Here is a 57,671-nt window from a genome sequence, read left to right on the forward strand (position 1 = left end):
GTTGTCAATCAGACTCTTTTTCTAGTTATTATACTGAAATTAGCGGCCCTTAACGGTACCATGTGACTTTCTTTGGATCATAGCGATCCTGTGATTCCTTTACTTCATCAGGATAACCGACGGCCACAGCCGCAATTGGGATATAACGCTCATCAATTGCATAATAGTCCCGGAAGTTTTTGATTCTTTCCGCCCTAGGACCAATCGCGCACCAGCATGTGCCAAGGTTTAGATGGACAGCTTCCAGCAGCATATTTTCAATTGCCGCCGCAGCATCAACATATAAATATTCATCTGGCTGGGAAGCTTCACGATCCCCCATTACGATGATCGCGCAGGACGCGGTTTTCATCATTCCTGTATAGGGCTGAAGCTCAACCATTGAATTCAAAGCCTCACGGTTCTTCACTACTAAAAATCGCCATGATTGTGTATTGCGGGCCGTCGGCGCGCTCATAGCCGCCCTCAGCAAATCTTCAATTTTCGCCTCTTCAACTTCCTGATCCGTAAATTTTCTAATACTTCTGCGCTTAACAATTTCTTCCAGCATTGGGAACACTCCTTTCATTTTATATGCTTAACAGCTGGCCATAAATCCCTGCTCACCCTGGGCAGCGGCAGCCTCCGCTTCCTGAATGGACAGAAATACACGCTGATGCAGCTGATCGATATCGATCACAAACTGCCCTTCACAGCCGCCGTAGCTGTCAATACTAAAGGTCTGCTTATTCCCAACACATTCCAGATCCATGATCCTGCCTGAGAATAATACACCATTTATCAAATAATAAACACGCTGACCATTTTCGATCATTCGCTTCACCTCACTATAAGCATACACAAAGATCAATAGAAAAGCCATCAAAATGATGGCCGAATTAAAAGCGCACTCTGCGAGCTGCCCGCCATGAGCAAAATACACAAAGGGCATAGCATGATACAAAAGTCAAAATCACCGCTGGCAGCATTACTAGATCCGCAACCAGCAGCACTGCCTCAGCACAGATCAGCAAACCGCCTAATACAAACAATACACCGCTCCAACGCTGGGTAACCGACCATGCAGCCTCATTTTTTAAGCTCCAATGAGTACGCAGTCCATTGCCTGAATTCAGCTTTGATTTATGGAACATAAACCCAACCACTATCATCAGCAAACCAAACAGCAGACAGAGATAACGCGGCAGACTGATCGGGGTTAAGCCCTGATTCACATAACCGATATAGGCAAGTACATAAAGCATTGTCAGATTAACCACGATCAATGGCAATAAGGAACAAAGCCACGCCTTGCTGGCAGCTTCTGTATATTTCACGATGGCTAAACCGATGCCGCCCAAAAGCAGAGAAACCGCAAAAAATATCAGCAGTTCAAAGACTGAACCCATCCGATCCACAGCACCTAATAAATCAAAATGCATCGGTATCTGAGATGGAAATAATATAAATGCAAAGATAAAACCAATTAAAGGCAGTATCATTAATAAAATCAAAACATTTTTTCTAGTATTCATCCTATCAACTCCATATATCTAACATTATACTCAAATTCAAGGTAAAATGGCAGTATGATTTTCAAATTCATAATCTTTTGTAAATATTAAGAAACAAATTTAAAAGAATGCTTTATAATAATGACAATCGCTGACAGGAGATGAAGAAATGAAAAAAGTAAATATACGCACCGCACTACCTGAAGATACACCGCTGATTTATGATTTTATTATGAAGCTTGCGCAATATGAGAAAAAAGAAAAGGAAGTAAAAGCAACCCCTGAACTGTTATATGAAAGTCTTTTTGTCCGCCGTCAGGCAGAAGTATTAATGGCATTTGATGATGAACAGCCAGTTGGCTTTGCCCTTTATTTCCATAACTTTTCCACCTTTTTAGGGAAAGCCAACCTCTACCTTGAGGATTTATATGTTGACGAGACTTACCGTCATCAAGGCATCGGCTCACAATTATTCAAAAGACTTGCGGAAATTGCTGTTGAGCGCAACTGTGAACGTTTGGATTGGTGGTGTCTTGACTGGAATGCTTCCGCTATTAAGTTTTATACGCAGAAGCTGCATGCTGAACCTATGCATGAATGGACAGTTTACCGGCTTTGTGATAAAGCCTTGATACAGCTTGCCAAGGAGCCGCTGCTTTGAAGAAAAAGCTGATGATCATCGGCATCATATTTTTGCTGATTGCTGCATATGCTTTATTTATCGAGGGTAAAATGTTGAAAATCTATACTTATGAATTAAATAAAACAGAAAAGAATCAGCCTTCTTTTAAGGTGATCCAGCTTTCTGATATCCATTTAAGCGACAGCTTCACATTGGATGATTTAGCAAGGCTGACCGTCAAGGTCAATGAACAAAAGCCTGATCTTGTTGTCTTTACCGGTGATCTGGTTGATCATTTCGCAAGCTTTGATCAGTTAGATGAAATAGCGCCGATCCTAGCTGACATCAACGCGCCCTTGGGCCGTTATGCGATTTGGGGCAATCATGATTATGGCGGCGGCGGTGTTCGTTACTATGAGCAGATTATGAATGATGCCGGTTTCACCCTGCTGCAAAACAGCGGTGAATTGATTTCCTTAAACGATCAGCACACACTCTGGCTCGCCGGTCTTGATGACGGCTTATTGGGTGATCCTGATTTAAGCTTGATTCCCGCGGCTGATGCTGATTACAATATTCTGCTGCTGCATGAACCAGATCTTGCCGATACTGGCTCAACGAAGGGTTATCAGCTCTTATTAAGCGGCCATTCGCACGGCGGACAGATATCACTGCCCTTCTTTATTCCTTTTACACCGCCATTGGCAAGACACTATAAGCGGGGCTTTTATGATATGAATGATCAAACAACCAAGCATTATGTCAATGCCGGCATCGGCACCACCAAGCTGCCGATCCGCTTTATGAATCCGCCGCAGATTGCTGTATTCACCATCTATCTTTAAATCAAATAAGGACTGAACTGCATAAGACAGTCCTTTTTCTTATTTACAATGTTTAACATTGACAATTATACACACCAGGAGTATATTTCTACATATGATAGTTAGTAAGCTAACTAATTAAGGAGGGGTTGAATGAAACTGCCTTTATATTTGACAGTGTTTAAAACACATAACGCATTGAAAAACTGTACCAGACCGAGAATGGCTGTCTATGGCCTGTCACCGGGTCAGCCTAAGATTCTGCGTTATTTATCAAAGCGGGATCATTGGATGCAGAAAGAACTGGCAAACGCCTGTGAAATCAGCGCCGCTACCGTCAGCAATCTTTTATCAAAGATGGAAGAAGCCGGATTGATTACCCGCAGTGAAGCTCAGGATGACCGACGGGCTGGCAGTATCAGTATTACCGATGCCGGCCGTAAGGCAATTGAAGCGTGGAATGAGGAATGTTTTACAATTGAAGCACGCGGTCTTCAGGGATTCAGTGAGGAAGAAAAAGCGGCTTTTGCTGATTATTTAAGCCGTATGTATAAAAATTTGAGTGGTAAAGAAATAGAATAGGAGATCACAGTATGCTTAAAAAATTTTTTGTTTATTTTAAAGATTATAAAAAGCATTTAATCTTTGCGGCTGTCTGTGTCATGCTTGAAACCTTGTTTGAATTGATTATTCCGCTGATTATGGCAGATATCATCGACATCGGGGTGGCAAATCAAGACACACAGCTGATTTTAATTAAAGGTGCGCAAATGATATTCTGCGCGCTGATATCGCTGGCGCTGGGCATGGCCTATGCGCGGTTTGCGGCGACGGCCGGGCAAGGGTTTGGCAGTGAGCTAAGAAAAGCTGAATATCAGAAGGTGCAAAGCTTTTCCTTTGCAAATACCGATCATTTTTCTACCTCATCCTTAGTTACCCGTCTGACCAGTGATGTCAACGTCTTGCAGACAGCCATCTCTTCCGGCATCCGGCCGATTGTCAGAGCACCGTTTATGCTGGTTACTGCCTTAGGCATGGCAATCATGATCAATAAAGATTTAGCTGTTGTCTTTATGGTTGCGCTGCCGGTATTGGGAACCATTCTTTTTCTTATCGTAAGGACATTAAGACCGCTTTATGGCAAAATGCAGAAAGCCGTTGATTTAGTCAACCGTGTCATTCAGGAGAATCTGATTGCCATCCGGGTCGTTAAATCCTATGTGCGCGGTACTTATGAAAAAGAAAAATTCGAAGAGGTTAATTTTAATCTGCAGACAACCTCCGAAAAAGCCTTCCATTTCGCGGTATTAAATATGCCGGCCTTTCAATTTGTCATGTATTCAACGATCGTTGCGATTCTATGGTTCGGCGGTCAGATGATTTTTGTCGGCAATATGAAGGTGGGTGAATTAACCGGCTTCTTAAGCTATGTACTGCAGATTTTAAATTCACTGATGATGATTTCCAATGTCTTTATGATGCTGACCCGTTCCATCGCTTCAGCGGCCCGTATCCAAGAGGTTTTTGAGGAAGTGCCAAGTATTCAAAGTGATGAAAGCAAACCGCTGACAGTTAAAGACGGCAATATTGACTTTGAACATGTCTATTTCAAATATAAAGAAGCGGCTCAAGAATATGTGCTTTCAGATATTAATCTTTCCATTAAAGCCGGACAGACCATCGGCATTATCGGCGGCACCGGGTCAGCAAAGACATCGCTGATTCAGCTGATACCCCGGCTATATGATGTTTCCAAGGGAGCTGTGTTAATTGATGGGGTGAATGTTAAAGAATATCCTATTAAACATCTGCGGGATGCCATCGGCGTTGTGCTTCAAAAGAATACGCTGTTCAGCGGTACGATCCGTGATAATCTGAAATGGGGCAATGAATCTGCGGATGATGAAGAGTTAATGGCGGCATGCCGGATTGCCTGTGCCGATGAATTTATTGAGCGCATGCCAAAGGGATTGGATACTGATCTCGGGCAGGGCGGCGTCAATGTTTCCGGCGGTCAGAAACAGCGGCTTTGTATTGCCAGAGCCTTACTAAAGAAACCCAAGGTGCTGATCTTTGATGATTCCACAAGCGCCGTTGATACAGGTACCGAAGCCAAGATCCGCAACGCATTAAATCATGAGCTGAAGGATACAACGAAGATCATCATCGCGCAGCGAATTTCCTCTGTCCTGCATGCTGATCAGATCATTATTCTTGAAGGCGGTTATGTCAATGCTGCCGGTACTCATGAAAAGCTTTTAAAAACAAATCCGATTTATCAGGAAATCTATTTATCACAAAAGGAAGGGGCTGAGTTATAATGGCAAGACAAATGAATTATAAACGGCCTAAGGATTTAAAACGTACAGTTACTAAATTAATGGCTTATCTCGGCAATCATAAATTCGCTATGTTTATTGTCGCCATCCTGGTCATCCTTTCTGCCGGGGTTAATCTGGCTGGTACCTACATGCTGAAACCAACGATCAATTCCTTTATTCTTACTAAAGATCTGATGGGTCTGATGAAGATGGTTGCTACGATGGGCGGCATCTATTTAGCCGGTGTTTTATGTACGCTTGGCTATACACAGCTGATGGTAAAAATGGCCCAGCAAATTATTAAAGAGATCCGCAGTGATCTGTTTGCGAAGACACAAAATCTGCCGCTTCGTTATTTTGACGCCCGTACCCACGGTGAACTGATGAGCCGGTTTACAAATGATATCGATGTTGTCGCGGATGCGCTGAATAATTCATTTACGGCGGTCATTAATAATTTTGTGATGATTACCGGTACTGTGATCATCATCGTTGTCTTAAACTGGCGTTTATCCATTGTCGTATTGATTGCAATGCTGCTGATGACCCTGTTTATTCAAACCAGCGGTAAAAAAAGTAAGCATTATTTCAATAAGCAGCAAAAATATATCGGCTCTCTGAATGGATTTATCGAAGAAATGGTGGAGGGTCAAAAGGTTGTAAAGGTATTTAATCATGAGGAAAAGGATTTTGAGGAATTTGTCAGACGCAATGAGCTGCTGCGTGAATCAGCCACCGAGGCACTGACTTATTCAGGTATCATGGTACCTGTCGTTGTCAGCATGTCCTATCTGAATTATGCGATATCAGCGATGATCGGCGGCTTTTTCTCAATTGCCGGCTTAATGGATCTCGGATCATTGGCGGCATATCTTGTCTATGTCAGACAGACGGCGATGCCAATTAATCAGTTTACCCAACAGATCAATTTTATTCTGGCGGCAATGTCCGGCGCGGAAAGAATCTTTGAAATGATGGATGAAGCTGAAGAAATTGATCAGGGTATTGTAACACTCGTTCGGGTCTGCAAAGATGAAAACGGTGTGATGCATGAATGTGATACTACTACCGGTCATTGGGCATGGCGGCATCCGCATTCTGACGGTTCGGCTGAACTTGTTGAATTGAAAGGTGATGTACGCTTTAAAGATGTCGTATTCAGTTATGATACAGGCCATGAAATCCTCCATGGCATCAATCTGTACGCTAAACCGGGTCAAAAGATCGCCTTTGTCGGCGCTACCGGTGCCGGTAAAACGACAATTACAAATCTGATCAACCGCTTCTATGAAGTAGACAGCGGCAGTATTACCTACGACGGCATTGATGTCAAATTGATTAAAAAAGATGATTTGCGCCGCTCTTTAGGCATGGTGCTTCAGGATACCCATTTATTTACCGGTACAATTGCCGACAACATCCGTTACGGCAACCTTTATGCCAGCGATGAGGATGTCATTAAGGCTGCCAAACTGGCTAATGCCGATTCCTTTATCCGGCGTCTGCCTGACGGCTATCAAACAATGCTGCACAGCGACGGCGCGAATCTTTCACAAGGTCAGCGTCAGCTGCTAGCGATTGCGAGAGCCGCTATTGCCGACCCGCCGGTACTGATTCTTGATGAAGCTACCAGCTCCATCGATACAAGAACCGAAAAGCTGATTGAAAAAGGCATGGATTCCTTGATGGAAGGCCGCACCGTCTTTGTCATCGCCCACCGCTTATCAACCGTCCGTAACTCAAAAGCAATCATGGTTCTTGATCAAGGCCGTATTATTGAACGCGGCAGTCATGATGAACTGATTGCTCAGGAAGGCACTTACTATAAGCTGTACACCGGTCAGTTTGAATTATCATAAGCCATTTCCCCTTTCTCATGCTCCTAATGTTTATGAAATATTATCAAAAATAGACTAAAATATTTTCGTAAAATAAGGTATAATAGATAAGTATAGAAATTTGAAGGGGGATACTCATGCGCAGCTCCAAAGCCGAAATTGAAAAAAGACGTGAAAATATCATCACTTATCTGCTGGAAAATGGTGAATCTAACATTGAAGACATTGCCAGCTATCTTTCTATTTCAACCTTAACGGTACGCAGAGATATCGAAGAATTCAAGGCGAATCAAATTATTGGTCAAAAAAACGGCAATCTGAAGCTGAATGATGATTTTAAGCTTAAATTAAAACAAAATAAATATTCGCGTGAACGCAAAGCCATTCAGAAAGAAGCGGCCAAGCATGTCGAAGAAAATGATGTATTGTTTATAAATACCAGCTATACAGCATTAGGTACCGTAAAATATATCAAGGATATACATTGTACCATCATTACGAATAACACCAACATTGTCAACATTGAACGTGATAAGTCCATTGTAGCCCTGCTTACCGGCGGTGAAATCCGTGAACCTCGAAGCTCAATTGTCGGTGAAATTGCCTATAATACGATCTCACAGATCAAAGCTAATAAATGTATCATCGGTGTTGACGGTATCAGTCTTGAAAGCGGATTGAGCTCATCCATACTGCATGAAGCCAGCATCACCGAATTGATGCTTAAATGCTGTACCGGTGAATGCTTTGTCGTTGCCAGCAGCGAGCGGATCAATAAAACTGACCGTTTCTTCTGCGGCAGCTTAGATTTGGTGGATACAATCATCACTGATAATAAGGTTGATATGCTGGCTGTTTATGAATTCAGACGCCGCGGTATCGAGGTCATCATCGTTAACCCAGATAAAGCATAATAAAACCTGCCAAACGGCAGGTTTTTATTTCATCGCTGTGCGAGCAAGTGCACAGTTGAAAGGGATGAATTATAGAATTGACGCATTCTTTAGTTTCTCAGTAATTTCCGCTTCTGAGAGAACATTCTGCAGTCCGATAACCTGTGTCTTGCCGCCTTGATTAAATGATCCTTCAAAGGACAGCGGACAGAGGATGATATCATAATTAGCCGCTGATGAAATAGCATCACCGACACTAGTATGATCAATTTGCGCCTCAACCTGATGCTTTTTAAAAATAGCTTCTACCTTCATTTTAATCAGCATGCTTGAACCCATGCCATTGCCGCAGGCAACCATAACCTTTAACATATTTTAATTCTCCTTTATGTGATTGTAATAAACTGCTTTATGCTTACGATAGTAAAGCTGATTCAAGGCCAATAAAGCGATGATAGCGATCATTGCGCCGCCATATGGCCCAACAAAATGAATCACAACCATTAAACCGGCGAAGAAGGTGTTGTTGTCGAAGAAAGCCGGCCAAGCGGAAAGTGAATAACCGCCGACACCTTTCACAAACATAATCATCACAAATGAAATCAGCACTTGGAATAGTCCGTTCAGTATTGAACACAGGATAGCCGCGTTCTTACCGCCGCGTTTGTTGGCATAGATTGCGATGGTCGCGTTATCAAAAAACAACGGTACGAAGCCCGGCACCAAAAACAGCGGTGATTTGAAAATCAACAGACCGGCAATCGCGATAATCTGACCGAAAAAGCCGAAAATGAAGCCAATTAACGGAACATTAGGATGTGCATAATTGAATGCTACCGCGCAGTCAACAGCCGGCATAGAGCCTTTAATCAGCTTTTGTGAGATACCCTCAAAGGCTTTCATCAGTTCTGCCACAAACATTCTGACACCGGCTAACAAAATATACATATATACAGAAAAATAGATACATTTCGTAATAATATAGACGATGAATAAGGTTGTAGCGGTAAACGTAGAATCTATTTCGCGCATCGCCGGTTCCCCAATTACCAGCATCAGACCGCCAAAGAAAATAGTCATTAGAATCGCTGTTGATACAACATTATCCTTAAAGATTGATAAGAAGCCCGGCAATTGGATGTTTTCAACACTATCCTCAGGTTTGCCGAAGAAACCAGCAATTTTATCTGTGAACCAGATGCCCAGCATCTCCTGATGACCGATTGCGAAGCCCGCTCCGCCAGTCAGATTCTGAGTCGCTTCAACGGTAATATTAGAACCGACCGCCGCCCAGACACCACACAGTGCGCCGAATAAAATGGTGAATCCCATATTGCGGGCAGCCGGGCATACTAAATAGACAAGCCACATCATCAATGTTGTATAGCCCTGCAGTGTATGACCGGTTACATATAATGTACGGCAGCGCGTCCATTTATTAAGGATAACTAAAATGAAGTTGACAGCGATTGAAACGGCAAAAGCAAACATCGTCCAGACGACCGCCCCTTCAATGGAAAATAAACCCGTATCCCCATACATCTGTCCCATTAGGAAATACGTGTCGACAACCGCCGCTTCCATTTGAAACTTTGTACCCAAAGCATCAATGATCGGCTTAAATGTACTGGTCAGACCGCCGGAACCGATGGTCAGGATAAAGAAACCGACAGCCGTTTTAATAAAACCGGCCAGCGCTTCATGAAACGGCTTCTTCATCGCAAGCAGACCGATAAATACCATGATGCCAATAAAGTATGCAGGCTGCGTAAGAATGTTGCTCGACAGCATTTGTAAGAATGTAAACATAGCTTCTACCTCCTTTTGTTTGAACTATTTGTTTATGGCTTCAGTATAGCGCTTACATCAGACATCGTCAATCATTTTATGATAATTTTATCATATAAATTATGAATTAATCATAAAATTTCCAATATTTACCTCTTTTTATCATTTGATTCGCCATTTTATTATAATTTTAACTGTGTTTTATCTTAAACATATTGAAAATATTTCATGTATGTGCTTATAATGAGACTAGTTAATCAACTATAAAGGAGGTTTATATTTATGAAAGATGTTTATGCAGGCAATCTGACTTCGCCGGAATTCGCAAGGGCAGTTAAGGAATGCAAAGCTGTCATTTTGCCTATTGGCTCATGTGAACAGCATGGTCATCATATGCCATTGGATACCGATAATCTAATTGGCAGCTATTTGGCTATGGAGACAGCCAAGCGCTGTCACTGTCTGGTGATGCCGGCCATCAATTACGGACAGGTATGGTCAGCCAGAAAATTTCCCGGCACAATTGCCCTCAGCACTAATACATTAATCAGCATTATTAAGGAAGTTGTCATATCTCTGCAGTCTCATCATGTCAGAAACATTATCTTATTAGCTGGACATAATGGTAATTCAAATGCGTTAAAAGAAGCCGCCCGTCAGCTGCTTGATGAATATCAATGGGAGAATGTGTGGTATCTTTGTGCTGAAATTGATTCATCCTTAATGAAACTCATGGAAACGCCAATTCCCTGCGGCTGTGTTCATGCCGGCGAGATGGAAACTTCAATGCTTTTAGCCATCCGCCCTGATTTAGTTCATATGGAAAGGGCAACCGCTGAATTTCCTACGCTGCCTCAGGATGCGAAGTATCGGCCGGTTAGTTGGGAGCATTATATTGAAAGCGGCTCTTTTGGTGACGGCGGCAAGGCAACCGCTGAGAAAGGTAAGGCGTTGCTTGAATCGTCGATTCAAAGCGCTGTGCGGCTGATTAATGAAATCATTCCCGACTGATCAAATCAAGCTGGCTGTTTTTGATATTGATGATACACTGCTTCCCCGCGGCCGCTTTGCACTTTCATCACCTACTAAAAAAGCGATTCATCAGCTTCATGAAAATGGCATTATCACCATTCCAGCCACAGGCCGAGGCAGTTATAATACTCCTGCACAAATCATTGATGTGCTTAAACCGCCTTTTCTCATAACCATCAATGGTCATATCATATTAAAACAAAATGAGATTATCAAATCGGCGCCCATAGACCGTCAGGTTATCAGTGAACTATACGCTTTCTGTTTCAGCCATCATCTATCACTGATATATAAGACAAGGGATAGCTATCAGCATGTTTTAGATGCAAACATTGATAAGTCGGCCAAACTGGAGCGGACAGCCAAAGAAATCTATGGTTGTTTTCTTATTCCACCGCCAAATTTTTCCATTTCCTTGCTTGCGAAGCAATTCCATTCATTAGTTTTTACTAAGGGAGGTGATGGATATGATGTCTATGGCTGTGACGCGGACAAATCGTTTGGCATCGAATTAGTTTTAAAGCAATTGAATCTCAATTGGGAAAATGTACTGTGCTTTGGCGACGCGGAAAATGATCTTACTATGATTCAAAAGGCCGGCTTGGGCGTTGCGATGGGAAATGCCTGCGGCAGCTTAAAGGCGGCTGCGGATGTGGTTTGCGGAAATGCTGAAGATGATGGAATTGCTGATTTCCTGAATCAGCTGTTCAGCCATTAAATTAAGAATATAGGATAGAAAAAAAATCGTGCTGCCACGATTCTCTCATTAATTCTTATAAGCCACCGCCCGCTTAGGCCATGACGTATCCTTTAATAAAATATGGCAAACCCAATCATATCCGCTTTTTGCTAATTCAGCAAGGCTTTGGCCGCACTTACCCCAACCCCCGTTGGATAAAAACAGCTTTCTTAATGGCCGCTGACAATTCGCTGAAATATCCCTGTTGGCTTGATTCAAGATTTTGATACATACAAGAAATCATTCACTAAGAATATCCACCGCCAAAGGTAGAATATTCACTTTCTGAAAAAGCGTCAGCATAATGCCGATTCTGCAAGCTTTATGTAAATGGGTCAGATAAAATAAAACTTATGCCTGATTATTTTCTAACAGGTGCCAAATTGCCTTAGCTACACCGTTATGCGCCGCATCATCACTGATCCAGTCCGCATGACTTTTTACATATTCACTCGCATTTCCCATCGCGATCCCGCAGCCTGCCAATTCAAGCATTTTCAAATCATTGGTAGAGTCACCGATCGCCGCTGCCTCATGCCATGTCAGATTAAATTTATCCAGCAATATCTCAATCGCCCTAGCCTTATCATTATCGGCACGAAACACATCAAAAACATGCTCCGCAATCTTATCACAGCGCAAATTAGGGGTGGCATTGACAAAATCAACTAATGCCTGTTCATCCTCAGCAACCACTACACCGTTATATGGCATATTATGCAGATGCCGCTTATGGGTTGGATCATCCTTAATGATTGTACAGCCTTCCTTCACATGGGTTCTGAAAAAGTCCTCGATTTTATCAAACCGATGATAACCATAAGAGAAATCATCAAAATGGAAACACAGACCACACTCATGCGCCCGCGCATAATCCCAAATCATTTGAAAATCATGATGACTCATCGGATTTTCAAACAAAGCCTGACCCTTCCTATCTTCAATATAACCGCCGTTTAAATTAATTCTGGCATCAAAATCAATTAAATCAGTAATCGCCTTTGTATGAATCGGCGGCCGTCCGGTACACAGTACACATTTTACTCCATGGCGCTGTAAATCAGCAATCGCGTCGATAGAGCTTTGAGCCACGATACCCTTACTTGTTTCAACTAATGTTCCATCTACATCAATAAATACAATTTTAATTTTCATCGTCATCCCTCATTCAAATTTAATCCTATTATAACACATCTCAGACAAGAAAAAACTGCCGCATTAACCGGCAGAATTCACTTTCATTGTTTGCTGGGACTGCTTTTTACGCATTTCCATTTCTTTTTCCTTAGTGACATTTTGAATCAAGCCGACAGCTTTTACCGACTTACCGTTCTCATCCTTAACAGCCGTCAGTGTAATATGATTCCAAACAATGCTGTCATCACCCATATGTGCCTGAATGGTGCAGCTTGCCTGATCCTTACCATCATAGATATCCTGATACATTTGAATAAAATCATCCTCATACCCTTCACAAACCGACCCCTGTTCAATAAATCCTTCCGGCGCGTTTACCACACAGTCAGATAAACCAAAATCATCCTGTGTATGCTTAGCATAATAAGCGGTACGAGTAGCGATATCTAATTCAAAAATCGTATCCCGGCCTGATTCCATCGTTAAATAGAACCGTTTTTCAGCAAGTTTCAATTCTTCAATAGTTTCCATATAATCACTGACATCCGATACTGACGCATAGTAAATATCTTTATTATTAATCTCTGAAAGATAGAACAGACGGATTTTAACCCATAACACTCCTTTTGAAGAATACCGGCGTACAATAACCTCTGAACCTTTATCGCCATTCTCATTAGCCTTTAAAAGCGCAGCCATCATCAGCGGCCGGTCTTCCTCAAGAATCGGTAATTCATCATGCTTATAAAAATCCATCATATCATGTTCACACATTAAATTATAATATTGCTCATTTGCCTTCATGACGCGGATATCCTGTCCGTCAAAGGAATAGAGTACAACCTGTCCAAGTATATTATTCAGCAATGCCTCCGACATCATATCCTCATGAAAGAGATCCTTAAAATTAAGCTGCCAGTCTTCCAGTGTTTTCTGATTCAAGTGATCACGAACATCAATCTTGCTCTCATCCCTGATCAATTCCTCAAAAGCTGTCAGCTTCATTGGCCGGTAATAATAAAAGCCCTGAGCATAAACGCAGCCGATTCCCAGCAGGAAATCAACTTGTTCGCGGTTTTCAACACCCTCCGCAATCACCTTAAGATCAAGCCATTTCGCCATATGTACCACAGATTCCACAATATCCTTGCTCTTGCGGTCATTGTTGTCAAGAAAACGCATATCCAGCTTCAGCACATTGATATTAATATCCTTTAAAATATTTAATGAAGAATAACCGCTGCCAAAATCATCCATAGAAACTGTAAAGCCTTCATTCATCAGCTGGCTGATTACCTGAATAATTTCATCGGTACGGCTGCTGTATGCACTTTCTGTCACTTCGATTTCCAGCCAAGCGGCATCAAGTTCATATTTATCAGCCAATGCTTTAATCATCGCAAAAACATCCATGCTGAAAATATCACTCCGCGATACGTTAACCGAAAGCGGCAGCACTGATAACCCCTGCTGTTTGCGCTGATGCAGCCATCGGGCGGCCTGTTCCCACACATAGGCATCTAATTTTTTAATAAACCCATTCCGTTCAAATAAAGGAATGAAAACCGTAGGCGGGATCAGTCCCTTTAATGGATGATTCCAGCGAACCAATACTTCCCCGCCGACAATCAGTCCGGTTTTCATATTGCATTTTGGCTGAATATAAATCTCAAACTCATGATTAGCCAGTGAGGTTTCCACATTGTTCAGCAGATCCTGCTCCTCGATCAAAAGATTACGCATACTGTCATTATACCAAGCTAAATGATGCACATAATTCCCTTTTACGGATTTGCCGGCCATCACTGAACGGTCACACATCAGACTTGCGCGGATACTGCGGTCAGTGATCTCATAAATGCCGATAGCCGGGATAATTTCCATATTTAGCGGATAATTCCGGCAGATGTTTACAATTTTATCCGCTGCCTTTTCACCGCCGTTTTTTGATGGCAGAAAGACGGCAAAAACATCAGAACCAATGCGTGAGAAACAGCTGTTCTCACAAGCCAGCTCAGATTGCAGCTGATGGGCTAGATATTGCAGCAGCGCATCTCCCTGTTCAGTTCCATAAAAATCATTAATCAAGCGAAACCGTTCAATGTCTACGGTAATGATCTGAAAGATTTCATTAGGCACTGCATCTAAAATCTGCTGAATGGTTTCATAAAAGACATGTTTATTACAGACACCGGTCAGTGAATCATAATCACGATAAAACCGCAGCTGTTCTTCGAGCTGCTTAATCTGTATTTCTAATGATTCAATATTCTGACTTGTCATAGCTATCTCCTTGTCAAATTCACGACACTATCATTTTAACATTATCAATATAAATATGAACCTAAAATCGATGTCTAAAATGGTTTTTTGAGACACTTTTTTTGCCGTTTCAGATATTTGACCAAATTTATGGATAAAAGCACCGCTTGTATTTTAATAAAAACCCTCCTATACTAAAACCAGAGAGTGAGGAAGATCATGACATACAAAAGAACGCTAATGCAGTATTTTGAATGGTATCTGCCTGCTGATCAAACGCTGTGGAAACGCGCGGCACATCAAGCGGAACAGCTAAAACATGATGGTATTACAACTTTATGGCTGCCGCCTGCTTATAAAGGCAGTGCCGGTGATAAGGATGTTGGTTATGGTATTTATGACTTATATGATTTAGGTGAATTTAATCAGAAAGGCAGCATTCCTACAAAATATGGCACAAAAGATGAATACATTGAAGCCATTAAGTGTTTGCATGATAATCAGATTGAAGTGATTGCGGATGTGGTAATGAATCATAAAATGGGTGCTGATGAAACGGAGGAAGTAATGGCACATGAAGATGCCGGCAACAACCGTAATAGTGAAATCAGCGGCAGCCATATGATAACTGCCTGGACTAAATTTACCTTTCCTAACCGTCATGCAAAATATTCTGATTTCACATGGAATTGGAAGCATTTTGACGGCACTGATTGGGATCAGAAAACACAGCGCAGCAGTATTTATCAATTTGAAGGGAAGGAATGGGACCGCAATGTTGATCAGGAGAATGGCAATTATGATTATTTGATGGGCTGTGATCTTGATTTCAGCTGTCCTGAGGTACGTGAGGAATTAAAAAAATGGGGCAGCTGGTTTTTGGCTTTTACCAAAATCGATGGCTTTCGTATGGATGCGTTAAAGCATATTGATGCCTATTATATTCCTGAGTTTTTAAATGTGATGCGCGGCCAATACCCTAACCTATATGCTATTGGTGAATACTGGAACAGTGATGTGAATGTTTTGCTTGACTACCTGCATAAGACTGGCAATGTCTGTCATTTATTTGATGTGCCTCTGCATTATCAGCTTGAAAGAGCCTCTAAATCAAATGGTAATTTTGATATGCGGACAATTTTTGACAACACCCTGCTTAAACTTGATCCTTTGCATGCGATAACCTTTGTGGATAATCATGATACACAGCCGCATCAGTCACTGGAATCATGGGTTGACGGTTGGTTTAAGCCGATTGCCTATGCGCTGATACTTCTTCATCCGGATTCAACACCTTGTGTATTTTATGGTGATGTATATGGCATTCCCCATGATGATATTGCCCCAGTTGATGAGTTGCAGCGGCTGCTGCTCATCAGAAAAGAGACTGCGACAGGGCTTTGGCATGAATACTTAGATGATCCAAATATCATTGGCTGGACGCAGGAAGGCGAATCTCAAGGCGGATATGCGATGCTGGCAAGTGACAGCGCTGGCGGTGAGAAGGTCATGTTTGCGGGACTAAACCACGCCGGTGAAGAATATCTTGACGTCATGAATCATCGTGATGAAGTCATCGTCATTGATCAGGAGGGCAACGGACGCTTTCTTGTCGACGGTGGTTCTGTTTCCGTCTGGCTGCCGCGTTCTGCCTATGAAAAAATCATGATTGAAATTCAATAAATTGAAAAGGGACAACGAATGTCCCTTTTGTTTATAAATATTTTATGGTATTGCTTTATGCCTGCTTGTATACGGTCAGTTTATGATTTTCATCCACAACAGCTAAAATAATTTGATCCAATTCTGCTTCATCAATGTTCTGTTTTCTTAATTCTCTGACCAACCATTTCTCATCAATATTCATCAGCTTAAGATTTGATTGGAGAATCACCCCATCCATGATAACTGACAGCACCTGAATGGGGTTTGCCGCTTTCAGCTGCAGATCATCATTACGTGCTGGTCTTGCGAAGCCTTTTGGCTGTACAGAAAGTTTACCGGTTGGCTCAAGGTTGGCAGTATATACATCATTGATATTAAAATAACCGCTGGTTCTTAGATTACTGAGCAATTCAGAAACGGTCATTTTTGATTGCTGAAGTCCACTGATCTTAATGCTGCCTTTTTCAATCAAAGCTATTGGTTTACCAGTTAAAACCGCATTTGCTATTAAATTAATCTGGGTGATTTTATTTAATAACAGATTGCCTGCAAAAAATAAAATAATGGCAAACAGTCCTGATGTTAATGACAGATCAGTGTTTATACTGATTGTCGCCGCAATGGAACCAACGCTAATCCCTGTTACATAATCATAGAAACTCATCTGTGCGATTTGCTTTGGCCCATTTAGCCGCGCCATGATCAGCATGACAAGAATTGTTGCGACTACACGAAGCAAAATTTCTGAAAAATTCATAAGGCTCATCCTTTCTCCTCTAGTATGCGCCTGAATTCATAATTTTAATGCTTTTTCTGCGATTTGTACTATGACTTTCTAAAAATTAAAAACATTAGAAATTTCTATGCCGAAGTAAATTCTCGTCTTGTTAGCTGAACCATCATTTTATTGTAATCAAATTGACAAATACAACAATATGTCATATACTAAAAACGTAGTAAAAAGTATTTCATCGCTATTTTGATGTGTACGAGTGACGGTTCTGACTCGTCGATAAAATAAAAATTGACCGAGCGATGTGTACGAGTGACGGTTCTGATTCGTCGATAAAATAAAAATTGACCGAGCGATGGATAAGGGGTATGCGCCCCTTATTTTTATTAAGGGAATATTTGAGGGGGAATGACAATAAATTACATAAGTAATATCAAAAGGCTTACACATACATTTTTTATTGATTACGATGAAATAAACTATCCTGAAATTATAATGTTGTACTAATTAAAGGACTAGGTGATTATTTTTTATGCGTACCATTCAGAACAAATATTAGACATAAATATGCTTATCATTTTAAGAGAACGAATCGTTCAAAAGCTCATATATCAGGCTTGGATTATCAAAAAATGATTATTATTAATCAAGACAGTTACATCGATTCTGTCAATAACATAATTATTGACAATGATGAATATATAGAATATATTACCAATTTAGATAAAATCAACCAAGAAGCATTACAATTTTTACAAGACTACATAGATTACAGGAAAATGATGTCAATAATTTCATTTCAAGAATTTGAACGTCGATATAAATTTTCCCCTTTGCAATATTTCGATTCAATCATCATTAAACCATGTTAATTTTAAACAATTAAGGACTATAACTTTGTTCAAACTGTTATAGTCCTTTCTATTTCAAATTTATTCATAAAGGGAAGATTAAATTCAAAACATGACTTAAGCTGTCAAGTTTATGCGGTATAATTATCAATACAGATTACTTTTATTAATCTAAGATTGGAGACAGCCATGAAAGAAAACAGATATTTTCAGATGGTTTATTTATTATTAGAAAAGGGTACGATGACAGCACCGCAATTAGCGGCATATTTTGAGGTATCCGTAAGAACGATTTATAGAGATATCGATATCCTAAGTGCTGCCGGTATTCCTATCTATGCCAGCCAAGGCAGGGGCGGCGGTATCTCAATTCAAGATAATTATGTGCTTAAAAAATCGATGCTCAGTCAAGAGGAACAGAAACACATTCTCATGGCTTTACAAAGTATGCAGGTGATTGAAGGAGAATCCGCAAAATCACTCTTATTGAAATTAAGCAGTGTATTCCAAAGGGAACATGTTGACTGGCTGGAAATTGATTTTTCAAGCTGGACCAAAAGCGGTGCCGTGAAAGTCCTCTTTCAGACGCTTCAAAACGCAATCCTAAAAAGCCGCAGGGTCAAGTTTCTTTATTGCAATGGCAGGGGAGAAGTCAATGAGCGAACCATCGAACCGCTGAAACTGGTTTTTAAATCTTATGATTGGTATGTGTATGGTTTCTGTACGCTACGCAATGACTTTCGTTTTTTTAAATTAACCAGAATCCGCAGGCTTACCCTGTGTGATGAAGTATATGATCGGCCAATTCCCGATCAGCTGTTTAAAGAATCCGAAAATTTCGCAATGGCTATGACCCCCGTAACACTTGTCTTTGACCCCTGCATGGCATTTAGAGTTTACGATAAGTTTGATGATGAGGTCACCAAAATGCCTGACGGCCGTTTATTAGTAGAAACATATATGCCTGATAATAATTTGTTATACAGCTATATTCTGTCATGCGGAGATAGTGTGGAAGTGATCAAGCCGCAAAGCGTCCGCGAAAAAATAGCTGAAAGAGCTCGAAACATTGTGGAAAAATATAAAACATGACACGGGGTTACAAGTTCAATATGATATTCTATGAATGTCATAACGGCAAGGACATAATTTGTCCAATTGCGAAATGACAGATCGGAGCCAATACTATGGAAAAAGCTTTAGTCATCATTGACATTCAGAATGATATTACCAAGAATTACAAAGATATAATCGATAAAATCAATCAAGCAATTGATTGGGCAGCCGCCAAGGGTTTGCCTGTGATTTATATCCGCCATGAGAATTTATCAAGTAAAACAAGAACATTCAAGCCGGGTACTGCCGGTGCTGAGTTAGCTTCTGATTTGAAAATCGTATCAAATAACATATTTACTAAAGATAAAGGGAATGCCTTAACAAGTGCAGAATTCAGTGCCTTTATCGAAAAGCACAACATTAATGAATTCTACATTACTGGTGCCGATGCTGTCGCCTGTGTCAAATCAACCTGTTACAATATGCGCAAAGCTGATTATAAGGTTAATGTATTAAAGGAATGCATCACCAGTTATGATAAACGTAAGCTTGATGAAATGCTGAATTATTATGAAAGCAAGGGATGCAGGCTGATGAGCTTAGAAGACTTAGACTAGCATTACGGACGCAGATGCTCGGCGGCAATCTGCAGTTCCTGCATCGTGGCTTGCCAGTTAAATTCAATTTTAACGATCCGCTCTTTATAACAAATAATATATTCATTTAAAAAAGGCTGATCATTATGATATAGCTGATAAACAGTATCTGCCTGCCAGAGCGAAGCGTCGGCTTCCTGCCAGTATGCGTTGTTGTTTAGGTGGATATGCCGCAGATTATTCAGACATGTTTCATAAAGCCAGTCTGCCTTGATATCAACAATTTCATAAGTGAGCTGCGGTTCATGCGAATAAATTTTAGGCAGCTGCTGAGCACAGCGTGAATAAGCCAGTACAAAGGATTCCTGATGATCATTGATATAGGTATAGTCATCGTTTTGAATCGGCAGCAGCTCTTCAACAGTTAACGGTAAGATATCATGTGTAATCAGCCATTCATGACGATTTCCCGCAGCATCAAACACCTCTCTTACTTCCTGATTATCAGCTTTGATAGCTAATTGATACTGATCGACAGCAGAGGAGAAAAGATGAATTGAAGCTATGAAAACGGCAATAAAAGCAAGGACTGTACAAGATAAATTTTCCAAACGCGCAGCGCTGTGCTTTTTTAGATGATACTGAACAAACCGGCTGAAAAGATAACTTGCAAGCAAAGACACAATTACGGCAAGCATCATTAACAATGCCAGCCATGCTTGACTGAAAAGAGCCAGAAGCAGACAGCCAAGCAAAAAAAGCGCACGGTGCTTCGAATGCCTGACCTCACAGCAAGAACCGCCTTTTTTCACGGCCTTAACAGAACATTTATACCAAGTATCATAGCGAATTATATCAATCAATAGATAGAGGAAAGCCAGCAAGTCCACGCCTAGAAGCAGCCAGTGTGATGGATCAGAAAACCTTACAAGCGGCTGATCAAACATTTGACGGACATTGCTGATACATAATAAAAGACTGAGCACTAAGAGTATGCCCTCATTGAGTAAAACGCCCCTTTTCATTACATGGTGAATCTTATCCAGCTTAAGTGCTTCATCGGTTTCAATCGGTATAGCATCTGCTTGTGCCGTATAGAAGATCTGCATCGCAGCGTTACTAGCCGCCAGCTGCCAATCAGCACTTTCACAATAATCAAGGAATATCTCCTGATTATCACTGGGATATGGATCAAAATCAGATGCCTCAGAAAAATAAGTCACGGCAAATTTTAGCTTCTGCGGTTCGATTTTTTGATATGTCCACCACCCTGAGATATTGCATAAGCGCCACCCCTTTGATGCCATCTTCGTTAAATGACGCTCAATTCCAGTTGAATCATAAAAGTCAAAAAATGCCAGCTGTATTCTTTTCTTCATTCTTACTCACCTCTTTATATTATTGGTTTTTGATAATCATGAATCAAACACTTCAATCGCTGAACTTCATCCGCTAATGCCTGCTGCCCCGCTTCCGTTATGATATAGCTTCTTTTGCGGCCTTCAACCTTCGTCTCAACAATTAAATCCGCAAGTACGAAGTTTTCAAGTAAATTATAAAGCGTACCTGGGCCAACCATCACCCTGCCATCGCTCAGCTGTTTTACTTTGGCCATAATATCCGTCCCGCAGCATTCTTCACGAAGACAAAGCAGGATATAAAACATCTGTTCCGTTAATGTCTGAAATCGTTCTCTGGCCATTGTCAGCATTACCTCCATCCAATATCGATATTCGTTATTTCCTAATTCAATTGTAATATCGATATTCGATAATGTCAATGAGATAAGATTATCATTTGGAATATTTGCTTTATAGAATGAAAATAAAAGCATGACATAAACTAAAACAGGTGATACAATGCGTTTTTTCACAATTATACTCCTGTTTGTGCTTTTATTATTTATGTCTCCCGCCATCCATCACAGCCAAGAAATTACGACTGTTTTTTCAAGACAGACAAGTGATATCAAGCTGTATGGCTTGCCTGTGGAACTGAATACACCCAATGATATATCCGATATCATCGCCCAATATCAATATGATGCCTATCCCTTGCCAGCGTCTTTCCTCCCTTATCTTGATGAAATCGTAATTATTGAACAAAAAGAAATCGACGAGGAATTCTCTGCGAATACAAGCGGTTATACACGTACCTACTTCCTTGATGATCAATACACTGGTTCGACTATTTATTTATCAGATTCTTTATTTAGAGAAACAACACTGCTGCATGAAGCATTGCATGTCATTGACGCCCGCTTTCAGTTTTCCGCGTCCGCTCAATTTCAAAAGCTATGTGAAGCTGAAATGGATAATGAGTATAATGCACGGATCATCACCTATTATGATCCCCAATATCACTGCAGCGAATATTTTGTGGAAAGCTATATTAATTACCTGTATGATCCGGAAACGTTTCAGCAGCTGCAGCCGCATACTTATGATTTTATCTATGAAGCAAATAATCAAATAAATTCATAAAAGCTTCTTTAGAGGACTTGCAATTCTGAAAAAATAGAGTAGAATTATAAGAGGTCATCGGGATGTAGCACAGCTTGGTAGTGCACTTGCTTCGGGAGTAAGGGGTCGCAGGTTCAAATCCTGTCATCCCGACCATTTAAAAGAATACCTGTCAATTGCGGCAGGTTTTTTTATTTTTTTGCCAATCCTTGATTCAATTGTGATGAATTAATTGCTGATTTTCCTATTTCTATTGTATAATTAACAAAGATTGAGTTTATAAAAAACTGGGAGGTTTTACCATGCTGCCTTTTGTTTATCCAATGGATAATCATTCTGTGATTACCCTTTTTCAGCGTATGTTGAATCATGTCGATACCAGATTGGTAGATCATGGTTTCCGTGTTGCAGCACATGCCGATCACATGCTTCAGGAATTATATCCTGATTGCGATCCGCTTATTCGGCGTAATCTTATTTTAACTGCCTTGCTGCATGATATTGGTGCCAATAAAACCGATGAAATAGATAATTTATTAAAATTTGAAACAGACAGCAGCTGGCAGCATGCCATCTACGGCTATCTGTTTTTGCTGTATTTTTCACCGCTGAAAGACTATGCGGACGCGGTTCTGTATCACCACACCAATGCTTCTGAATTAGTGAATTTCAAACTTGATCCATTGCTTCGTGATATGGCGCAGATCATCAACATTGCCGACCGCGCTGATATTTATCTGAGTGAAGGTCACAGCTGGGAATCACTGCATCATGAATTACAGAATGCCAATCGCTTTGATCAGCGAATCGCTGATGCGCTGCTGAAACATCAAATCCAATACCCGATGTCTGAAGAACAGCTCTACACCCAAGAACTTCACGTCCTGCTTACCGGCATTCCCTTTACCCAATCCGAAGTTGATCAGTATGTGAAAATGGCCATATACTGCATGGATTTCCGCAGCCGTTATACGGTTACACATACGATTACCACAACGACGATCAGCCGTGAAATAGCCGTGCGCATGGGCTTATCAGATGCCCTTGTTCAGAAAATCGTCTGCGGCGCTATGCTTCATGATCTTGGCAAAATCGGTATCCCAGTTGAAATTCTTGAATATGACGGCAAACTCAATGAGGCGCAGATGACCATCATGCGCTCACATGTAACCCTCACTGAGCATATCCTGCATGGACTGCTTGATGATGAAATTATCCAGATCAGCCTGCGTCATCATGAAAAATTAAATGGCTCCGGCTATCCTTTAGGTCTTAGTGAAAAGGATCTGACACTGCCGCAGCGAATCGTCGCGGTTGCTGATATCGTCAGTGCCTTAAGCGGACGGCGCAGCTATAAAAAAGCTTATGCCAAGGATACCACAATTGCCCTTTTGCTCTCTTACAGTCAGCAGCAGCTGATTGATGTACATGTCGTTGACTGTATGATTGAACATTATGACGATATTCTTGAAACCGCGCATCAGCATGCTCAGGAATTATTAAATATCTATCAAATGATTCAAGACGATAATTATGCCCTGCAGCTGCGTCTTGCATCAGAAAAGGAGGCAGTTTTATGAACCAAACAGCATTTCACCAATTAGCTATTGATTCCATGAAAAGACTCTGGCGCAGTTATTTAATCGATCATTCAGAAGCTGAATTCAGATTTCTGCTCCAACATATCGCTGATGATTTTATCATTATCGGAACTGGCAAGCATGAGATATTTAAGGGTGCTGACAACATGGCGGCGCTGCTTGCGAAAGATCAGCAGGAACAAGACGGCGCACAGTTTGAAATTATGGATGAATGGTATGAAGCACAGGCGCTAAGTGATGATTTATGCTTTGTTTACGGCGGCTTTTATGCCCGTGAAATCAGTCATAGCAGAACGCAAGTCATAGCCGATATGGATACTCGCTTTACCGCTGTCTATCGTTATGAAAACGGTGAAGCAATCCTATGCAACCTGCATCATTCAGTTCCGAATATGGATCAGGCAATGGGTGAATTTTATCCAAAAACAATCACTCAAAAAGCAAACGATGCCATTGAGCGTTCAATGTTTCTTGAACAGCAGCTTAAGCTTGATTCTCTGACCGGTCTTTATAACCGCACAGCCTATGAAAAAAGTGTCAACAGCGTGCTGACAGCCCATGATCGTCATTGCGCGTTTCTCATGATTGATATTGATGACTTTAAATCAATCAACGATAATTACGGGCATCTTCAGGGTGATCTCTTCCTGCGCAGCTTTGCCGATCTGCTGAATAAAACCTTCTGCCACAATGAACTAATCAGCCGTCTTGGCGGTGATGAATTCAGTGTATTTATCGCTGATTATTCATCCAAAGAAGATGTGGAAGCATTGATCGAGAGCCTGCTTGATGAATTAAAGAACACGATTGCGATGCCGTTTAGCTGCACTATCGGTATTGCTTACAATGATCAACAGATCAGCAGCTTTCAAAATATGTATAAAAATGCTGACAAAGCGCTTTATTTCAGTAAAAGCTGTCAAAAAGGAAGCTATACCGTTTATAAATAAACAAATAAATTCTTCATTGTTGCCATAAGTTTCTATTCCTTAAAATATGTGATATAATAATAAAAAATTGGGGCACATTTCTGGAGGGAAACTATGAATACGACTACATCAAAAAATTCATTTGGGGATTTGATTCGCAAAATGGGAATCAGTGAAGAAAAAGAGGAGCCGGTTAAATTGGAAAAACCGCAGCCTGTTTCACATAACGAACCTCCCAAGCCCGCTGAGCCAAACAAAACCAGCAATTCATCGACAATTATCGGCAGCGATGTTGAAATCATCGGTAATATTAAGACGGGCGGCAGTATTGAGCTGCACGGTAATGTACAAGGTAATATTGAAGCCGGCGGCTGCATTTTATTGAACGGCACGGTTACCGGCGATATTAAAGCCGAAAGCGTAACCTTTTCGGCAGCCGATCTTAAGGGCAATGCTTCAGTGCTTGAGAATATCATCGTTGATGAAGCAACAACTATCGTCGGTGATTTATCAGCCCGCTCATTAACACTGGACGGCCAGATGAATGGTAAAATCATCGCGGAAGATACTTGTCTGATTAAAGAACACGCTGTATTAAACGGCAATATTCAGACACGCCGCATTGGGGTATCGCAGGGTGCTGTCCTCAACGGTGAGATTAAAACACTGGCTGAAAACAAATAAGAAAATAGACACTGGCGCATTGAATGATACAATGCATGCCGGTGTCTATTTAATTTATTTAAGCAGTTGGGCCAATGCCTGATTGACCGCCTTGCCGTCAGTTTTGCCAGGATAGCGAGCCAGCGTTTCTTTAATCAATATGCCCTTGCTTTTATTGCTGCGTTCAAGCTGCTTTTCTTCAAGGATCTCAAGAATTGCCGCTCGTAATTCATCAGCGCTCATCTGCTTAGGCAGATAGGCCTCAAGAATTTCAATCTTGCGCTTAGTCTCCTCAATCAAATCCATACGATCAGCAGGTGTCAGCGATAAAGCTTCTTTCGTCTGCTTTAACTCTTTCTGTACATAACTCATCGCCTCATCATCACTCAATTCCGCATGCCCCTCTTTTTCCTTTAAGGCAATCGCTGATATCAACAGTGAACATACACCATTCTTAACCGTATCCTTATTCTTTAATGCTTCCATTTTATCTTTTCTCAATGTATCAAGAAAACTCATTTTAACCCTTCTCTCTTTTTTATCATTATACCACTCAGCGTCAAAAAACAATCAATTTGATGCTTGAAAGCTGAAAAAACATTCAACCCCCGTTGAATGTTTTCGCATCAATGAAGTCACTCTCATGACTTTTTTCACATGTTTAGGATAGCACATTTTTTATCATCTGTGTTAAAACTAGAAAATTTTGGTTTATAAATGACAATTAGCACATTTAACGGCTTTTTTTCTAATTTTTATTCCACAACCTGTCTGAATTTACGCAGCAAATGATACTTACGGCGTGTCAGAACTGCCCTGTTTTCAGGAACACGCGCGCATTCCTCATCAAATAATGCGGTCATTTCATCTCTGAATATCTCATAAAATGGATCATCAAGACCGCTTTTTTCCATATATGTACAAACTACCTGATTCAATTCATTGACTTGTTCATCAAATGTTTTCTCTTCACGGTGACAGAAATAATTGACCATCGCCTGCAGCTTATGACTTTCGTCCTGCAAGCGGTCAAGATCCGGATTGGTTTTCAGCCGGCAATGATCGACCTGACGGGATATTCCCTGCAGCAGGATATAGGTTTTATACTTATAGCGCGGCAGCTTGCCGACATATTCCAATACCTTTTTAGCCTCATCAAAATGCCCCTGATCAAACAGATAAATGCCGATGTTGTATAAAGAGCTCATGCTTTGTTTATAAGGCAGCTGCTCATAATGTGTGTGTAAGAAGCATTTCAGCTGTTCATAATATTCAAGAATTGATTTTCCCTGGATGTTATTGATCATCTGCAGCTTAAAGACAAAAAGACGCAGATATTGAGCAGCATTGCGGTTGGGATCAATTAATTTTTCCAGCTTGTCGATTTCCATGGCTGCGTCAAAATTACGGCGGTTAAAAATTAAGATATGAATATAATTCATACGGTTGCTGATGCAGGCAGAATGTTTAAAATCATAGACATCCATCAATTCTTCAAATAATTCAGGCCGGTCAAGATGAGCATTCCAGCGCATCCTGAAGATAAAATCCATCAGCATATCAATCAGCGGATCAGGAAATATCGATATGATTTGAAACAATTCTTCGGCATGATCGCGATCAGATATATCCTTATTCCAATAATCATTAATCATTTCCAACGCTTCAAGATACAGCGAACAGAACACACTGCTGCCCTGCGCTTTTAAATAACGGATACATTCATCCATCGTATTCTGACGATCCGGATCATAGCGGTCAGCTTTCAGTCTCAGTTCTCTGAACATGATTTCCAGTTCAGCCTCCTGCTGCTCATCATAAGTATATTCATATCCAAAGATGGCCAGCAGCCGTTCATAGATTTCATCATTCTTAACCGCTTCCCCTTTGCGGATCTTATTGTAGGTACCTCGTGAACAGATACCTTCGATCATATTTTCAACTTTTATGTGATGCTTTAATTGCAGCCAGCGGATAATGCAGTTTAATCTTTCTTTATCCTTTTCAGAAATACCTAGTTGCATCCTCGCCTCCCCATCCTTTCTTTTCTCCTTGATAATATTCTACCATGAATGGCGGATTGGTGTATAATAGTTTTGCAATTGAAAAGAGGATAAAATGATGAATGATTCAATAAAACAGATATGCGCGCTTTCTGACGCTTTTGGCCCCAGCGGCTTTGAAGAAGATATCGCGGCTTTAGTAAAAAAGATGCTGGTTCAGGTAAAGGATGTTCATGAGGACAGTCTGCATAATGTAACCGCACAATCCATTAAAAATACCGGCAATCGTTTAAAGGTCATGCTGGATGCCCATCTTGATGAGGTAGGCTTTATTATTCAGGCAGTGAAACCTAACGGTACAATGCCGTTTCTGCCATTGGGCGGCTGGGTAGCGAATACAGCACCGGCTCACAAGGTAAAAGTCCGCAGCACAGATGGCGAGCTGATTGAGGGAATCATTGCCGCCAAACCGATTCATTTTATGAGTGAGAGTGAAAAGCATGCGGGGGCTGATCTGAGTAAGATGGTCATCGATGTCGGAGCGGTGAGTGATACCGATCTCAAGGAGAATTTTAAAATAGGAATGGCTGCCCCAGTGGTGCCTGATGTCACATGCAGTTATGATGAAAGACATGATTTAATTTTAGGGAAAGCACTGGACTGCCGCATTGGCGTTTCAGCGCTGATCGATACGCTTAAGGAATTACAGCAGCCAGCCGCTGATGTCTGTGCCTCCTTCTCAGTGCAGGAAGAGGTCGGTGAGCGCGGCATTCAAGCCAACCTTGAACGGTTGAAACCAGATTTAGCAATTGTCTTTGAAGGCTGTCCGGCTGATGATACGTTTCAGGAACCCTATATGATTCAAACCGCTTTGAAAAAGGGCTGCATGCTGCGGCATTTTGACCGTTCAATGATAACCCATCCCGGTTTTCAGCGTTTTGCATTACAGCTTGCGGATGCCAAACAGATTCCCTGTCAGGAAAGTGTGCGCAGCGGCGGCGGTACAAACGGTGCTTTTATTCATGTCAAAGATATACCGACGATCGTCATCGGTATTCCGGTACGCTATATTCACTCCCATCACGGCTTTGCCAGTTATGCTGATTACCGCAGCGCGGTTGACTTAGCGAAAGCGATTCTGGAAAATATTCAAAGCGCCCCTTTTTGTGCATAAGTAAGTTAAAAAGAGTCACTGCTCATCTTTTTTCAAGACATCAGCCAAAGAAAATGATAGAATAAAGAGTAATGATATGGAGCTTGGAGGATCGATATGGAATTGACGCTAGCGCAAATAAAAGATTTTGCAATCAGCCCTGATATATATAATGAAGGTCTTAAATACTATGAAGATGGCCGGGTAGTATCTTTAGAGGTAGATGCTAACTTTGATCCTGCCATTATTTTAGTGAATGCGACCGTACAGGAAGATAAAACCTACTATGAAGTCAATCTGGCAATTACCAAGGATGATTATACGATTAAAGCCCATCACTGCAACTGTCCGCTACATGGCACCTCCCATCCGGTATGCCGTCACGCGGTCGCTGTTTTACTGAAGCTCTACTTTAAAGAGCTGGCAAATCAAGAAGCTGATAAGGCCAAGACGGTCTTAACTGACCCGCAGGTACTGGATTGTATTAAGGAATATGAACAAAGTATTGTGTATTCCACCTTGGCGATGAATAACGGCCGTAAGATTCAGATTATGCCAATCTTAGAATTATTGGATACAACACCGCTCACAGCGGCCGCACTCAGCTTTAAGCTCGGTTATAATAAGCTTTACATATTAAAAAATCCAACTCAGTTTCTTCATGATATGCAGCAGAATGTAGTCATACAATATGGCAATGAATGTGAGTTTATCCACAACAGTTACTCGCTCAATGATCAAGCTCAGAAGCTGCTGACCTTCATGGAAACGCTCGAATTTGATCATGTTTATTATGAAAACCGCAGCCTTGCCGCCAATCCGCGCCTGCTTTATATGAAGCCTAGCTCTGTAGACGCCTTCTTTGACCGTTTTATGAGTGAAGGCATCAATTATCATATTGAAGCTAACCGAATTATCAATGTCGTCTTCAAGGATGAAAATCCGCCGCTGCGCTTAAACGCGATGCGTTATGATGATACGACCTATGAATTTACCTTATCGCTGAAAGATTTTAAATTAATTGAAGGCAAACAGCATCTCTATTTGTTTCACGATTTAATTCTCTATCGCTTAGACAGTGAATATTCCACCCATCTGATGCCGCTGCTGAAGCTGTTCGCGTCGATTAAACGGGGCTTGTTGGTCGATGTCAGACACATGCCTTCCTTCTATAACAATGTCTTAACTTCGATTAATTCACTCATTGTTTTAAGCGGAGATGATATCAGTGAATTTGCGCCGCTGCCTTTGGCTGCCCGTTTATATTTGGATATGCCTAAGCATAACGTAGTCAGTGCCCGGCTTGTATTCAGCTATGGCAGTGAAGAATACAATGCCTTTATGCCTACGAAAATGAGTACCTACCGTAATTTCTCAGAGGAAATCGCGATTCAGATGATTGTCAGAAAATATATGACCCGCATTGATAATACAACCGGTATCTCTTATATTGAAAACAGTCAGGACGCCTTTTACGAATTTTTCTCTCAGGGCATCGAGGAATGTGAACACTGCTGTCAGATCTATGCGACCGATAAGATCAAGCAAGTACAGATCCGCAGCAATGTCTCAATTTCCATGGGTGTTAAGATTGAAAATGATCTTTTAGAAATTCAGTTTGATACGAGTGATTTCCCGATTGATGAATTACAGAATGTACTTCAGGCATATAGCTTAAACAAGAAATATTACCGTATGAAATCAGGCTCCTTCATCAACCTTGAGGATTCATCGCTGAGTGAGTTAAGCGAAGCGCTTAATGGTCTGAATGTTTCCAGCAAAGAATTGAATGAGGGACATATTGTCGTTGAAAAATACCGCTCGCTGTCTTTAGATGCCCGGCTGCGTAAGATGGAGCTTTTAAAGGTTGAGCGTGACGGCAATTTCAAAACCTTGGTGAAAGCGATTAAAAACGTATCCGACAGTGACTACAGTGTACCGGCGGCTTTAAAGCCAATCCTTAGAAATTATCAGAAAGTCGGCTTCCGATGGCTTAAAACCATGGCCTCCTATGGCTTTGGCGGCATTCTGGCTGATGATATGGGTATCGGTAAAACGATTCAGGTCATCACCTTATTTGAGGATGAACGGCTGCATCATCCTGAAAGTACCAGTTTGGTTATCTGTCCAAGTTCACTGATCCTTAACTGGGAAAGTGAAATCAAAAAATTCGCGCCAAGTCTTCGCTCTTTGGTTATCAGCGGCACCGCAGAAGAACGCTCAAAGCTGATTGCGATGGCTGATGACTATGATGTGCTGATCACTTCTTATGATTATTTGAAACGGGATGTGGATCAGTATGAGGGCCGTCATTTCCAGTTCCAGATATTAGACGAAGCTCAGTATATTAAAAATACTTCCACAAAAAACGCGATAAGTGTGAAAAAGATCAGCAGCGCGAATAAATTTGCCTTGACTGGTACACCAATTGAAAATTCACTGGCGGAGCTTTGGAGCATCTTTGATTTCTTGATGCCGGGTTATCTGTACAGCTATAACCATTTTAGGAAAAGCTTTGAGATTCCAATTGTCAGAGATCATGATGATGTGATGCTGGAAAGCTTAAAACGCATGGTTGAACCTTTTATATTAAGAAGAATCAAGAAAGATGTATTAAAGGAATTGCCGGAAAAGGTTGAAAATACAATGGTTATCGATATGGATGAAGAAAGCCGTAAGCTCTATATCGCCAATGTAGCTTCTATCAAACAGGAATTAAGCAATGAATTTAATAAGAACGGCTTTGAAAAGAGTAAGATTTTAATTCTGTCAATGCTGACTCGGCTGCGTCAGTTCTGCTGTGATCCACGGTTGATTTATGATCATTATACCGGTGAATCATGCAAGCTGAATGCCTGTATGGAATTGATCCATCAGTGCTGTGAATCAAAGAAGAAGGTTTTAATCTTTTCACAATTCACAAGCTTATTGGCATTGATTGAAACTGAATTAAAGAAAGAAAAGATATCGTATTATCTGCTTAAAGGATCAACTTCCAAAATTGATCGTCAAAATAGTGTCCATGCCTTTAATCAGGATGATACACAGGTTTTCCTAATCTCATTAAAAGCCGGCGGCACCGGTTTGAATCTGACCAGTGCTGAGGTCGTAATTCACTTTGATCCATGGTGGAATGTCTCTGCCCAGAATCAGGCTACCGACCGCGCGTATCGAATTGGCCAGCATAAGAATGTACAAGTATTTAAGCTGATTATGAAGGATACGATTGAGGAAAAGATTCAGACCTTACAGGATCTTAAGAAGGATTTATCAGATTCGATTATCAATGAGAATGATGGTTTAATTACAAGCATGAGCAAGAAAGAAATCATGGATTTATTTTAGAGGTGAACAATGGAGAAAAAAATTATACTAGATGAAGATGCGATGCGGCGTTCTTTAACCCGTATGTCTCACGAAATTATTGAACGCAACAAGGGTGTGGATAACATCGTATTAGTGGGTATTAAAACCCGAGGTGAATTTCTGGCCCTAAGAATGGCGGCGCTGATTAAGAAGGTAGAAGGGGTTGAGGTTGAATGTCATGCGATGAATATTCAGGCATGGCGTGATGATCTTGATGAGAAATACCCATTGCCGGAGATTGATTTTTCAGTAAAAGATAAGAAAGTGATTCTGGTTGATGACGTCTTGTTTAAGGGACGGACAGTCAGAGCGGCGCTTGAAGGTATCCTGCATTATGGACGGGCCAAAGAGGTTCAGCTGGCAGTGCTGGTTGACCGCGGCCATCGTGAGCTGCCGATACGGGCTGATTATGTCGGTAAAAATATACCCAGCTCGATTCAGGAGACGATACGTGTAAAAATGAAAGAAAGTGACGGCATGGATTGTGTCACAATTGAAAGAGGAGAATGAAATGGATAAAGAGTATATCAAAGCATTGGCTGAAAAGCTGTTCAGTATTGACTCCCCCAGCGGTTATACGGGCAATGCGATAGCCTTTTTAGAGCAGGAGGCCCAAAGTCTTGGTTATGCGGCCTTCCGCAATGAGAAAGGCAATCTGCATATCATGGTGAATGGCTGTGATGAATCAAGAACGGTAGGTATCAGCGCGCATACCGATACATTGGGATTAATGGTGCGTTCAATCAATGCAGACGGCACACTGGCAATTACCGCTTTAGGCGGCCCCATCATGCCAACTCTGGATGGTGAATACTGCCGGATCATCACCCGTGATCAAAAGGTCTACACCGGTACGATTTTGTCTTCTTCACCGGCGGTTCATGTTTACGCGGATGCCAAAAGCAAGGCGCGTGACTGTGACAACATGCTGGTAAGAATCGATGAGGTTGTAAAGAATAAGGAAGATGTAAAGGCATTGGGCATCATGAATGGGGATATTATTGCCTATGATCCAAAAACGGTAATTACACCAAGCGGTTTTGTGAAAAGCCGGTTTCTTGATGATAAGATTTCTGTCGTATGTCTGTTTGGCGTATTAAAAATGATGCGTGAACAAAAGATTACGCCAAAGCATCGCTGTATCTTTATCATTACCACTTATGAAGAGGTAGGTCATGGCGCCAGCTCACTGCCTGAGCTTAATGAGCTGATTGCCTGTGATATGGGCTGTATCGGTCTTGATCTGGCATGCAGTGAATATGATGTATCGATTTGCGCAAAAGACAGCGGCGGACCTTATGATTATGCGATGACCAGCAAGCTGATTGAATTGGCAAAGCGTGAAAAGCTAAACTTTGCCGTGGATATTTATCCATACTATGGCAGTGACGTCGGTGCCGGCCTGCGCGGTGGCAATGATATTAAGGGTGCCTTGATTGGTCCGGGTGTCCACGCGTCTCATGGGATGGAGCGCACGCATATGCAGGCTCTTGACGCGACGATGAAATTGATCCTGGCTTATATTACAGAGTAATTGAAGCATACTAATGCAAGGAGGAAAAACGATGAATAAAGAATGGAATCTTGATATCTTGTATAAGAGTTATGAAAGTGAAGAATTTCAGCATGATTTTAAAGCTCTGCCGGCTTTAATCGATGAATTGAGCGAATGTGCGAAGCATCTTGATGAGGGTGCGGTAAAGGATAAGCTAGTGGAAGTGCTGATGCTGAATGAAAAGCTGACATTGGCAGTAAGCCGGCTTGCCTATTACATCAATCTGCGGCAGACGGTCAACACATCAGATGCCCAGACAGTTGCTTATGGTGCGCAGCTGAGTCAGATGATGGCGGCAACTGCTAAACCAACTACTGCCATCAATAAGTTTATTGCCGGGATTGAAAATCTTGATGAAGTGATTGAACAGGATGAATTATTAAAAACCTATCGTTTCATGCTTCATGAAATTAAACAGAATGCCAAGCATCTGCTGAGTGAAGAAGTAGAAGAAGTTCTTTCAATGATGGATCTGACCGGCGGTGAAGCATGGGGCAATCTTCAGGAATACATGACTTCTACCTTAGAAGTGGATTACAAGGGTGAAAAGGTTAACCTGAGCATGGTGCGCAATCTAGCCTATGATGAAAGTGCTGAGGTACGCAAGGCCGCTTATGAAGCAGAGCTGGCGGGTTATGAGAAAATCAAGGAGCCGGTGGCTTTCGCGCTGAATAATATTAAGAAACAGGTTAACACAGTAGCGGCGTTAAGAGGCTATGAATCACCGCTGGCAATGACGCTGGAAGACAGCCGCATGCAGCGTTCAACCCTTGATGCGATGCTGAAGGCAATGGATAAGCATATGCCAAAATTCAGAGCTTATATGAAGCGCAAGGCAGAATTATTAGGACATGAGAACGGACTGCCATGGTATGATTTATTTGCACCGTTAGGTGAAAGTGATCGTAAATTCACAGTGGAAGAAGCCAGAGATTATTTAGTTAATCATTTCCGCGGCTTCGCTGATGACCTTGCCGATATGGTCGCGGAAGCCTTTGACAACGCATGGATTGATTTTTATCCGCATAAGGGTAAAGTCGGCGGTGCGTTCTGTGAAAACCTGCCGCAGTTTAAACAGAGCCGTGTACTCACTAATTTTGACGGCGCGTTAGGTGATGTCGTTACTTTGGCCCATGAGCTGGGACATGCTTATCACGGCTACAACATTCAAGACCACCGGCCGCTGAATGTAAACTATTCAATGCCGGTAGCTGAGACGGCGTCTACCTTTAATGAAAATTTGATTATGAATTCTGTTATTGATGAAACTGAAGATAAAAAAGAAAAAATGGCGCTGATTGAAAAACAGCTTCAGGATCTGAATCAGATCATCTGTGATATTTATTCCCGGTATCTGTTTGAAAGTGCTGTTTTTGAAAATGCGAAGGATCAATTCATGTTTGCTGACAGCTTATGTGAAATGATGATTGAAGCACAGAAGAAGGCATATGGTGATGGTCTTGATGAAAAGACATTGAATCCTTATATGTGGATCTGTAAATCTCATTATTATTCTTCAGGTTTAAGCTTCTATAATTTCCCATATGCGTTCGGCGGTCTGTTTGCCAGAGGCCTCTATGCGAAATATAAGAAGGAAGGTGCTGATTTTGTGCCTAAATATCGTGAATTGCTGCATGCGACAACAATCAGCAGCGTTGAGGATGTAGCGGCGATCTGTGATATTGATTTGACCAAAGAGGAATTCTGGGAAGATGCCTTGGTATCCTGTGAAGAACTGATCGACCAGTTCCTTGAATTATCTAAATAAAATAGTTAAAAGATCTCACTGATGAAAAGCGAGATCTTTTTAATTATTGAGACTGATACGGATACCAGAGCTCCATCGATGGAATCTGCGCAGTATGATAAATTTCAGGCGCGAAACAATCCATCACATAACCATGTTCAGACAGCCACCGAGTGCTGAATTTTACCGCTTTATTGAGCGAAGCCGTTACCAGCTCATCAAAGGTTTCCGCTTCAAAGCTGCAGATAATGTAGGCTCTTGGCGGCAGAGTGAAGCTCTCCCATTGGGTATTAGCGGCTTCACACTCGGCACCGGTAAAATAGGTAAAGCAGCCATCAGGGGTTTTGCTGTTCAGATAAGAAACGCCAATTTCACGGCCGTGATGAAGTACGGGCAGCTGATGTTTCAGCTGATGAAACTGCGTCCACAATTGACCGGGTATATCTACCCCGCAGGTTTCTCCCAACGGCAGCTGAGCGCTGATTGGAACAATACCGCTGATGCCTGTAAAATGAATCGGCTGTTCTAAAACAATGTGCTTCATTTCCAGCACCAAGCCCTCACTGACTAACGGACTATTTTCTTCAATCTCTGTTTCATTCAGCAGCAAATCCGGCTTATCGAATTGATTCAGCATGATGGGCTTTTGACGATAGCTTGTCGGTGTCATGCCATAAGCCTCTTTAAATGAGCGGGTAAATACTTCCTGTGAACCAAAACCGCAGCTAACCGCGATATTCAGGATTGTATCATCACTCTCCTTCAGTATTTCACACGCCTTTGCCAAACGCCGCAGCTTAATATATTCCATGACCGGCTTTTTAACTAATTTTGTAAATAACCGCTGATAATAAAAAGGGGATAGGGCTGCCTTCGCGGCCAATTGTTTAATATCCTGTTTCGCATCCAGATTTTCTTCAATAAAATCCAGCGTGCATTGTATCGATTCCCATGCGTACATAGCTGTACCTCCTTTGATACTTATAGAATATCATAAATCTATACTAAAGCTTTGATTCTCTCTGCTGTTTCACCATGTCAGAATCGTTTGTGTTATACTATCATCAGATGCAGGATGAGTAAAAAAACACAAGGAGGATCATATATGTCAGCCATTATCATTAAAGGTGCGCGTACAGGAAATCTGAAGAATATTGATGCCACCATTCCTAAACAGCAGTTAGTTGTTTTAACAGGCGTATCCGGCTGCGGGAAGTCCACCTTGGCCATTGATACTTTATTTCAGGAATGTCAGCGGCGTTATCTTGAAGCGATGGGCATGCAGGGCATTCAAAAGCCTAAGCTGGACAGCTTATCGGGCGGTTCGCCGGCTATTTTGATTACTGCCGGTCATAGTGTGAATAATCCGCGTTCTTCATTAGGTACGATGAGTAATATTTATACTGATCTGCGGATGCTTTATGAAAAGCTGTCTGCCCGCCGCTGTCCAATCTGTCATGAGCTGTTTGATCAATCGATGATTAAGGAAGAAACTGAAAAACAAGAGGATTCGTTTAAGGTTTACATTCATTGTCCGCATTGTCATGCAAGGATTGAAAAATTAACCCGGTCCCATTTTTCTTATAATACAAGAGAAGGTGCCTGTACGGCTTGTCAGGGACTTGGTCAGGAGCTGATGCTTAATGAGTCAAAGCTTATTGATGAGACATTAAGTTTAAAGGCAGGTGCGGTTGCTTATTGGGAAGCCCGCTACAAAGAGTATCAGATTGATTTATATGAAAAGGCTTTAAAGGTTTATGGCTTGCCTGCTGTTCATGATTTGCCGGTTAAAGACTTCTCAGAGGCTCAGAAATCGCTGCTGCTTGATGGAACTGATAACCCATGGATACGAATTGCCTATCCGCACATTAAAGCGCCTAAAACGGTTTCTGAAGGTCTGTTTGAAGGTGTGCGGCCCATCCTGTGGCGGCGGTTAAGTGAAAAAGGCAGTTTAAGCAAACAGCTGGCGCCTTATTTCATTGAGGGTGAATGCCGTGAATGCCATGGCGAACGGCTTAATATGCTCAGCCGTGAAGCAAGTATCATGCATACCCGGCTGCCAGAACTTGTGCAATATTCCTTAGAAGCGCTCTGGCAATGGATTGATTGCCTTGAAAAGCAGTGCAGTCAAGAACAGCTGGTATTGGTTGAAGTTTATCTGCTTGATTTAAAAACCAAGCTGCAGCGGCTGATTAATGCCGGTCTTTCCTATCTGACACTTGACCGGCAGACGATGACACTCTCCGGCGGTGAGCTGCAGCGAATCAGACTGGCCGCGGCTTTAGATTCTGAATTAAGCGGCGTCCTCTATATTCTCGATGAACCGACAACCGGTCTGCATGCCAAGGATACAGAAGGTATTATTCAATTGATGAACAAGCTCAAGGCGATGGGTAATACGGTACTTGTCATCGAGCATGATCCTGATGTGATGAAGGCTGCTGATCAGATTATCGACATGGGTCCAGGGGCCGGCCGTTTTGGCGGTGAAATCGTCGCTCAGGGCAGTTTTGAAGAACTGCAGAAACAGGCTTCCTCCATCACGGGTCAGTATTTTAAAAAGCAGCGGACCTGCCAAGGAAAAAACCGTCAGCCTCAGGGCTGGATTGAAATCATCAATGCAACGCGCAACAACTTGAAGCACCTCGATATTAAGCTGCCGATCAATGTGTTATGCGCAGTCACCGGGGTATCCGGATCAGGTAAATCAACGCTAATATTTGAGGTACTGGCAAAGCAGCAGGCGTGTGATGCAATCTTGAATCTTCAACAATTTAAAAAGATTATCGCCATTGAGCAGACACCGCTGAACCGCATGAAACGCTCTAATGTAGCGACATATAGCACTCTTTTTACCGAAATCAGAAAGATCTATGCCAAACAGGGATATGCGGCTGGTCTGACACCTCGGCATTTCTCATTTAATGCTCCCGGCGGCCGCTGTGAGCATTGTCAGGGATTGGGTACGGTCACCAGCAATCTCTTATTTTTCAATGATATAGAAGTCACATGCCCGATCTGTCATGGCAGACAATTCAGTGATGATGTATTAAAAATAAAATTTAAGGGCTACAATATTCATGAAATTCTGCATTTATCAATAATGGAAGCCGCGATAGTCTTCCAAGAATTTCCGAAGCTGATGAAAATATTAACACTGCTTATCGACAGCGGCTTAGGTTATCTTGAACTGGCGCAGTCTTGCACGACATTATCTGCCGGTGAAGCACAGCGGCTAAAGCTTGCCAATGAATTAAATCAGAGTCAGAAGCAGGGAAATCTTTATCTGATTGATGAACCAACGACGGGTCTGCATCCCCTCGACATTGATAATTTTCTGAAGCTGCTTCAGCGTCTGGTTGATCAGGGAAACACGGTTATTGTGGTAGAACATAATCTTCAGCTGATCCGGCAAGCCGATTACATCATCGATCTGGGACCTTTGGGCGGCATTCATGGCGGTAAAGTCATCGCTCAAGGAACACCTCTTGAAATCAGTGAAAATCCGGAATCAATCACCGGTCATTATCTAAAGGAGATATAAACTATGAACTTTACAACTGAAAAGAATCGCATTTATTATGAAGCAGACGGCAAACTGCTCGCGGAAATTACCTTTATCGACAGCGATGAAAACAGTATGACCATTAATCATACCTTTGTCGATGACAGTCTGCGCGGACAGGGCATCGCTTCCCAACTTGTACAAGCGGCAGTCAATGAAATAAAAAAACAGAAGAAGCATGTAAAAGCGTCCTGTTCCTATGCGGTGAACTGGCTTGCTAAACACCCTGACGCAGCTTAAATAAAACACATTTATAAGGAACCACTGACACTATTAAGAAGCGTCAGTGGTTTTGTTATTTTAATCAATCTGATTTTTATCTCAAGAAAAATCAGAATTTTCGTATTTTTTTTGAGATAAATGTCAAAAAAAGATGTACAAGTTAATATGTACATCTTTTTAATATGTTTATTTATTTAATGCAGCCTTTACCAGTTCAGTTACTTCTTCAGCTGTATCCAGAGTCAGCGCCTTAGCAGCCAGCTCTTCCATTTCTTTCTTGCTTAAAGAGTTAACGATCTTACGTGCAGGCAGGATTGATGTAGCACTCATTGAGAATTCATCTAAGCCTAAACCAAGCAGTACAGGCACTGCATATGGATCACCGGCCATTTCACCGCACATACCAGCCCAGCGGCCATTGCTGTGAGCACCATCAATTGTCAGTTTGATTAAACGTAACAGAGATGGATTCAGCGGCTGATACAAGTAAGAAACTTTCTCACTCATACGGTCAGCAGCCATTGAGTATTGTACTAAGTCATTTGTTCCGATTGAGAAGAAATCAGCTTCCTTCGCAAAGTTATCAGCCAAAATAGCCGAAGCCGGAATTTCAACCATCATACCTACTTCAATATTATCCGCAACTTTAACACCTTCCTTAATCAGATTTTCTTTTTCTTCAAGGAAGATTGCTTTAGCCTGACGGAATTCATTGATTGTCGCAATCATTGGGAACATGATGCAAAGCTTGCCATATACAGATGCTCTGATCAGCGCTCTTAATTGAGTACGGAAAATATCAGTACGATCCAGACACAGACGAATCGCGCGATAACCCAAGAATGGATTCATTTCTTCAGGGAATGTAAAGTAAGGCAGCTTCTTATCACCGCCGATATCCAATGTACGAACAACAACCTTCTTGCCGTTCATTCCCTCTAATACTTCTTTATAAGCTTCAAATTGTTCATCTTCAGTTGGGAAATGATCTGAATTCATGTATAAGAATTCAGTACGGTACAGACCTACGCCTTCACCGCCATTATTCAATACACCTTCAACATCCTTTGGTGTACCGATATTACCTGCCAATTCAACCTCATGACCATCAACAGTCACTGATTTTGCAGTCTTTAATACTTTTAATGCTTCTCTTTCTTCAGCAAAATCTTTTGCTTTCTGTTCATATAAAGCAACAGTTTCAGCATCTGGATTCAGGAACACTTCACCAGCAACCGCATCCAAAATTACTAAATCACCATGATTAGCTGCTTCAAGCACACCGGCACAGCCAACAACGGCAGGAATTTCAAGGCTTCTTGCCATGATAGCGGAATGAGACGTTCTGCCGCCGATTGCAGTCGCAAAACCTTTAGCGTGTTCATTCAGCTGAGCTGTATCAGAAGGTGTTAAATCATGTGCTACGATAACAGAATCTTCATCAACCGCAGACAGATCAGGAATGATCAAACCCAATAAATGAGCTGTTAAACGATGCGTAACATCCTTAATATCAGCCGCTCTTTCACGGAAATAATCATTATCCATCGCTTCAAACATCGCAATTGTATTCTTCGCAACTGTATCTGCTGCGAATTCAGCATTTACCTTATCATTTTCAATCATCGCAACGATTTGTGACGCAAAATCAGGATCTGAAGCCATCATTAAATGGGCGTCAAATACTGCCAGCTCTTCTTCGGATAATTTTCCAGCAGCTCTTTCTTTGATTCCTTCGATATCTTTCTTAGTTGCCTCTAAAGCCTCATTAAACTTGGCAATTTCATTAGCAGCATCGATATTGTCAACCTTGACAATTTCAACCTTAGGCTGTTCAAGCTTATAAACTTTCGCAATAGCAACGCCAGCAGATGCAGCAATACCTTTTAACATACTTTTTTCGTCCTCCTCAAGATCTCTTCATGATAAGCACAACGTCTAAACGTCGTTCAGTTGACTATAAATAACCGTTCTTATCTAAACTTTATTTTATCATTATTTAAGCGGTTACGCAACGCACAAATTCATCAATAGCTCTTGATCGGATACGGTAATAAGTGCTCTTTGTGAAATAATTCATATACCATTTAGCCTGACGGCTGCTGAAATAATCATTACGCAGGATCAGCGCCTCATCATCAGGCAGGCTGGCAAGAATCACGTCAATCGTTTCGATATATTCAAAAGCCTCTGCCAGCTCACGATTATCACACTCCGAAACCATCAAATTATCTATATCATAATACTGGCGTTTCAGCTTCTTATAAATCATCGCCAATTGCTTCACAATAGCTTCATTGTCCTTCTGCATATCATTCACCCATTCCCTTAGTTAATATATATGCAGAAAAGCATTAAATACCTAAAAATCATTCATTTTTTTCATCAATTCTAAGTAAACGATAACCAATCCCGACATGAGTTTGAATATATCGCGGATGAGACGGATCAGGTTCGATTTTTTTGCGCAGCCCAGCCATAAAAACACGCAGTGAAGCCACATCATTATCCCATGCGCTGCCCCAGATTTCACGGGTGATAGTTGTATGTGTCAGTACCTTGCCGACATTCTTTGCCAGCAGACACAATAATTTATATTCAATAGGTGTGACATGCAGTTCCTGATCATTAAGATAAACACAGCCGCCCGCATAGTCAATTTTCAAGCCGCCATTAACGAAGACGGACGCGGCGGCATTGCTGCTTTGCATATAATGAATACGGCGCAGCGCCACCCGTAAGCGAGCCAGCAGTTCTTCCACGGAAAAGGGTTTAGTCAGATAATCGTCAGCCCCGGCATCCAGTGCCTCAATCTTATCCCGGTCTTCAACCCGGGCACTTATTACAATAATCGGCATCAGTGACCAGGAACGCAGCTTCTTTATAATTTCAATACCATCAATATCCGGCAGTCCGAGATCAAGCAGGACAACATCAGGATTATGCGTAACCGCTTCGCTGATTGCTTCACTGCCAGTAGTGCTCACATGAAAATGATAACCTTGTGTTTCCAAGGTTGCCGCAATTAAATTACGGATGGCAGAGTCATCCTCAACCACAAGCAGAAAGGGTTTATTCATGTAAATCTACCTCCTCACTTGGCAGCAGAATCGTAAATATTGTACCATGCCCAACATTATCAGCTACCATAATGCTGCCGCCATGCGCCTGTACAATGGTACGGCATAAGGATAACCCAATCCCCATACCGCGCCGGCTGTCAGCAACCGATTTCTTAACCGTATAAAACATATCAAACAGCTGAGCTTTATCCTTATCTTGAATTCCATTGCCATTATCCGCTACCTTAATTTCAATCATATCACCTTTTTTATTACTGCTTATAATGATTTCAGAACCTGAAGGCGTATATTTAATCGCGTTGTCGATCAGATTGATTAAAACCTGCATAATTAAATGACTGTCCATCTTGGCCAATAAAACTTCATCACTTTCAATTACCTTAAGCTGATGTTCAGAAGCATGACGATTAATATGCTTCATGGCTTCCAAAATCACCTCATCAACAACTTCTGCCTGCATATTTAAATGCGCTGTACCATCTTCAATCCGAGTTACTGAAAGCAGATTCTCGGTCAGATTAATCAGCCACATTGAATCATCATAGATATCCATCAGCAGCTGATTTCGTTTGGCAGCCTCTAAGCGGTCGCAGTTATTCATCAGCATACTGGCATTGCCGGAAATACTGGTCAGCGGTGTCCTGAAATCATGAGAAATGCTTCGCAGCAGATCAGCTCTTAATTTTTCATTGCGGGCCTTTACAGCAGCCTCCTCACGCTTATAATTATACATATCCTTTTCCAAGGCAAGCGCGCATTCACTGAGAATTGATAATACAAGATTACTGGCAAACGTGTCCAGCGCCTCCTTTAAAGCCAATCCTACAACCCCCTGTACTTGGGAATCACTGCGGACAGCCAGATAAAGACATTGGGCGTTGCCTAATGTATTCGTTGTCTTACCGGCACGTTTATTGTTTTCATAAACCCATTCCGCAACTGCCTTCTCATTATCCGAAACAATGTTGGCTGCCGGCATTGGTTCTAAAGCAAAGATACTTGGCTCCTTTAAGCCATGGCCATCGTCAGACGGATAAAAGATTACCGGCACTTCAAGCAGTTTTATCAGTTGATTTGAGGTACATGCGATAATATCCTCCGCACTCTTTGCATTCTGCAGCAGCTGACTGGTTTCCAGCAAAATCTTTGTCTGAAAAGCTGTATTCGCTGATTGCCGCGCCTGCTTACGAATACGGATTGCTAAATCACCGGTTATTACAGCTGCAATAAACATGATGATAAAGGTAACCGGATAACCAGAATCATAAGCTGCCAGTGTATAGCGCGGGATAGTAAAAAAGAAATTAAAAATAACAACACTTAAAATTGAAGACAAAGCGCTGATTAATTGATTAGCAGTAACCACCGAAGTTATTAATACACCTAAAATATAGATTGTAATAATATTTGCTTCACTGAAACCCATCTCATAAAAAATAAAACTAATCAAGGTCGACAGCAGCAACGCGGCTGCCGCAAAGCCCAAATTCTTAATATTTAATTCACAGCTGCCCGCATATGTCAGCTTACGCTTTAATACCGGCGTATCTTTATCCGGAATAATATAGATATCAAGATTGGGAGCATAAGCCGTCAGCTGTTCAGAGAACGGGCGGCGGATTAAACCAAATCTCGTACGTGTATTACTGCGGCCAAGAACAATCTTACTGACCTTATTATTGCGGGCAAATTCAGCGATTTGAAACGCTACATCATCACCAAAAGCCGTCTCAATATTTGCCCCCAGCTGACTTGCTAAGTGGATATTATCGCGCAAACGTTCCCGATTTTCCTTCGTCATCGATGGAAATTCCGAGGTTTCCACAAATAAAGCCGTCAGCTTTCCTTTAAATGCTGATGCCATGCGCGAGCCTGTGCGGATGATCTTTGGATTTGATGGTGAGGGAGATAAACACACAAGGATATGCTCATCAGCATATCCTATACCTGCATGATTTACCTGTTCTGCCAGCTTATTTACTCGATCCGCCGCTCTGCGCAAAGCAATTTCACGCAGAGAAGTCAGATTGGCTGAATTAAAAAAGCCTGTAATAGCCTGATCTGCCTGCTGCTTGCGGTAAATCAATCCCTCATTAAGACGGCGTGTCAGTTCCTCCGGCTCAATATCCACAAGCTCTACCTGATCCGCCTGATCAAAAATCCGATCAGGAATCCGCTCATGAACAACAACACCGGTAATCGAAGCGATAATATCATTTAAGCTTTCAAGATGCTGAACATTAACGGTGGTAAATACATTAATTCCCGCCTTCAGCAATTCTTCAATATCCTGATAACGTTTTTCATGACGGCTGCCATGGGCATTGGTATGTGCCAATTCATCAACCAGCAAAACCTGCGGATGTCGTACTAAAGCCTGATCAAGATCAAATTCGTTTAATTTTATATTATGATAATTAACTGTTTTAGTCGCTATCTTTTCCAAACCTTCACACAATGCCATGGTCTTTTCACGGGTATGCGGTTCAATATAACCAATCACGACATCAATACCCTGTTTTTTCAGATCATGAGCCGCTGACAGCATCGCATAAGTTTTGCCAACCCCCGCCGCATAGCCAAAAAAGATTTTCAACCGGCCGCGGCTGTTGATCGATTCTTCATATTTAAGACGTTCTAACAGCTCATCTGGCGTTTCTTTTCTGATCATCAGCTCACCTCTATATGCTTCATATTATATCATAAGTGAAATTAATAAATCATAAGGAATAAAGCCGCCGGTATTAAGATTGTATAAAGATCAGCGATGAAGCGGCGGGGCTGGAAAGATAATTTTCAGCAGCAGCTGTTGAGCCGGTGACCCATGAACATAGTCATACAGTATTCGTTTACCATTTCTATCCTGCATGATAAAGCCATTATCATCATAAGTTATTTTTATATTGGCTTGCTGAAGAGCAAAACGAAGTGATAGCTCCCATGTGAAGAAAGAATTAAGACAGCCCATTTCAAGCTTATTCATCAAGACACTAAACTCCACTGCACTTACCCCATCTATTAACAGCAGCAGCCATAAATCGACCTGCTGCTTCAGCGTATAACTGAAACGATCCAGATCTAATTCATCAATGGGTCTAAGCGGCAGATAGCGAAAATACGTATTCTTATCTAAGTCAGGATAATGTGTAAAGCTTTGATTGGTAAACGCATTCCTTTTGATGAGCAGAAAATCATGACGATAATCAATGCCCTGCAGGATATCACTCAGCATTTTTAACTGCTCCTGATCTGGACAGCTGATCCGCAGACATAAATCATATAGTTCACTGAAATCCTGTCCGGAAACATTCAGCTTTTGGACCTTTACTTTATCATTTCCTACTTCTAGTATGATTTGAGCTGTTTCGATACCATTGGCACAGCCATAGATAGAAATGGGATATTTATGTGAAATATAAGCTATCGAATAGAGTAAATCATTCAGTAAAATCTCACATTGGAAATATGAATGACCATAATAAATCCAAAGATTATTCTCATTTGTGTAAATTGTTGGATTCATCGATAATTCTGATGATATTGTCAGTAACAGGGCTATCAATTCCTCCTGTGCGCCATCAGTACAATCATAGGCAGGCAAGTCTATTTCAAATTCTAGGGCGATGTTTTTCTTGTGCATAATTTACTCCAATATTCCATCCAGCATTAAATTTACTTTCAATACGTTCACGCATCCTTCGCCAAAGAAGCCTAAGAATTTATCTTCGGTGCATGCCTCAATGATGGCGTCAATTTCCGTCAGTGTCATATTATTATTTTCAGCTAAGCGGGCGGCTTGATATTGAGCGGCTGCCACTGAAATATGCGGATCTAAGCCGCTTCCAGACATGGTAACTAAATCAACCGGAATCGGCTGATCTTTCATTTGCGGATGCGCGGCCTGAATTGCTTCAACTCGCTGAGCAATTAATGCCTCATATTCATCACTGGCTGGACTGATATTACCTGCCCATGCATACATCATCATTTCTCCTTCATCGTTTGTGAAGGTCGCTGCTTCAATATTCATGATTCTTCCCCACATATGTGCTTCATCCGTATATTGCTGGCCAAGCAGTTCACTGCCGTATACTTTGCCGTCAACCTCAATCATGCTGCCATTGGCCTGAATGGGAAACAAAAGCTGTGAAATTCCTGTGACTGCCAGTGTATAAATCACACCGCAGATCAATGTAAAAATTAATACTAAGCCAGCCGCTTTACCTAGCTGGGCTTTAATTGTTTGTATCATAAGCTTACCCCTTTCTAAACAAGATGGAAAAATACCAGAAGCATATCAATCAGTTTAACGAAAATAAACGGTGTAATAATGCCGCCAAGACCATAAATCAACAGATTCCTGCTTAACAGACTGCCGGCTGAGACCTCACGGTAACGTACTCCCTTTAATGCCAAGGGAATTAATGCCACAATAATCAGCGCGTTATAGATAATTGCTGATAAGACAGCACTTTGTGAATTATGCAGATGCATGATATTTAATGCCGAAAGTTCTGGATAGATGGTAAGAAACATTGCCGGAATAATCGCAAAGTATTTAGCGACATCATTAGCGATGCTGAAAGTTGTCAGACTGCCGCGGGTCATCAGCAGCTGCTTGCCGATTCGCACTATATCAATCAATTTTGTCGGTGAAGAGTCTAAATCAACCATGTTGCCAGCTTCTTTAGCCGCCTGTGTGCCAGAATTCATAGCCACTGCAACATCAGCCTGTGCCAGAGCCGGCGCGTCATTGGTACCATCTCCAGTCATTGCTACCAGATGACCCTGACGCTGAAAATCACGAATCATAGCAAGTTTACCTTCCGGTGTTGCTTCAGCAAGAAAATCATCAACGCCTGCTTCAGCCGCAATCGCAGCGGCAGTTAAAGGATTATCACCGGTAATCATAATCGTTTTTATACCCATTTTCCGCAAATCAGCAAACTTTTCCGAAACACCATGCTTGATGATATCCTTTAAATAAATGACACCTAAGACTTGATATTTTTTAGAAACAACCAGCGGTGTACCGCCCATATTCGCTATGCGGGTTACAATCTCATCACATTCCTTTGGATAGATGCCGCCATTTTCTTGAACATATGCCTTAATGGTTTCAGCCGCCCCCTTGCGAATTTCTTCGCCTTTAATATCTACACCGCTCATTCTTGTTTTAGCGGTAAACGGAATAAAGGTCATGCCTTGATCGCTGAGACTGCGACCACGCAGATTAAATTGTTCCTTAGCAAGAACCACGATGCTTCTTCCCTCCGGCGTTTCATCAGCCAGTGAGGAAAGCTGTGCCGCATCAGCTAAATCATCAGCGGATACACCCTGCAAAGGGATGAATTCACTTGCCTGGCGATTGCCAAATGTTATCGTTCCGGTTTTATCCAGCATCAGAATATCGACATCGCCTGCCGCTTCAATAGCACGGCCGCTCATTGCCAATACATTAGCCTGATTCAGCCTGCTCATACCGGCAATACCGATGGCAGAAAGCAGGGCACCTATCGTTGTTGGCGCTAAGCAGACAAGCAGTGCCACCAATGTCGTTACGGATGTCGGATTAACAATACCTGCCAGTTTCGCCGAGAAATTGGCATACATATACAAAGACAGAGTAACTAAAATGAAGATGATTGAAAGCGCGATTAAAAAGATCTGCAAAGCAATTTCATTCGGTGTTTTTTTACGTGACGCTCCCTCTACCATTGCAATCATCTTATCAAGAAAGCTTTCACCGGCCTCATTGCTTACTTCTACGATCAGCCAATCTGATATTACAGTAGTTCCGCCGGTAACAGCACTGCGGTCACCGCCGGCTTCTCTAATTACTGGTGCTGATTCACCAGTAATAGCTGATTCATCAACAGAAGCTGCACCCTCTATAACTTCACCGTCAGCAGGAACCTGTTCGCCTGCCTTGACGATGTATAAATCTTTCTTTTTCAATGCTGTTGACGCGACATCACAAATCATATCACGCTGATCTAAAGAAGGGATCTTATGGGCAATTACATCTTTTTTAGCTGCCCGAAGCGCATCTGCCTGTGCCTTTCCCCTTCCCTGAGCAATTGCTTCCGCAAAGTTGGCAAACAATACGGTGAACCAGAGAATAATAGCGATTGCTAATGTATAACCACCTGAACTATCTTTTATATCAAAGATTGCTAAAATGGAAAGAAGCGTAGTCAAAATTGCTGATACATAGACTAAAAGCATGACTGGATTTTTGACTTGAATTCTGGGATCTAATTTTATAAAAGAATCCTTTATGGCACGCAGTACCATTTTGCGATCCGCAAAAACTGTTTGTTTATGACTCATATTCATCCCTCCTAAACAATCATCTGAAAATACTCAGCGATAGGTCCCAAAGCCAGCGCTGGGAAGAAGCTTAACGCGCCAACCAGCAATACGACAAAGACCAGCAAGAATACAAACAGCGGGCTGCATGTTGATAATGTACCAGCCGTAACCGCAATCTTCTTTTTCTTAGCCAGGCTGCCGGCAATCGCCAAAATACTGATGATTGGTAAAAATCTTGCAAACAGCATGACTAATCCTAAAGAAACATTAAGGAATACGGTATTGGCCGCAAAGCCAGCAAAGGCTGAACCGTTATTGCCGCCGGCTGAAGAATATGCATACAGCAATTCAGAGAAGCCATGAGCACCGCCGTTTGTTAAACTATCCATGATTGAAGGTAAACCAGCTGCGATGCCGCTGCCAACCAGAATACTAATCGGTGTTGCCAGACAAGCCAGCACCGCCCATTTCATTTCGTAGGGTTCTATCTTCTTCCCCAGATATTCAGGTGTACGGCCAACCATTAAACCTGCGATAAACACGGCCAGAATTGCAAATGCCAGCATGCCGTACAACCCACAGCCGACACCGCCGAATATAACTTCGCCCAGCTGCATCTGAAGCATCGTCATCATACCGCCCAAAGGCGTATAGCTGTCATGCATCGAGTTGACAGAACCATTAGAAGCCGCCGTTGTGAAAGCTGCCCACGTTGATGAACCAGCAATACCAAACCGCGATTCTTTACCTTCCATATTACCGCCTGCCTGATTAATGCTGCTGATATCCACAATACCGTTCTGTGCAAGCTGCGGCGTAGCAGCTTGTTCATTTACCGCAATAACAGCCCATGCCACTAACAGCATACTCAGCATAGCAATAAATATCGCTCGTCCCTGCCGCTTATCCTTAATGCTTTGACCAAAGGAGAAGCACAGTGCCGCGGGAATCAGCAAAATAGCAATTACCTCAGCTAAATTGCTTAAATAAGTTGGGTTTTCAAGGGGATGCGCAGAATTAGTTCCCATATAACCGCCGCCATTTGTACCTAGCTGTTTAATTGCAATCTGACTAGCTGCCGGACCCATTGGAACAAATTGCTCAGTAACTATTTGAGCATCAACTTTCTGACCCTTAGCAAATACCTCACCGTTTACAATTTCAATATCCGTCAGAATTGTTCCATCTTCGCTGACAGCAACAGGTTCAACCAACGATACAGCCGCCCCCGGCTTTAAGTTTTGAATTACTCCCTGTGATACTAGCAGTAACGAAAGCACAAGACTCAGCGGCATTAAAATATAGAGAATACTCCGTGTCAGATCAATCCAGAAATTACCTAACGAATTCGCGTTCGTCTTTAAGAAACCACGAATCAGCGCATATAGTACCGCAAGTCCAGTACCGGCTGACACAAAGTTTTGAACGGTCAGTCCCAATGCCTGTGACAGATAACTCAACTGTGACTCACCGCTGTATGCCTGCCAGTTTGTGTTGGTTACAAAGCTGGCCGCCGTATTAAACGACAGGTCCCACGGCAAACCTGAAAATCCTTCTGGATTGCCAAGCAATACACCCTGAAGCATCAGTAATAGAAACAATAATACAAAACCAAATAGAGAGAAGAGTATGACACTGATCAAGTATTGTTTCCAATCCATTGTCTGTGTTTCATCAATTCTTAAAAGCTTATAAATTAATCTCTCGCATGGCTTTAGAAATCTTGAAAGAAATACATGTTCGCCATCCATAACACGGCTGATGTATCCGCCTAATGGCACAGCTAATACTAGCAAAATAAGTAAATATGGCAGATATTGCATTAACATCTCAATCATTGTTATCACCCCTCATCAATAAAACAATATAGTAAATAAGCATGAGCAGGGCACATAGCCCAATCCCTAGTATGATTAAATTCATCTTTATTTCCTCCTGCATGAATACAATAACATTTAAAGAATTAGGATGGTGTTAGGGTTAAAAGCACCGGCATTAAGATTTCGTTAAGAAAAAAAGTCATTGGCAGCAGCCAATAACTTAGTTATTTTTATATATAATTTAAAGAAAATATGCATATTTACCGATTTTATCAAGTTATTACTTTTAGGCAAGAAAAAAAGCCACTGACAATAGCCAGTGACTCATCAACTATCTAAGAAATAACAGCCAGACAATGAAATAGATACCGCCAAGAATAACAAGGATAACGGGGACAAACGTAACGAAAGCAGCAATAAACATTGCAATACCATCATGCTTATCAAATTCCACATCTTTAAACTTGTCTTTTAATTCTTCATCCCTATCCCCAAGCTGTTTTTTATATTCCTTAAAATTTTTACTCATTATTCATTATTATCCAGAAGATGACAAGCTACCCAATGTTCTGGTTCAACTTCACGCCATCTTGGGCACTCAGCCTTACAGATATCCATTGCATGCTTACATCTTGTATGGAATTTACAGCCCGTCGGAGGGTTGACAGGACTTGGAATATCCCCTTCAAGTATAGCCAGTTCCTTGCTGTCTGGTTCCGTAGTAGGAATTGCTTCCAGCAAAGCGATTGTATATGGGTGCTTAGGATTTTTGAAAATGCGTTCTGATGGCGCGCTTTCAACCATATTACCCAGATACATTACACCGATACGATCAGAAATGTATTTAACAACACTTAAATCGTGGGAAATAAATAAATAAGTCAAATCTTCTTTTTCTTTTAAGTCTTGCAGCAGATTAATTACCTGTGACTGAATCGAAACGTCAAGCGCTGATACAGCCTCATCACAGACAATGAACTTAGGATTCAAAGCAAGCGCACGGGCAATACCGATACGCTGTCTCTGACCGCCTGAGAACTGGTGAGGATAGCGGTGAATAAAATATTTATCCAAACCACATTTTTCCATGATGTCAATAATGTAATCTTCAAGTTCCTGAGAACCTTTTTTAAATTTCTTATGAGCAACCAATGCTTCAGAAATAATTTGTCCTACCGTCATACGAGGATTCAATGATGAATATGGATCTTGGAAAATAATCTGCAGATCCTGACGGAGTACACGGCCTTCTTCACGGGTAAGCATACCAAGGTCAATGCCCTGATCCCATAATGATTCAGCTTTATCAAAGCCCTCATGAGACTTGCATGCTTCCTTCAGCTTATCCAGCTTAGCACGGCAGTCAGCCTGCTTCTTTTCAGCAGCTTCATAAGCAGTGCGGCTGGCTGTATTATTCACATCCAATGTCTCTGCGAGCTTAGCAACTTCACAGCCGGCATGATATTCTTCCAGCAATGCGTCACCTGCTGCTTTTAAATCAGAGGCATAGAACAAACCGCCGGTTAAACGGGCAATTTGATGGAACAAACGATCCGCATCATCCGCTGGGAAGTTATTTACTGAATTTGTATCAGTCTTAGCCTTCTCCACAGCCTTCTTGTACTTACCAATCTCTTTATCAAGATTTTTAAGCACTCTTTCCACATACTGCGGCTGATATTCATATATTGTACGGCCATAATAAACCGTATTTCCTTGTGTCTGCGGATAAAGCTGAAGGATGACACGGCCAAGCGTTGATTTACCGCAGCCTGACTCACCAACTAAACCATAGGTTTCACCCTTATTGATATGAATTGAAATACCATCATTAGCCTTTACATACAGCTGTTCCTTTTGAAACCAAGAAGACTTTTTAACGGGAAAATATTGTTTAAGATTAGTTACTTCAATTAGTTTTTCTTTAGCCATTATTTTTCCCCCCTCTTTACCGGATAGAAGCAGCGAATGCTGTGATTTTCTCCTACCTTTACCAATTCAGGTTCTTCCTTACGGCATTTGTCACACGCATACTTACAGCGCGGTGCAAATTTACAGCCTTCAGGCAGTGCCAATGGATGCGGAACGGAGCCTGGAATTGCATCCAGACGCTCTGTACGTTCAGAGTTAAGACGAGGAATTGAAGTCAGCAGTCCCTCAGTATAAGGATGCAGATATTCAGAACCACGGAAAATATTTTCAACCGGTGCAGACTCAACAACCTGTCCGCAATACATAACCGCAACATCATCAGCCATCTGGTTGATAACACCTAAATCATGAGTAATGAACATGATTGATGTACCCAGCTCATGCTTCAGATCATTCATCAAACGCAGAATCTGTGCCTGAATCGTAACATCCAGCGCCGTTGTCGGTTCATCGGCAATCAGCAGCTTTGGCCGGCAGGCAAGTGCCATTGCGATCATTACACGCTGACGCATACCACCAGATAATTGGAATGGATAGCTTTTGTTTACCTGTACTGGATTTGCAATTTTAACCTGCTGAAGCATTTCAATACTGCGCTTCTCAGCTTCTTTTTTGCTGAGCTTCTGATGCAGCATCAAAACCTCACTGATCTGACGGTTTACCGTAAAAATCGGATTTAATGAAGTCATTGGTTCCTGGAAAATGATTGAAATATCATTTCCGCGGATATGACTCATCTGCTGTGCATTCAGATCAGAAATCTTCTTGCCGTCAAAATAAATTTCACCAGAATAAATCTTCTGATTTTGTTCAAATAACTTCAAAATACTCATGGCAGTCTGACTCTTACCAGAACCTGACTCACCAACTACACCTAATGTACGTCCTTCTTCGATGGTTAATGAAACACCATTAACGGCCTTGATCAATCCGCGCTTGGTATCAAAATACGTATGTAGATCTTTAATTTCTAATAAACTCATGATTTACACCTACTTTTCATTAGCCTTTGGATCAAGGGCAGCACGCAAGCCATCACCTATCAGGTTGATAGAGAAAGCAGCGATAAAGATACAAAGAGCCGGTAAGATCCACTGCCACCAGTAGAGCTCGATAACCGTCATCTTCTGTGCATTCGTCAGCATATTACCCCAAGAAGGCATAGGCGGCTGAACACCGAATCCCAAGAAGGACAATGCAGATTCAGTCAGCATATTAGAAGCATAGCTCAATGTAATATTAACAATACAAATATTTAAAACGTTTGGCAGGATGTGACGTACCATGATGCCGGCTTCTTTAATACCAAGAGCACGGGCAGCCAGTACGAAATCTTTTTCACGTTCAATCAGGATCTGACCACGAATCAAACGTGCCAGGCCCGGCCATGAAATACATCCAAGAATAAACATAATCAAATACATTTTCTGATCACTGGTCATATCCGTAGATAAGAATGCAGATAATGTGATAACCAATGGCATAAATGGAATTGAAGAAATAATTTCTGTCAGACGCATCATCAGGTTATCAACCCAGCCGCCTTTAAAACCAGAAACCATGCCGACGATGATACCGATAACACCCTGAATCAAGCAGGCGATGAAACCTACGATTAAGGTTACCTTACCGCCGTGGATTAAACGCGTCAGCAAGTCACGGCCCTGTTCATCGGTACCTAACGTATAACCGTCATTACCCCATGTCGCTACTTTGCCATTTTCCTGCAACGCATATACCTGGAAGTAATCGCCATAGATCGCTGTCGCTTTTAAATTTGACGGAACATTCTGTTCACCCAAATCGTTTGTACCCCAAGTATAAACCGTACCGCTTTCGCCGAGTGCGTAGAAGCTGTTCTTACCGCTTTGAATTTCTACAATCTTTTCATCAATTTCAGGCATTTCCAGACAATGCTTATCACGGGAACCCCAAACATGCAGTTTACCCTGATCATCTAATACCAGACCATTACGGAATGAAATAGCGATTTGCGTTGCCTTTACTGAACCATCTTTTAATTCTTCCGGCACTGCGGAGAAGTCATTACCCGCAACACCTAATGTACCTACTGTACCATCATCAAGAAGCAGCAGCATGTTATAGCTTGAACCCTTCATATCGACAATACGGCCTTGGTACTCTTCCGGGATGATATCCAATTTACTGGATAAGACACTGCCCCAGATATACAAATTTCCCTTTTTGGTCAAGACAGCAGAATATTGTTCACCAGCAAAAATATCCTGAATCTTTTCCATTTCAAATAAACCCTTCATTTCAACAGGCACTTCGCCCTGATTGAAGTTGTTGTAACCCCAGGCATAAAGCTTTCCAGTATCTGACAGTGCCAGTACATGCTTATCACCAATCGAAATTTTCTCAATTTTACGTGATTTTACATCATCAGGGATATTCAGGCTTCCTTCCTGATCAATACCCCATCCGTATAAATTACCTTCGTTAGACAAACCAATTGAGAAAGTGATACCGGAACGAATATCCTTAACCCCTTCCTTGACAAGCTGATCACTTACGCTCAAATAACCCTTACCAGGCTGAACGTTCTTAATGACCGCCTCAGTATTTAAAGCATCCATCGGGAACATAATTGATCCGATGAAAGAGAAACACAGGATTGCAACAAATCCAATCAATCCAATACGTGCTAATTTATCATTAATAAAATTCTTCCAAACAACTTTAGTTGGCGAAGTAATCGCTTCTTCCTCCAACACGCTTAACCCATTCATGCTTTTTCTTGCTTTAGGTGAGAATAAACCAGCAAACATTGACGTGAAAGAGCTCAGCATTCTTGAAAATATATTTTTCTTTTTATCCATATTTTGCTCTCCTTAATCAAGTTTGATACGTGGGTCTACAAGCGCGTAAGCTAAGTCGCAGACAAAATTCGACACTAAATAAATAATTGCATAGAACATATTCAAAGCGATAACCGTCATTGAATCACGACGATTCAGCGCCGTTACAAGGACACGGCCAAGACCATTCCATGAGAAGATCTGTTCCGCTACCATTGAACCTGAGAATAATGTACCTATTTGAGCGATAACTACCGTAATGATAGGAATCAAGGCATTACGAAAAGCATGCGAATAGATGACTACCTTTTCGCTCAAACCTTTCGAACGCGCTGTACGAATATAATCCTGACTCAAAGCGTCAAGCATAGCGTTGCGCACATAACGAATCGTTCCGGCCAAACTCATGATTGTTAAGGTTGCGACCGGCAATACTAAATAACGTGCCCAAGCACCTAAATCGCCAAGATCGGTTGGCATACCATTTGACGGCACCCATTTTAATTTAAATGCGAAAATTGAAATTAAACATAAACCAATAAAGAATGACGGCATACTCATACCGATCAATGAGAATACCTGCCAAAATTGATCGACAAATTTCCCTCGTTTAATCGCTGACCAAATTCCGGCAAAAATAGAGATTGTCAGTGAAAATAACAAAACAAAACCATTTAAAATAATTGTATTCTTCAATGGCTCAGCTAAAACATCTTTAACTGGCTTGTTATATGTAGTAGAGTAACCAAGTTCACCTTGAGCGATATTCCTCACCCAGTTAACATATTGCACAGGCACTGGTTTGTCCAGCCCCAAATTTTCTTCAATCGCAGCATATACGAGTTCGTATTGATCAGGACGCGTATTTGTTGGAATCATCATCGCAACTGGATCACCAGGCATTAATTTGTTCAATCCGAACAATACAATGGATATCGCAAATATTACTGGAATCAGCGAGAAAATTCTCTTGATTGAGTACTTTATCATGTTGCTCCTCCTTTCAAGCAATAACAGCAACAAAGAAGATAGTAAATTTCTCTACTATCTTCTCTGCATAAACTTAACTTTTATTTTTTAAGACTATTTCCAGCTCATGTCACAAATAATTTGTGCCCAAGAAGCAAATGGAGTAGTATTAAAGCCATTCAGATCAGCATCAGCAAAATCATAGTATTGGTTTGCATAAATTGGAACCATCGGCATAATATCGTTCCACTTAACCTGATATTCAACCCAGATATCCGCAAACGTTTCAGTATCTTCAGAAGGCGTATGTCTTAAACGTTGAATGATTTCATCAAGTTCAGGATCACATGTATTAGTAGCATTTGATGGTGTTCCAGCAAAATCGCATGCATATGAAGAATAGTAAGGGTCTGGTGCATCATCGAAGTTTGAAGCCATGTTGAAAGTATTATACTTTCTTTCACCCTCTGGTTTAGTTGCGCCATAATAGTAAGCATCTAACAGACCAGCGAAGTCAGTTCTTTCGATATTGAAATGGATACCAACCTTAGGTGCATTTTGTTTCAGCTGCAGTTCGATTGTATCAGTTACTGGGTTATCATTAGTACCTAAGTGAGTGATTACTAATTCTTCACCAGCAGCGTTATGACGGTAATAACCTTCACCAGCTTTAGTTACATCAAACGGAGTAACACCGTCTGCTTCAAATTTATAAGAAGAATTGTCTAATTCAGCATTTGCTTTATCGATTGAGAAAGCGTAGTTGATCAGCTTAGAATCCAATTCAGCTTTCTTAACTTGATAAGTCCAGTATGCAGTAGCATAGTCAGAGTTAACAGTTGTACCGTAACCGCCAAGGATATTGTTGATCAAATCATCTTTATCCAGAATGTAGGCGATAGCGTGACGTACTTCTTTTTCTTTAGTAGCGCCGAAGTCTGTGTGCATAGGAACGTTACCAAAACCGTTACGAGCATAAGTAGATTCCTGAACATTTTCAGCAGCTTTTGCTTTTTCGATCTTGTCGCCTTCTACAACACCTTGAACGATGTCTACTTCACCATTAACCAGCATATCAACATCTAATGTAGCATTAACTGTCTTTACGATGATTGTTTCGATAGATGGAGTTTTCTTATCCCATGTACCTGCAAAGTTATCATTTTTAACAAGTTTAACTTGTTTGTTTTCAAATGAGATAAAGCTGTAAGGTCCGCAGCTTACTGTTGGAGCGAAACGATAGTCGCTGCCAAATTTGTTAACTGCTTCAGCCAGATCACCCACTAATTTAGAACCTTCATCAGTTGATTCAATGGTAGCATCTGGTGCTAATGTGTGCATTGGATATGGATATACACGCATGAAGCTCAGTTCCCAGAAATAAGGTAAACGATCTTTAGATACGGTTACTGAGAAAGTTTGATCATCAACTTTTTTAACACCGCCTAAAACATCTGTTTCACCAGTGTGATAAGCTTCATAATCAACGAAGTTTTCACCTAATGTTTCAGATGCACCTGCAGCTACTAATTGTGGAGAACCACCAACTAAATAAGCAAATACATAATCATCAGCGGTTACTGGTTCGCCGTCATTCCATTTTAACCCATCATT

General features: G+C 41.6%; 49 protein-coding genes, 1 tRNA gene and 1 pseudogene (1 of these 51 running past the window's edge). 24 read left to right on the forward strand and 27 right to left on the reverse strand.

Features of this window, described 5'->3' with window-relative positions:
- Positions 1 to 49: 49 nt before the first annotated feature.
- The 3 genes from DAHG_RS09385 to DAHG_RS09395 all read right to left on the reverse strand — a co-directional run bounded on the left by DAHG_RS09385 (position 50) and on the right by DAHG_RS09395 (position 1,514).
- On the reverse strand, positions 50 to 550 hold the full coding sequence (locus tag DAHG_RS09385; protein WP_022938090.1) for a nitroreductase family protein: 501 nt from the start codon (positions 548 to 550) through the stop codon (positions 50 to 52).
- A gap of 27 nt (positions 551 to 577) precedes the next feature.
- A complete protein-coding gene (locus DAHG_RS19285) occupies positions 578 to 814 on the reverse strand; it encodes a hypothetical protein (protein WP_022938091.1) in 237 nt (78 codons plus the stop codon).
- A gap of 64 nt (positions 815 to 878) precedes the next feature.
- The gene (locus DAHG_RS09395) at positions 879 to 1,514 is read right to left on the reverse strand and encodes an SdpI family protein (RefSeq protein WP_022938092.1); all 636 of its coding nucleotides are present in this window, start codon (positions 1,512 to 1,514) and stop codon (positions 879 to 881) included.
- Between the two features lie 148 nt (positions 1,515 to 1,662).
- Between DAHG_RS09395 and DAHG_RS09400 the strand changes: the two genes are divergently transcribed.
- From DAHG_RS09400 to DAHG_RS09425, 6 genes are all read left to right on the forward strand, one after another.
- Positions 1,663 to 2,154, forward strand: coding sequence for a GNAT family N-acetyltransferase (locus DAHG_RS09400; protein ID WP_022938093.1), 492 nt, complete (start codon positions 1,663 to 1,665; stop codon positions 2,152 to 2,154).
- Positions 2,151 to 2,960 (forward strand): metallophosphoesterase, encoded by an 810-nt coding sequence (locus DAHG_RS09405; RefSeq protein WP_022938094.1) that lies wholly within the window; start codon positions 2,151 to 2,153, stop codon positions 2,958 to 2,960. Before DAHG_RS09400 ends, DAHG_RS09405 begins: the two co-directional genes overlap by 4 nt.
- Positions 2,961 to 3,092: 132 nt before the next feature.
- The gene (locus DAHG_RS09410; RefSeq protein ID WP_022938095.1) at positions 3,093 to 3,521 is read left to right on the forward strand and encodes a MarR family winged helix-turn-helix transcriptional regulator; all 429 of its coding nucleotides are present in this window, start codon (positions 3,093 to 3,095) and stop codon (positions 3,519 to 3,521) included.
- 11 nt (positions 3,522 to 3,532) lie between these two features.
- Entirely contained in the window at positions 3,533 to 5,260 is a 1,728-nt protein-coding gene (locus tag DAHG_RS09415) for an ABC transporter ATP-binding protein (RefSeq protein ID WP_022938096.1), read from the forward strand.
- Positions 5,260 to 7,119 carry an ABC transporter ATP-binding protein gene (locus DAHG_RS09420; protein WP_022938097.1) on the forward strand — a complete coding sequence of 620 codons (1,860 nt, stop codon included), beginning with the start codon at positions 5,260 to 5,262 and terminating at the stop codon, positions 7,117 to 7,119. The genes DAHG_RS09415 and DAHG_RS09420 overlap by 1 nt, the downstream gene beginning before the upstream one ends.
- A gap of 116 nt (positions 7,120 to 7,235) precedes the next feature.
- Positions 7,236 to 8,012 (forward strand): DeoR/GlpR family DNA-binding transcription regulator, encoded by a 777-nt coding sequence (locus DAHG_RS09425; RefSeq protein WP_022938098.1) that lies wholly within the window; start codon positions 7,236 to 7,238, stop codon positions 8,010 to 8,012.
- Between the two features lie 69 nt (positions 8,013 to 8,081).
- Here the strand turns inward: DAHG_RS09425 and DAHG_RS09430 are convergent, their stop codons facing one another.
- Positions 8,082 to 8,363 carry a PTS sugar transporter subunit IIB gene (locus DAHG_RS09430; protein WP_022938099.1) on the reverse strand — a complete coding sequence of 94 codons (282 nt, stop codon included), beginning with the start codon at positions 8,361 to 8,363 and terminating at the stop codon, positions 8,082 to 8,084.
- A gap of 3 nt (positions 8,364 to 8,366) precedes the next feature.
- Positions 8,367 to 9,800 (reverse strand): PTS ascorbate transporter subunit IIC, encoded by a 1,434-nt coding sequence (locus DAHG_RS09435; protein WP_022938100.1) that lies wholly within the window; start codon positions 9,798 to 9,800, stop codon positions 8,367 to 8,369.
- 261 nt (positions 9,801 to 10,061) lie between these two features.
- On the opposite strand from DAHG_RS09435, the gene DAHG_RS09440 reads away from it, so the two are divergent.
- Together DAHG_RS09440 and DAHG_RS09445 are read left to right on the forward strand one after the other, a co-directional pair.
- The gene (locus tag DAHG_RS09440; RefSeq protein WP_022938101.1) at positions 10,062 to 10,790 is read left to right on the forward strand and encodes a creatininase family protein; all 729 of its coding nucleotides are present in this window, start codon (positions 10,062 to 10,064) and stop codon (positions 10,788 to 10,790) included.
- Positions 10,771 to 11,529, forward strand: a complete 759-nt coding sequence (locus DAHG_RS09445; protein ID WP_022938102.1) for an HAD family hydrolase — start codon at positions 10,771 to 10,773, stop codon at positions 11,527 to 11,529. Before DAHG_RS09440 ends, DAHG_RS09445 begins: the two co-directional genes overlap by 20 nt.
- A gap of 372 nt (positions 11,530 to 11,901) precedes the next feature.
- Here DAHG_RS09445 and DAHG_RS09450 read toward each other — a convergent pair whose 3' ends face one another.
- Together DAHG_RS09450 and DAHG_RS19290 are read right to left on the reverse strand one after the other, a co-directional pair.
- Positions 11,902 to 12,705: a Cof-type HAD-IIB family hydrolase gene (locus DAHG_RS09450; protein WP_022938103.1), complete on the reverse strand. Its 804-nt coding sequence runs from the start codon at positions 12,703 to 12,705 to the stop codon at positions 11,902 to 11,904.
- A 63-nt stretch (positions 12,706 to 12,768) separates the two neighbouring features.
- On the reverse strand, positions 12,769 to 14,970 hold the full coding sequence (locus DAHG_RS19290; protein WP_022938104.1) for a bifunctional diguanylate cyclase/phosphodiesterase: 2,202 nt from the start codon (positions 14,968 to 14,970) through the stop codon (positions 12,769 to 12,771).
- 198 nt (positions 14,971 to 15,168) lie between these two features.
- On the opposite strand from DAHG_RS19290, the gene DAHG_RS19295 reads away from it, so the two are divergent.
- Entirely contained in the window at positions 15,169 to 16,632 is a 1,464-nt protein-coding gene (locus DAHG_RS19295) for an alpha-amylase (protein ID WP_022938105.1), read from the forward strand.
- A 55-nt stretch (positions 16,633 to 16,687) separates the two neighbouring features.
- On the opposite strand, the gene DAHG_RS09465 is transcribed toward DAHG_RS19295, so the two are convergent.
- Positions 16,688 to 17,371: a DUF421 domain-containing protein gene (locus DAHG_RS09465; protein ID WP_161650514.1), complete on the reverse strand. Its 684-nt coding sequence runs from the start codon at positions 17,369 to 17,371 to the stop codon at positions 16,688 to 16,690.
- A gap of 479 nt (positions 17,372 to 17,850) precedes the next feature.
- Between DAHG_RS09465 and tenpIN the strand changes: the two are divergent.
- From tenpIN to DAHG_RS09480, 3 genes and pseudogenes are all read left to right on the forward strand, one after another.
- Positions 17,851 to 18,219, forward strand: a pseudogene (tenpIN, locus tag DAHG_RS22140) (type III toxin-antitoxin system TenpIN family toxin); the annotation flags it as partial.
- Positions 18,220 to 18,387: 168 nt separating this feature from the next.
- Positions 18,388 to 19,290, forward strand: coding sequence for a helix-turn-helix transcriptional regulator (locus DAHG_RS09475; RefSeq protein ID WP_022938108.1), 903 nt, complete (start codon positions 18,388 to 18,390; stop codon positions 19,288 to 19,290).
- Positions 19,291 to 19,385: 95 nt separating this feature from the next.
- Positions 19,386 to 19,871: a cysteine hydrolase family protein gene (locus DAHG_RS09480; protein WP_022938109.1), complete on the forward strand. Its 486-nt coding sequence runs from the start codon at positions 19,386 to 19,388 to the stop codon at positions 19,869 to 19,871.
- A gap of 2 nt (positions 19,872 to 19,873) precedes the next feature.
- Here the strand turns inward: DAHG_RS09480 and DAHG_RS09485 are convergent, their stop codons facing one another.
- Entirely contained in the window at positions 19,874 to 21,229 is a 1,356-nt protein-coding gene (locus DAHG_RS09485; RefSeq protein WP_022938110.1) for a DUF2812 domain-containing protein, read from the reverse strand.
- A 14-nt stretch (positions 21,230 to 21,243) separates the two neighbouring features.
- The gene (locus DAHG_RS21860) at positions 21,244 to 21,723 is read right to left on the reverse strand and encodes a PadR family transcriptional regulator (RefSeq protein WP_022938111.1); all 480 of its coding nucleotides are present in this window, start codon (positions 21,721 to 21,723) and stop codon (positions 21,244 to 21,246) included.
- Between DAHG_RS21860 and DAHG_RS09495 the strand changes: the two genes are divergently transcribed.
- From DAHG_RS09495 to DAHG_RS09515, 5 genes are all read left to right on the forward strand, one after another.
- A complete protein-coding gene (locus tag DAHG_RS09495) occupies positions 21,710 to 22,333 on the forward strand; it encodes a hypothetical protein (RefSeq protein ID WP_022938112.1) in 624 nt (207 codons plus the stop codon). The two genes, DAHG_RS21860 and DAHG_RS09495, sit on opposite strands and share 14 nt — an antisense overlap.
- Positions 22,334 to 22,391: 58 nt before the next feature.
- Positions 22,392 to 22,468: transfer RNA gene (locus DAHG_RS09500), tRNA-Pro, on the forward strand.
- Between the two features lie 146 nt (positions 22,469 to 22,614).
- Positions 22,615 to 23,892, forward strand: a complete 1,278-nt coding sequence (locus tag DAHG_RS09505) for an HD-GYP domain-containing protein (RefSeq protein WP_022938113.1) — start codon at positions 22,615 to 22,617, stop codon at positions 23,890 to 23,892.
- Positions 23,889 to 24,863, forward strand: a complete 975-nt coding sequence (locus DAHG_RS19300) for a GGDEF domain-containing protein (RefSeq protein ID WP_022938114.1) — start codon at positions 23,889 to 23,891, stop codon at positions 24,861 to 24,863. Before DAHG_RS09505 ends, DAHG_RS19300 begins: the two co-directional genes overlap by 4 nt.
- Positions 24,864 to 24,956: 93 nt before the next feature.
- Positions 24,957 to 25,526 carry a bactofilin family protein gene (locus DAHG_RS09515; protein WP_022938115.1) on the forward strand — a complete coding sequence of 190 codons (570 nt, stop codon included), beginning with the start codon at positions 24,957 to 24,959 and terminating at the stop codon, positions 25,524 to 25,526.
- A 54-nt stretch (positions 25,527 to 25,580) separates the two neighbouring features.
- Here DAHG_RS09515 and DAHG_RS09520 read toward each other — a convergent pair whose 3' ends face one another.
- Both DAHG_RS09520 and DAHG_RS09525 read right to left on the reverse strand, forming a co-directional pair.
- Positions 25,581 to 26,024, reverse strand: a complete 444-nt coding sequence (locus DAHG_RS09520) for a GatB/YqeY domain-containing protein (protein ID WP_022938116.1) — start codon at positions 26,022 to 26,024, stop codon at positions 25,581 to 25,583.
- 236 nt (positions 26,025 to 26,260) lie between these two features.
- The gene (locus tag DAHG_RS09525) at positions 26,261 to 27,529 is read right to left on the reverse strand and encodes a hypothetical protein (protein WP_022938117.1); all 1,269 of its coding nucleotides are present in this window, start codon (positions 27,527 to 27,529) and stop codon (positions 26,261 to 26,263) included.
- A gap of 94 nt (positions 27,530 to 27,623) precedes the next feature.
- Between DAHG_RS09525 and DAHG_RS09530 the strand changes: the two genes are divergently transcribed.
- The 5 genes from DAHG_RS09530 to DAHG_RS09550 all read left to right on the forward strand — a co-directional run bounded on the left by DAHG_RS09530 (position 27,624) and on the right by DAHG_RS09550 (position 35,350).
- Positions 27,624 to 28,682, forward strand: coding sequence for a M42 family metallopeptidase (locus DAHG_RS09530; protein ID WP_022938118.1), 1,059 nt, complete (start codon positions 27,624 to 27,626; stop codon positions 28,680 to 28,682).
- A 96-nt stretch (positions 28,683 to 28,778) separates the two neighbouring features.
- Positions 28,779 to 32,006 carry an SNF2 helicase associated domain-containing protein gene (locus DAHG_RS09535; protein WP_022938119.1) on the forward strand — a complete coding sequence of 1,076 codons (3,228 nt, stop codon included), beginning with the start codon at positions 28,779 to 28,781 and terminating at the stop codon, positions 32,004 to 32,006.
- 9 nt (positions 32,007 to 32,015) lie between these two features.
- Positions 32,016 to 32,537, forward strand: coding sequence for a bifunctional pyr operon transcriptional regulator/uracil phosphoribosyltransferase PyrR (pyrR, locus tag DAHG_RS09540; protein WP_022938120.1), 522 nt, complete (start codon positions 32,016 to 32,018; stop codon positions 32,535 to 32,537).
- 1 nt (position 32,538) lies between these two features.
- Complete coding sequence (locus DAHG_RS09545; RefSeq protein WP_022938121.1) at positions 32,539 to 33,561, forward strand: M42 family metallopeptidase; 1,023 nt, start codon at positions 32,539 to 32,541, stop codon at positions 33,559 to 33,561.
- A 31-nt stretch (positions 33,562 to 33,592) separates the two neighbouring features.
- Positions 33,593 to 35,350: a M3 family oligoendopeptidase gene (locus tag DAHG_RS09550; protein ID WP_022938122.1), complete on the forward strand. Its 1,758-nt coding sequence runs from the start codon at positions 33,593 to 33,595 to the stop codon at positions 35,348 to 35,350.
- 43 nt (positions 35,351 to 35,393) lie between these two features.
- On the opposite strand, the gene DAHG_RS09555 is transcribed toward DAHG_RS09550, so the two are convergent.
- Positions 35,394 to 36,290 carry a helix-turn-helix transcriptional regulator gene (locus DAHG_RS09555; protein WP_022938123.1) on the reverse strand — a complete coding sequence of 299 codons (897 nt, stop codon included), beginning with the start codon at positions 36,288 to 36,290 and terminating at the stop codon, positions 35,394 to 35,396.
- 144 nt (positions 36,291 to 36,434) lie between these two features.
- Between DAHG_RS09555 and DAHG_RS09560 the strand changes: the two genes are divergently transcribed.
- Together DAHG_RS09560 and DAHG_RS09565 are read left to right on the forward strand one after the other, a co-directional pair.
- Positions 36,435 to 38,873 (forward strand): ATP-binding cassette domain-containing protein, encoded by a 2,439-nt coding sequence (locus DAHG_RS09560; protein WP_022938124.1) that lies wholly within the window; start codon positions 36,435 to 36,437, stop codon positions 38,871 to 38,873.
- A 3-nt stretch (positions 38,874 to 38,876) separates the two neighbouring features.
- Positions 38,877 to 39,134, forward strand: a complete 258-nt coding sequence (locus tag DAHG_RS09565; RefSeq protein ID WP_022938125.1) for a GNAT family N-acetyltransferase — start codon at positions 38,877 to 38,879, stop codon at positions 39,132 to 39,134.
- Positions 39,135 to 39,302: 168 nt separating this feature from the next.
- Here DAHG_RS09565 and ptsP read toward each other — a convergent pair whose 3' ends face one another.
- The 14 genes from ptsP to DAHG_RS09640 form a co-directional block, all read right to left on the reverse strand.
- A complete protein-coding gene (gene ptsP, locus DAHG_RS09570) occupies positions 39,303 to 41,009 on the reverse strand; it encodes a phosphoenolpyruvate--protein phosphotransferase (protein ID WP_022938126.1) in 1,707 nt (568 codons plus the stop codon).
- 106 nt (positions 41,010 to 41,115) lie between these two features.
- The gene (locus DAHG_RS09575) at positions 41,116 to 41,427 is read right to left on the reverse strand and encodes an MG284/MPN403 family protein (protein ID WP_022938127.1); all 312 of its coding nucleotides are present in this window, start codon (positions 41,425 to 41,427) and stop codon (positions 41,116 to 41,118) included.
- 58 nt (positions 41,428 to 41,485) lie between these two features.
- Positions 41,486 to 42,196, reverse strand: a complete 711-nt coding sequence (locus tag DAHG_RS09580) for a response regulator (protein ID WP_022938128.1) — start codon at positions 42,194 to 42,196, stop codon at positions 41,486 to 41,488.
- Positions 42,189 to 44,870, reverse strand: coding sequence for a sensor histidine kinase (locus DAHG_RS09585; protein ID WP_022938129.1), 2,682 nt, complete (start codon positions 44,868 to 44,870; stop codon positions 42,189 to 42,191). Before DAHG_RS09585 ends, DAHG_RS09580 begins: the two co-directional genes overlap by 8 nt.
- A 90-nt stretch (positions 44,871 to 44,960) precedes the next feature.
- A complete protein-coding gene (locus tag DAHG_RS09590) occupies positions 44,961 to 45,839 on the reverse strand; it encodes a hypothetical protein (protein ID WP_022938130.1) in 879 nt (292 codons plus the stop codon).
- Between the two features lie 3 nt (positions 45,840 to 45,842).
- Positions 45,843 to 46,451 carry a K(+)-transporting ATPase subunit C gene (gene kdpC, locus DAHG_RS09595; protein ID WP_022938131.1) on the reverse strand — a complete coding sequence of 203 codons (609 nt, stop codon included), beginning with the start codon at positions 46,449 to 46,451 and terminating at the stop codon, positions 45,843 to 45,845.
- Between the two features lie 14 nt (positions 46,452 to 46,465).
- Positions 46,466 to 48,538, reverse strand: coding sequence for a potassium-transporting ATPase subunit KdpB (kdpB, locus tag DAHG_RS09600; RefSeq protein ID WP_205408115.1), 2,073 nt, complete (start codon positions 48,536 to 48,538; stop codon positions 46,466 to 46,468).
- A gap of 5 nt (positions 48,539 to 48,543) precedes the next feature.
- Positions 48,544 to 50,352 carry a potassium-transporting ATPase subunit KdpA gene (kdpA, locus tag DAHG_RS09605; protein WP_022938133.1) on the reverse strand — a complete coding sequence of 603 codons (1,809 nt, stop codon included), beginning with the start codon at positions 50,350 to 50,352 and terminating at the stop codon, positions 48,544 to 48,546.
- Between the two features lie 313 nt (positions 50,353 to 50,665).
- Entirely contained in the window at positions 50,666 to 50,863 is a 198-nt protein-coding gene (locus tag DAHG_RS09615; RefSeq protein ID WP_022938135.1) for a hypothetical protein, read from the reverse strand.
- Positions 50,863 to 52,266 (reverse strand): ABC transporter ATP-binding protein, encoded by a 1,404-nt coding sequence (locus tag DAHG_RS22050; protein ID WP_022938136.1) that lies wholly within the window; start codon positions 52,264 to 52,266, stop codon positions 50,863 to 50,865. The genes DAHG_RS09615 and DAHG_RS22050 overlap by 1 nt, the downstream gene beginning before the upstream one ends.
- Positions 52,266 to 53,249, reverse strand: a complete 984-nt coding sequence (locus DAHG_RS09625) for an ABC transporter ATP-binding protein (protein WP_022938137.1) — start codon at positions 53,247 to 53,249, stop codon at positions 52,266 to 52,268. The genes DAHG_RS22050 and DAHG_RS09625 overlap by 1 nt, the downstream gene beginning before the upstream one ends.
- Before the next feature lie 9 nt (positions 53,250 to 53,258).
- Entirely contained in the window at positions 53,259 to 55,109 is a 1,851-nt protein-coding gene (locus tag DAHG_RS09630; protein WP_022938138.1) for an ABC transporter permease subunit, read from the reverse strand.
- A gap of 12 nt (positions 55,110 to 55,121) precedes the next feature.
- A complete protein-coding gene (locus DAHG_RS09635; RefSeq protein ID WP_022938139.1) occupies positions 55,122 to 56,078 on the reverse strand; it encodes an ABC transporter permease in 957 nt (318 codons plus the stop codon).
- Between the two features lie 93 nt (positions 56,079 to 56,171).
- Positions 56,172 to 57,671 carry the 3' portion of an ABC transporter substrate-binding protein gene (locus DAHG_RS09640; RefSeq protein ID WP_022938140.1) on the reverse strand. Its footprint extends 336 nt past the window's final position, so the window shows 1,500 of its 1,836 coding nt (coding positions 337–1,836); its start codon lies off the right edge, out of view — the gene reads right to left on this strand; the stop codon is at positions 56,172 to 56,174.

The sequence above is a fragment of the Dielma fastidiosa genome (assembly GCF_000313565.1).
In the GTDB taxonomy this organism is placed as follows: Bacteria; Bacillota_I; Bacilli_A; order Erysipelotrichales; family Erysipelotrichaceae; genus Dielma; species Dielma fastidiosa.

Coding starts and splice junctions, on each gene's coding strand:
- DAHG_RS09385 (WP_022938090.1), bottom strand. CDS start 550: ATGCTGGAAGAAATTGTTAAGCGCAGAAGTATTAGAAAATTTACGGAT.
- DAHG_RS19285 (WP_022938091.1), bottom strand. CDS start 814: ATGATCGAAAATGGTCAGCGTGTTTATTATTTGATAAATGGTGTATTA.
- DAHG_RS09395 (WP_022938092.1), bottom strand. CDS start 1,514: ATGAATACTAGAAAAAATGTTTTGATTTTATTAATGATACTGCCTTTA.
- DAHG_RS09400 (WP_022938093.1), top strand. CDS start 1,663: ATGAAAAAAGTAAATATACGCACCGCACTACCTGAAGATACACCGCTG.
- DAHG_RS09410 (WP_022938095.1), top strand. CDS start 3,093: ATGAAACTGCCTTTATATTTGACAGTGTTTAAAACACATAACGCATTG.
- DAHG_RS09415 (WP_022938096.1), top strand. CDS start 3,533: ATGCTTAAAAAATTTTTTGTTTATTTTAAAGATTATAAAAAGCATTTA.
- DAHG_RS09420 (WP_022938097.1), top strand. CDS start 5,260: ATGGCAAGACAAATGAATTATAAACGGCCTAAGGATTTAAAACGTACA.
- DAHG_RS09425 (WP_022938098.1), top strand. CDS start 7,236: ATGCGCAGCTCCAAAGCCGAAATTGAAAAAAGACGTGAAAATATCATC.
- DAHG_RS09430 (WP_022938099.1), bottom strand. CDS start 8,363: ATGTTAAAGGTTATGGTTGCCTGCGGCAATGGCATGGGTTCAAGCATG.
- DAHG_RS09435 (WP_022938100.1), bottom strand. CDS start 9,800: ATGTTTACATTCTTACAAATGCTGTCGAGCAACATTCTTACGCAGCCT.
- DAHG_RS09440 (WP_022938101.1), top strand. CDS start 10,062: ATGAAAGATGTTTATGCAGGCAATCTGACTTCGCCGGAATTCGCAAGG.
- DAHG_RS09445 (WP_022938102.1), top strand. CDS start 10,771: ATGAAATCATTCCCGACTGATCAAATCAAGCTGGCTGTTTTTGATATT.
- DAHG_RS09450 (WP_022938103.1), bottom strand. CDS start 12,705: ATGAAAATTAAAATTGTATTTATTGATGTAGATGGAACATTAGTTGAA.
- DAHG_RS19290 (WP_022938104.1), bottom strand. CDS start 14,970: ATGACAAGTCAGAATATTGAATCATTAGAAATACAGATTAAGCAGCTC.
- DAHG_RS19295 (WP_022938105.1), top strand. CDS start 15,169: ATGACATACAAAAGAACGCTAATGCAGTATTTTGAATGGTATCTGCCT.
- DAHG_RS09465 (WP_161650514.1), bottom strand. CDS start 17,371: ATGAATTTTTCAGAAATTTTGCTTCGTGTAGTCGCAACAATTCTTGTC.
- DAHG_RS09475 (WP_022938108.1), top strand. CDS start 18,388: ATGAAAGAAAACAGATATTTTCAGATGGTTTATTTATTATTAGAAAAG.
- DAHG_RS09480 (WP_022938109.1), top strand. CDS start 19,386: ATGGAAAAAGCTTTAGTCATCATTGACATTCAGAATGATATTACCAAG.
- DAHG_RS09485 (WP_022938110.1), bottom strand. CDS start 21,229: ATGAAGAAAAGAATACAGCTGGCATTTTTTGACTTTTATGATTCAACT.
- DAHG_RS09495 (WP_022938112.1), top strand. CDS start 21,710: ATGCGTTTTTTCACAATTATACTCCTGTTTGTGCTTTTATTATTTATG.
- DAHG_RS09505 (WP_022938113.1), top strand. CDS start 22,615: ATGCTGCCTTTTGTTTATCCAATGGATAATCATTCTGTGATTACCCTT.
- DAHG_RS19300 (WP_022938114.1), top strand. CDS start 23,889: ATGAACCAAACAGCATTTCACCAATTAGCTATTGATTCCATGAAAAGA.
- DAHG_RS09515 (WP_022938115.1), top strand. CDS start 24,957: ATGAATACGACTACATCAAAAAATTCATTTGGGGATTTGATTCGCAAA.
- DAHG_RS09520 (WP_022938116.1), bottom strand. CDS start 26,024: ATGAGTTTTCTTGATACATTGAGAAAAGATAAAATGGAAGCATTAAAG.
- DAHG_RS09525 (WP_022938117.1), bottom strand. CDS start 27,529: ATGCAACTAGGTATTTCTGAAAAGGATAAAGAAAGATTAAACTGCATT.
- DAHG_RS09530 (WP_022938118.1), top strand. CDS start 27,624: ATGATGAATGATTCAATAAAACAGATATGCGCGCTTTCTGACGCTTTT.
- DAHG_RS09535 (WP_022938119.1), top strand. CDS start 28,779: ATGGAATTGACGCTAGCGCAAATAAAAGATTTTGCAATCAGCCCTGAT.
- pyrR (WP_022938120.1), top strand. CDS start 32,016: ATGGAGAAAAAAATTATACTAGATGAAGATGCGATGCGGCGTTCTTTA.
- DAHG_RS09545 (WP_022938121.1), top strand. CDS start 32,539: ATGGATAAAGAGTATATCAAAGCATTGGCTGAAAAGCTGTTCAGTATT.
- DAHG_RS09550 (WP_022938122.1), top strand. CDS start 33,593: ATGAATAAAGAATGGAATCTTGATATCTTGTATAAGAGTTATGAAAGT.
- DAHG_RS09555 (WP_022938123.1), bottom strand. CDS start 36,290: ATGTACGCATGGGAATCGATACAATGCACGCTGGATTTTATTGAAGAA.
- DAHG_RS09560 (WP_022938124.1), top strand. CDS start 36,435: ATGTCAGCCATTATCATTAAAGGTGCGCGTACAGGAAATCTGAAGAAT.
- DAHG_RS09565 (WP_022938125.1), top strand. CDS start 38,877: ATGAACTTTACAACTGAAAAGAATCGCATTTATTATGAAGCAGACGGC.
- ptsP (WP_022938126.1), bottom strand. CDS start 41,009: ATGTTAAAAGGTATTGCTGCATCTGCTGGCGTTGCTATTGCGAAAGTT.
- DAHG_RS09575 (WP_022938127.1), bottom strand. CDS start 41,427: ATGCAGAAGGACAATGAAGCTATTGTGAAGCAATTGGCGATGATTTAT.
- DAHG_RS09580 (WP_022938128.1), bottom strand. CDS start 42,196: ATGAATAAACCCTTTCTGCTTGTGGTTGAGGATGACTCTGCCATCCGT.
- DAHG_RS09585 (WP_022938129.1), bottom strand. CDS start 44,870: ATGATCAGAAAAGAAACGCCAGATGAGCTGTTAGAACGTCTTAAATAT.
- DAHG_RS09590 (WP_022938130.1), bottom strand. CDS start 45,839: ATGCACAAGAAAAACATCGCCCTAGAATTTGAAATAGACTTGCCTGCC.
- kdpC (WP_022938131.1), bottom strand. CDS start 46,451: ATGATACAAACAATTAAAGCCCAGCTAGGTAAAGCGGCTGGCTTAGTA.
- kdpB (WP_205408115.1), bottom strand. CDS start 48,538: ATGAATATGAGTCATAAACAAACAGTTTTTGCGGATCGCAAAATGGTA.
- kdpA (WP_022938133.1), bottom strand. CDS start 50,352: ATGATTGAGATGTTAATGCAATATCTGCCATATTTACTTATTTTGCTA.
- DAHG_RS09615 (WP_022938135.1), bottom strand. CDS start 50,863: ATGAGTAAAAATTTTAAGGAATATAAAAAACAGCTTGGGGATAGGGAT.
- DAHG_RS22050 (WP_022938136.1), bottom strand. CDS start 52,266: ATGGCTAAAGAAAAACTAATTGAAGTAACTAATCTTAAACAATATTTT.
- DAHG_RS09625 (WP_022938137.1), bottom strand. CDS start 53,249: ATGAGTTTATTAGAAATTAAAGATCTACATACGTATTTTGATACCAAG.
- DAHG_RS09630 (WP_022938138.1), bottom strand. CDS start 55,109: ATGGATAAAAAGAAAAATATATTTTCAAGAATGCTGAGCTCTTTCACG.
- DAHG_RS09635 (WP_022938139.1), bottom strand. CDS start 56,078: ATGATAAAGTACTCAATCAAGAGAATTTTCTCGCTGATTCCAGTAATA.